This is a genomic window from Embleya sp. NPDC008237 (genome assembly GCF_042956465.1).
Classification (GTDB): Bacteria; Actinomycetota; Actinomycetes; order Streptomycetales; family Streptomycetaceae; genus Embleya.
This window is the reverse complement of the sequence record NZ_JBIBGL010000013.1, coordinates 230686-288356: the sequence shown is the minus strand read 5'-3', so window position 1 is coordinate 288356 and position 57671 is coordinate 230686. Positions and strand designations below refer to the sequence as shown.

The following is a 57671-nucleotide window of genomic DNA, read 5'->3' as shown; positions in this document are numbered from 1 at the left end:
GCGCGTCGGGCAGCTTCGCGAGCACGCCGTCGTAGATCCGCTTGAGCCCGGCCGGCGCGAAGGTCTTCTCGAAGAAGCCCCCGATGCCCCCGGCTCCGTTCCACACCGTGACGATCTCGACCCGGCTGCCCACACCGGCCGCGGACACGGTCCACGTGGTGACCATCGACGAGTTGGCGTCGGTCTCCACCAGCGTCAGGGCGGCCGGCTCGGTGACCGTCACCAGGCAGTCGCGCGAACGCTTGCTGGTGGCCTGCAACCGCCAGTGCGCCACCGTGCCGGCACCCTTGCCGCCCTCGCGCACGTCGTACTCCGAGAAGTGCTCGGTGAGCAGCTTGGGCCGCACGACCGCGTAATCCGCGACGGCCGCGAAAACCGCCTCCGGTTCCGCCGCCACAGTCGTGTGTGCGGTTGCCCTGACCTGCGCCATGACCACTCCTTGCCCTCGATTGCTGTCGGCCGGGTCAAGCAAACCACTCCGCCGCCCGGGCACCGAATCGCACCCGGGTTACCCGTCGGTCCGTGCCGGGTCTCAGGCGATCTCCACGCCGAACGAACCGGCCAGCCCGGCCAGGTCGAACTCGTAGCCCTGGCCCTCGGTACGGAACTTCCAACCGGCGCCGTGGCGGTAGAACGTGCCGAGCAGCAACACCCGTTCGACCGTGGCGGCGTCCAGTACCGAGCGGACGAACGAGGTGGCCTGGAACGGCGCCACGTCGATCTCGATCGGCCCGACCGCCGCGAACGTGCTCGTTCCGTCGACCGAGGCCGCGATCACGACGCGACGTACATCACGTGGCAGCGCATCCAGTTCGAGCGTGACGGTCTGCTCGGCGGGGCCGGATGCGTCCAGGGCGACCACGTCCAGCGGAGCGACCGGCTGGTTCCAGAACACGAAATCGGAATCGCCGCGGACCCGTTCGTGCTCGTCCAGCAGGAACGCCACGATGTCGATGTCCTCGTCGGGGCGCTCCCAGGCCCAGGAGGCGTTCAGCGTCCACCGGCCGGGCTCGGCGCCGCCGGGCAGTTGCACCGTGCCGCCGCGCGGGAGGTTGCCCGCGCTCGTGCCCGCGTCGGTGCCCGGATCCGCGCCGGCCCGCTCCGGCGCGGGCGCCTCGGCCAGTGCGGCATGCCATTGTGCCTCGGTCAGGCAGACCGCGCCGAACGCCTGCGCACGGGCGATCCGGGGGTCGGCCGCCGCGCCCGGCAACACCACCACGGTGTCCACCGTCGAGGTCAGGTTGATCCGCAACCGGGCGCCCGATTCGAGCACGAGCTGGCGCACCCGGCCGCCCTCGCCGTGCTCGTCCCGCCCCTGGAGGACCAGGACCTGACGCACCGTCGAGCGGACGGACGGCGGGGCGTCGACGGCGGGCGCGGGTGTGTTCGGCGGGACGACGGCCTCGACCGGCGCGGCCGGCGGGACCTCGCCGTCCCGGGAGGTCGGCTCGGGCTCGGTGCGCGGCGCCGGCAGCACGACCGCCGCCGATCCGTCGACCGGCGTGCCCGGCCGCACCCGGGCCAACAACCGTGTGTAGGTGGCCTCGTCGATCACCGGCGTGCCCAGTCGGGCGGCCGTACGGTTCTTGCCGCTGCCGCTGCCCGGGTCGTTGGTCACCAGGACCGAGGTCTTGCCGCTGACCGAAGTCGCCACATACAGACCGGCCTCGGCCGCCTGCCGCTCCAACTCCTCGCGCGCGTGGCCCGCGTCGCCGGTGAAGGCCACCCGCATGCCCTGGACCAGGCCGACCGCGAGGTCGAGCCGGCCCGGATTCGTCCACGGACAAGGCGCCTTCGCGGCGGCGGCACGCTCCGGGAAGCGCTTGCGCGCGGCCGCCCCGCGACGCAGCCCGGACCCGCTGTCGGGCACGGTCAGCGGCAGCGGCAGGCCGGCGCCGGCCGCCTCGTGCAGGCTGAGGCGGAAGATCTCGCCGAGCACCCGGGCGTCGTCCACCGCGTCGTGCGCGCGCAGTTGGCGGACCCGATAGTGCGCCGCGAGGGTGGCCAGCCGGTAGTCGTCGATCGGCAGTTCCAGGTGCCGCGCCAGCGCCATCGTGCACAACCGCCGCTGCATCGGCCACGGCGTGTCCAGGCGGCGGTACTCCGAGGTCAGCATTCCCCAGTCGAACGGCGCGTTGTGCGCGACCAGCACCCGCCCGTCCAGGTACTCGGCCAGGTCGTCCGCGATCCGGTCGAACGTGGGTGCGCCCGCGAGCCGTTCCGGGGTCAGCCCGTGGATGTGCACGGGCCCGGGATCGCGCCGCGGATCCACCAGCGTCGACCACCGGTCGGTCACCGTACCGGCCCGATCGAGCAACTCCACGGCGACCGAGACGATCCGATCCGAACTCCGGAGCCCGGTGGTCTCCACGTCCACCACGGCGTAGTCGCTCGGGTAGTCGGCGGGCCAGTGGGCAAGCGGTGTGACTGTCACTCACGGACCGTACAACGCGCGGGTGGAAGCCGGCGGCCGAGGCCCGCAATCCGGGGATGGATCCGGTTTGCCCGGCTCGTCCCGAGGTGCCGCCGGACCCGGCCTACGACTGCGGGGTCGGCTGGTACTTCTCCAGTTCCGGGATGACCTCCTTGCCGAGGATCTCGATCGTCCGCAGGATGTCCCGGTGTTCCAGGAAGCCCCACTGGACGTAGCAGATCAGTTCGTCCACGCCCAGGTCCGCGTAGCGCTTCATCTTGCGGATGCAGGTCTCCACGTCGCCGATCACGATCATGTCCGCGGCGTCGAAGGTCTCCACCGGGACGTTGCCCTCGAACATCGGCTTCAGCAGCGGGAAGGTCTTGTCCTGCTCCTCGGGGGACAGATGCGGCAGCTCCCATTCGAGGGTGAACATCGCGAGGTTCTTGTACCACCACGCGACCGAGTCCCAGACCCGCCGGTCGATCTGCTTGCGCCCGGTCGTGTGCACCAGGGTGTAGGCCGCGACCTTGTTCGTGGTCACGTCGGTGAGCGGCGTCGGGGTCGCCGCCGCGGCGCGGTAGGCGGCGACCTGGGCGGCCATGGTCTCCAGCGGCTGCATGATCGAGAAGGACAACATGCCCAGCCCGTTGCGGCCGGCGATCTCCGCCGAACCCTGCGACGTGGCGGCCATCCAGCACGGCGGGTGCGGGTCCTGGAACGGCTTGGGGGTGACCATCCGGCGCGGGAAGGAGAAGCGCTCCGACTCGTACTCGAAGTACTCCTCGCGCCACATGCCGGTGACGATCTCGATCGCCTCGCGCCAGTCGTCCCGCGACCGCGCGATGTCCACGCCGAACGCGGTCTGCTCCATCGGGGTGGATCGGCCGGTCCCCCACTCGACCCGGCCGCCGGACAGGATGTCCACCGTCGCGACCTTCTCCGCGATCCGCTGCGGCGGGGTGAAGCCGAACGGGGTCAGCGTGACGCCGAAGCCCATCCGGATGCGCTCGGTGATCCCGGCCAGGTGACCCAGGAAGACCTCGGAGGCCGGCATGTGCGAGCGACCCTCGCGGAAGTGGTGCTCCACCGCCCAGACGGTGTTGAAGCCCATCCGGTCGGCCAGCCGGATCTGCTCGACCGCCTCGCGATACGCGCGCTGTTCCTCGCGCCGCTGGCCGTGCGGGTGTTCGCCGTGCCACGGGCGCGGCACGTCCACTTCGTAGAGCACGTCGAGCTTCATCGAGCCACTCCATTTTCGGTATATTGAAAAATGTTTTCGAATCCCGTATTTCGTGGTCCCGAGTGTGACCCGCCCAGGTACCGGCCACAAGGTGCCCGCAGGGTCGGAGAGTCGCCGACATGGTTCGTCCCGCCCTCGCCGCCGGTCGTGCGGTCGAGATCCTGAACTTCTTCGCCGCGCACCCGGGCGGCGCATACACGCTCTCCGAGCTGCACACCGCGCTCGGCATCAACCTCGCGTCCGCGCTGTCGGTGCTCCAGGCCCTGGAGGACGCCGGCTACCTGGTGCGGCACCCACGCCGCAAGACCTACGAACTGGGTCCGGCCCTGGTCGCGCTCGGCGACGCGGCGCTGCGCGGCAACCCGGCGGTCGACCTGGCCCGGGCCCACCTGCGCGAGTTGGCCGACGAGTTCGAGACCGAGCTGATCGCCAGCGTCGCGGTGGGCGACGAGATCGTCATCCTGGCCGTGGAGGGCCGGCCGCAGTTGGCCTCCGCCGACGTCCGGGTGGGTCAGCGGTTGCGCATGGTGCCGCCGCTCGGCCAGGTCTTCCACGCATGGTCCCCGCCGGCGGAGGTGGACGCGTGGCTGGACCGGCTGGACGAGCGGGTGCGCGGCACGGCCCGGATCCACCTGCCGCCGACACTGGCGGCGGTCCGCGAACGCGGGTACTCGATCACCCTGGACAGTCCGACCCGCACCCGGATCGGCGACACGCTGGAGCGCATGGCCGAACACCCGCGCGAGGCGACGCTGTTGCGCGACCGGTTGGCCGAGTTGGCCGCCGCGCTCGGGGAGGAGGAGTACGAGCTGATCGCGGTCGAGCCGGACACCGTCTACGACATCTCGACCCTGGTCGCCCCGGTCTTCGACGCCGCCGGTCGGGTCGCCGTCGCCCTCACCCTCAACGGGCTCGAGGGCGTGACCGGCCGCCGGGTGACGACCCACGGCGAGCGGTTGGCCTCGGTCGCCCGCCTGGTGACCCGACGCTCGGGCGGACGAGCGCCGGAGTAGCCCGGGGGTGCCGCGGCACGGCACGGGTGGCCCCCGGACGTGTGTTTCGTGAGCGTGTCGAGGCGCTCACCGCGTGAGCACTCGCTTATCGTCGGGCAATCCGCACGTAACACGGGGCGGGTTCCTTAACCCGCGCGTAACACCGAGGTATACGCCAGGAAACCCGGGCTGCCCACCCTGACCTGAGACCCCATCAGGCCCACGAGGGAGCCGCATGACCGTCGCGACCGACGCCCTGAACGCCGGAGACACCGCGTGGCTGCTCGTGGCCACCGCGCTCGTGCTGCTGATGACCCCCGCCCTGGCGATCTTCTACGGCGGCATGGTCCGGGCCAAGAGCGTGCTCAACATGCTGATGATGAGCTTCGTGGCGATCGCGGTGGTGACCGTGGTCTGGATCGCCTTCGGCTACACCCTGGCCTTCGGCGGCGACGTGGGCGGCGGACTGCTCGGCGATCTCGGCTCCGTGTTCATGGCCGGCACCAAGCCCACCGACCTGCACGGCACGGTGCCCGAGCTGCTGTTCATGGCGTTCCAGTTGACCTTCGCGATCCTGACCGTGGCGCTGATCTCCGGGGCGATCGCGGACCGCACCCGGTTCAAGGCGTGGGTGCTCTTCTGCGCGGTGTGGGTCGTCTGCGTGTACGTGCCTCTCGCGCACTGGGTGTGGGGGCCGGACGGCTGGATCGCGCACCGGCTCGGCGCGCTCGACTTCGCGGGCGGCCTGGTGGTCGAGATCAACTGCGGCGCGGCGGGCATGGCGGTGGCCCTGGTGCTCGGCCCGCGGATCGGCTTCAAGCGCGATCCGATGCGGCCGCACAACCTGCCGCTCGTGGTGCTCGGCGCGGGCCTGCTGTGGTTCGGCTGGTTCGGCTTCAACGGCGGCTCGGCCCTGGGGGCGAACGGCCTGGCCGCACAGGCGCTGGTGAATACCCAGGCGGCCGGGTGCACCGCGCTGATCGGCTGGCTCGCGGTGGAAAAGCGCCGGGACGGGCACGCCACCACGCTCGGCGCGGCCTCCGGCGCGGTCGCGGGCCTGGTCGCGATCACCCCGGCCTGCGGCGTGGTGGACCTGCCCGGCGCACTGGTGATCGGCCTGGTCGCGGGCGTCCTGTGCAGCTTCGCGGTGGGCTGGAAGCACCGCTTCGGCTACGACGACTCGCTCGACGTGGTCGGCGTGCACTATGTCGGCGGGGTGGTCGGCACGCTGCTGATCGGCCTGTTCGCCGCCGGGGACGTCACCGGCGGGCCGGAGGGTCTGCTGCACGGCGGCGGCCTCGCACTGCTCGGCAAGCAGCTCGTGGCGATCGTGGTGGTGTCCGCGTTCTCCTTCGGCGTCACGTACACGATCGCGAAGGTGATCGACCGCACCGTCGGCTTCCGCGCCCACGCCGACCACGAACAGCTGGGCCTGGACCTGGCGGTACACGCGGAAACCGCCTACGACCTCACCGCCTTCGCCGGCACCAAACGCACCCCCGGCCCCACCTTCCGCCCCGCCCCCAAATCCTCCGACGACCTGGACCTGGGCTGAGCCCGCCCCCTCCGCCGGCCGTCTGAGCGTGGTCCGGCGATCCTTCCAGGGGCCGGGCGGGTCAGCGGGAGTTGCGCGCCAGGAGCGCGGCGGCGACCACGCAGGTGAGCGCGGCGCTCGCCGGGAGGGCTGCGCGGCGGGTGAGCCTTCGGGTGTTGCGGTGGTCGAGGATGCCGCCGCTGGACTGGATCGAGAAGGCGGACCACACCGACTGGGCCGAGAACGCCGATGCCGCGCTCAGGTAGGAGCCGATCGACGCGGCCGAGAGGGCCGAGCCGATCGACCCGAACGACAGCGCGGAGCCGACCGAGCCGATCGACAACACCGACCCCACCGAGCCGATCGAGAGCACCGAGCCCTCCGACGCGATCGACAACACCGAGTTGTGCGAGCGGCAGGACAGGATCGAACCGTGGGCGTCGACCGTGGAGCGCTTCTTCGTCATCGGCCCAGTCTGCCCGACCCGCCGCGCCGCGGGCGGGAGATCACATCCGGTCGACCGCGACCACCCGCAGGACCGCGCGTCCGGTCTCGTCCGACTCGGTCAGGTCGACCTCGGCGGTGATGCCCCAGTCGTGGTCCCGGGCCGGGTCGTCGAACACCTGACGGACCCGCCATGCGGAATCCTCCTTGGTGATCTGCATGAGCTTGGGACCGCGCGCGTCGGGGCCGGTGCCGATCGAGTCGTGCTCGTCCCAGTAGTCCTCCAGCGCGTCCTGCCAGCGCTCCGCGTCCCAGTTGCCGTCGCCCTCCTGCTCGGACAGCTCGCCGAGCTGGAAGTAGCGTCGCAGCGCCGCGAGTTCCACCCGACGAAACAGCGCGTTGCGCACCAGCACCCGAAACGCCCGCTCGTTCGCGGTGACCGGCGTGGTGCGGCCCTCGATGTCGTCGAGTTCCTCCTGGGTCGCGTCCGGGTTGGCCAGCTTCTCCCACTCGTCGAGCAGGCTGGAGTCGACCTGGCGGACCAACTCGCCAAGCCACGCGATCAGATCGTGCAGGTCCTCGTTCTTCGCGTCGTCCGGCACGGTCTGGTTGAGCGCCTTGTACGCGCTCGCCAGGTAGCGCAGCACGATGCCCTCGGTGCGCGCGAGTTCGTACCAGCCGACGTAGTCGCCGAAGGTCATCGCCCGCTCGTACATGTCCCGCACGATCGACTTGGGCGACAGCGGGTGGTCACCGACCCACGGGTGGCTGCGCATGTAGATCGCGTAGGCGTGTTCGAGCAACTCTTCGAGCGGACGCGGGTATTGGATGTCGGCGAGCCGCTCCATCCGCTCCTCGTACTCGATCCCGTCCGCCTTCATTTGGCCGACCGCCTCGCCCTTGGCCTTGTTCAGCTGCGCGGCGAGGATCTGGCGCGGGTCGTCGAGCGTGGCCTCGACCACCGAGAGCACGTCCAACGCGTAGGTCGGCGCCTCCGGGTCGAGCAGATCGAACGCGGCCAGCGCGAACGTGGACAGCGGCTGGTTGAGCGCGAAGTCGGCCTGCAGGTCCACGGTGAGCCGGACGATCCGGCCCTCCTCGTCCGGCTCGGCGAGCTTCTCCACGACGCCGCCGTCCAGCAGCGAGCGATAGATCGCGATCGCCTGCCGGATGTGCCGCAGTTGCTGCGCGCGCGGCTCGTCGTTGTCGGTGAGCAGGTGCCGCATCGCCTCGAACGCGTTGCCGGGCCGGTTGATCACCGCGAGCAGCATCGCGTGGGTGACCCGGAAGCGGGACGCCAGCGGCTCCGGCTCGGCTTCCTGGAGCTTGCTGTAGGTCTCGTCGTTCCAACCGACGAAGCCCTCCGGCGCCTTCTTGCGGACCACCTTGCGGCGCTTCTTCGGGTCGTCGCCGGCCTTGGCCAGCGCCTTGATGTTCTCGATCTCGTACTCGGGGGCCTGCGCGACCACGTTGCCCACGGTGTCGAAGCCGGCCCGCCCGGCCCGCCCGGCGATCTGGTGGAACTCGCGCGCCCGCAGCCGGCGCACCCGCTGACCGTCGTACTTGGACAGCGCGGTGAACAGCACGGTGCGGATCGGCACGTTGACCCCGACGCCGAGCGTGTCGGTGCCGCAGATCACCTTGAGCAGCCCGGCCTGGGCCAGCCGCTCCACCAGCCGGCGGTACTTGGGCAACATGCCCGCGTGGTGCACGCCGATCCCGTGCCGCACCCAGCGCGAGAGCTGCCGGCCGAACTTGGTGGTGAACCGGAACCCGCCGATCACCGACGAGATCTGATCCTTCTCCTCGCGCGTGCACATGTTGATGCTCATCAGCGACTGAGCCCGCTCGACCGCCGACGCCTGGGTGAAGTGCACGATGTAGATCGGCGCCTCACGCGTGGTCAGCAGTTCCTCGATGGTCTCGTGCAGCGGGGTGACCCGGTAGGTGAAGTACAGCGGGACCGGACGCGTGGCCGACTTGACGATCGCGGTGGACCGGCCGGTGCGCCGCTTCAGGTCGCGCTGGAAGTGGTCCATGTCGCCGAGCGTCGCGGACATCAGCAGGAACTGCGCCTTCGGCAGCTCGATCAGCGGGATCTGCCAGGCCCAGCCCCGGTCCGGGTCGCCGTAGTAGTGGAACTCGTCCATCACCACGAAACCGACGTCCGCGTCCGCGCCGTCGCGCAGCGCGATGTTGGCCAGCACCTCGGCGGTACAGCAGATGATCGGCGCGGTCGCGTTGACCGACGCGTCGCCGGTCATCATCCCGACGTTCTCGGTGCCGAACTGGGCGACCAGGTCGAAGAACTTCTCCGAGACCAGCGCCTTGATCGGCGCGGTGTAGAAGCTGCGCTCCTTGCGCGCCATCGCGGCGAAGTGCCCGCCTGCGGCGACCAGGCTCTTTCCCGAGCCGGTCGGCGTGTTGAGGATGACGTTGTTGCCCGAGACCAACTCGATCAGCGCCTCTTCCTGCGCGGGATACAGGGTGAGACCGCGCTCCTCCGCGTACGACGCGAAGGCTTCGTACAGGGCGTCGGGGTCGGCCTCGGCGGGGAGCAGATCGATGAGAGTCACCCGTCTATCCTGCCTGCTCGCGAGCCCGCGCCCGGACGCAACCCGGATTCCGCCGGTGCGCGCGCGTCCCGTACACCGCGGCCGGAGCACTTCCGGTGACGCGTGTCACATCCGTAGGGTCACCGGGATCATTTGCCATCGGGGACAGGGGTGCGCGTGAGGCCGGTACGACGAGCGGGTCGGATGGGCCTCGTGGTTCTCCTGGGCCTGGCGTCGACCGGGACCCTCCTCGGGTGCACGGCGAGCCCCTCGCGACCCGCCACGCTGACCGCGGTCGCGCCGCCGCACAACCCGGAAGCGGATCCCGACGGAATCGGCTGGACGGTCCGTCTGGGCGGCCGGATCCACCCACAGCGCACATACCGCCTGGTCGTCTCGACCGACCCGCACGCCGTCGACACGGTGACCGACGGCGGCGTGGACCCCAACACCTGGGACAGCGGCGTGGTGCACTCCACCGAGCACACCGGCCTCCGCCCCTCCGGCCTCCGCGTCGAGCAGGGAGTGACGTACTACTGGAGCGTCCGAGTGCAGGACGCCCAGGGCCACGACTCGGGCTGGAGCGCCAGAGAGCAGTGGACGGTCATGCGCCCCTGAAACAACCCGGACCGCCGGGCGTTCGAGAACAACCGCAGCCGACAAGCCCGGGCTCACCGAATTCGGCCCGTCCGGCGCTTGGGGACACACGGGCCGCAAGCCACTCGAACACCGCGGCCGACGACTCTGCCGACCCCGGCCGGCCGCCCATCGGCGGTCGGAGCAACAAGGCCCCGGCAGCCGCCCGCAGGCCCTAACAAACGACCTTGGCCGCCCTCAGCTCCGCCACCTGATCCGGGTCGAGGCCCAGGTCGGCGAGGATCGCATCCGTGTCGGCCCCGAGCGTGGGAGCCGGTGCACCCAGCCGCCCGGGCGTACCGCCGAACAACGTCGGGTGTCGCGGCTGCCGCAGCCGCCCCGCGGTCGGATGCACGTCGTCCTCCAGCACCCCCACGGCGGCGATGTGCGGATCGCCGGCCAGGTCACCGGGCCCCAGCACGATCCCGCAGGGCACGTTCTCCGCCTCCAGGCGGGCGATGCCCTCGGCGACGGTGAGCCCGGTCGCGGCCTCGTGGCAGCGGGTCACCAGCGCGTGGCCGACCTCGCGGTTGCGCCGGCGTTCGGCGATCGTGGCCACCCGCGGGTCGTCGTACCCCTCGACGCCGAACGCACGACACATCCCGGCGAAGTCCGCGTCCGAGGTGGGCGTGGCGATGCCCCAGCCGTCCAGAAAGGCGTACGGGCGTACGTCCGCGACGAAGCTGCCGGGTTGGCTGCCGTCGCCGTCGCGCAGCACGTCGTTGCCGGCCGAGTCGACCCACATGAACGAGATCACCGCATCCAGCATGGACAGTTCGAGGTGCTGGCCGCCGCGCCCGCGCTCGCGTGCGTACAGCGCCGCGGTGATCGCCTGCGCGGCGGTGAGGGCGGTGACCTTGTCGGCGAGGGCCTGGTTGGAGAACCTCGGGCGGCCGGTGTCCGGGTCCTTCTGGTTCTCGGCGACCCCTCCGTACGCCTGGATCACCGTGTCGTAGGCGCCTTTGCCGGCATACGGCCCGTGTGCCCCGAAGCCGGAGATCGAGCAGTAGACGAGATCGTCGCGACGCACGTCGGCGTAGCCCAGGCCGAGCCGTTCGGCCACACCGGGCCGCCAGTTCTGCACCACCACGTCGGCTCGGGCAATCAGGGTGCGCACCAGGTCGCGACCCCGCTCGGTGCGCAGGTCCACCCCGACGCAGCGCTTGCCGCGGTTGCACATCTGGTAGAGCGCGCTGATGCCCCCGGTCGTCGCCGTGCCGATCCAGCGGGAGATGTCGCCGATCCCGGGTCGTTCGACCTTGATCACGTCGGCGCCCTGATCGGCGAGCAGGGTCACCGCGTACGGACCGGTCGCGGCCGTGGACAGGTCCACGATGCGCAGGCCGGCAAGGGGCCCGTCGATCGGAACACGTTCCATGCTGCCGCTCCCCCTCCGATGTCGCTGGCGCGACGGCATCCGACGGCTCGGCTGCCCCGGATGACGAAAACAGGTTCTCTCTCACAGGTCAAGGCTCTGGTCTGTTGGCGAGGGTCGGCGGAGAATCCGGCAGCGTCCCGGTACTCGGGACTCGACGCCGATCGACGGAGGATTCGTGACCAACCCGATCGGGCCGCTCACCGCGGCCGACGAAGGCTTTCATCACCAGGTCGCCGAGACGTTCGCGACGGTGGCCACCACCGACCCGTCGTGGACCGAGAAGGTCTGCGCGATGGCCGCGGCCCGGGACGGCAGCCTGCAACTGGGCTTCGGGCTGGGCAAGTACACGAACCGCAACGTGATGGACGGCTACGCGGGCGTCTCGCGCGGCGTCGAGCAGCTCACCGTGCGCGCCTCGCGCCGGTTGTCGCCCGCACCGCACACCACGACGGTGGGGCCGATCCGCTACGAGGTGGTCGAGCCGCTCCGAGTGGTGCGCTTCGTGCTGGAGGCGAACGAGGCCCAGCCGATCGCCTTCGACTGGACCTTCGAGGCGGTCGTCCCGGCGGTCTGCGAGGACCGCACGCACAACCGGCGCGCCTATCGCACCACCGCCGACCTGGTGCGCTATCACCAGACCGGGGTGGCGTCGGGCTGGGTCGAAGTGGACGGCGAGCGCACCGGGATCACGCCCGACACGTGGGTGTCCACGCGGGACCACTCGTGGGGCACCCGCTACGACGTGGGTGCGCCCGCGGCCGACCTGGAGCCGGCCGGGATGCCCGCGTCGATGTCGTTCCGGATGATCTGGGCGCCCATCCTGATGGAGCGCCAAGACGGCAGTCGGTACGCGCTGTTCCTGCACTACCAGATCACCAGTGGGCCCGGCTTCGCGCAGAAGCGGGTGATGGGCGGGGTGGAGCACCCCGACGGCCGGGTGGACGAATGGGCGGACCTGGTACCGGACTTGAGCTACGACCCGGCCAACCGGCGGCTGCGCGGCGGGAAGTTGCACGCGACGATGGCGGACGGTTCGGCCCGGCCGCTGGAGGTGGAAGTGGTCTCGGCGACCGGCTTCCACCTCGGCGCGGGACTGTACTTCGGTCTGGACGGCCGACACCACGGCGAGTGGCGCGGCGACCTGCACGTGGAGGGCGAGCGGATCGCGGACTGCTCGACCCCCGAACAGGCCCGCCGGCTGCACCAGATCCGGGACACGGTGGTCCGGGTGACCGACCCGGTCGGCGGCGGGGTCGGCTGGGGCAACTGCCAGCCGATCGTGACGGGCGCGGACCCGGCCCTGGGGCTCACGGCGGAGTCCTCGTTCATGTAGGGCGCGGCGGCGGCCCTTGCGCGGTTGTCGGGCGCGCGGCCTCGGGTGCGTGGGTGGTGCCGGTGCGCGGTGGTCGGGTGTGCGGTGGCGCTGCTGCCCGGTGTCGAACACGCCGCGGTGGGCCGCGGTTTCTTTCTCGGTCGGTACACCGCTGAACACGCAGCGCGAGCCATACGATGCTGTCGACCTTGATCAGGGGAAGGGACGTCAGCCATGCGCAGGATCCTCATCGTCGGTGCCGGCCAATCCGGGCTCCAACTCGGCCTGGGGTTGCTGGCCCACGGCTACGACGTGACCGTGATGACCGAGCGGACGCCCGACGAGATCCGCGCCGGGCGGGTGACCTCGACGCAGATCATGATGCCGTCGACGATCGCGCTGGAGCAGCCGCACGGCCTGGACCTGTGGTCCGGTCGGGTACCGCCGATTCCCCGGGCCGGGTTCACCATCCCCGGCCCGGACGGCACGCCGGTGGTGAACTGGCTGGGCGACCTGGGTGGCGCGCAGTCGGTCGACCAGCGGATGAAGATGCCCGCGTGGATGGACCTGTTCGTGACCCGCGGCGGCAACCTGGTGGTGCATCCGGTCGCGGTCTCCGACATCGACTGGTACACCCGCAACTACGACCTGGTCGTGGTCGCCGCCGGCAAGGGCGAACTGGTGTCGATGTTCGACCGGGATCACGACCGATCCCAATTCACCACCCCACAACGGCAGTTGGCTGTTTCATACTTCCACGGCGCGACACCGCGCCCCGAGGTCGGCTACGACGCGCTGCACGTCAACGCGATACCCGGAATCGGCGAGATCATCATGTTCCCGGGCCTGACGCTGACCGGCCCGTGCGACATCATCCTGCTCGAAGCCGTGCCCGGCGGCCCGCTCGACGTGTTCCGCGACGTGCGCGACCCGGACACCCACTGGGCGGTGATGCGGGACCTGGTCCGGCAGTTCGCGCCGTGGGATTACGACCGGATCAGCCGCGCCGAACTCACCGACCCGATGTGCGTGCTCAGCGGCGGCTTCGCCCCCATCGTGCGCAAGCCGATCGCCGAACTCCCCTCAGGTGGGATCGCGTTGGGCATCGGAGACGTCCTGGTCACCAACGACCCGATCAGCGGCCAGGGTTCCAACAACGCCGCGCGGGCCGCCGACCTATATCTGAACGAGATCGTCGCGCGTGGCGATCGCCCGTTCGACGCCGCCTGGATGCAATCGGTGTTCGACGCGTTCTGGTCCCGCGCCCGACACGGCGTCAAGTTCTCCACCTCGCTCCTGGGCGTGCCCCCGGAGCACGTGCAGATGTTGATGGGCGCGGGCAACACCTGCCCGGCCGTATGCGACGCGGTGATGAGCGCCTTCGACAACCCGGTGGAGTTCGAGGAGTTCATGTACGACCCGGAGAAGACGATGGCGTTCCTGACGAAGGTGGGCGCGCTGTAGGCCGGCCTCTCCGCGCCGACCCGTCGACCACACGCCGAGCGGCGACCGGACGACGGTGGAGCCGGTGACCCCTCGCGCGCCGCGTCGGCCGAGGTGTCACCGGCCGCTTCGACGCATGCCCGTCCCGCCGGCTCGCCCGACCGGCAGCAGGCCGCCGGGCGCCCGTACCGGCATGTAATTTCGGCGCAAAATTGCGCCGTCACTTGCGACTTCGCCGTGCCTTCGGCCTGCCGCGACGCGCCGGCCAGCACCGTCGCCCGCCGACCGCAACGCAAGCGGCGACAGCGCGCGCAGGGCGATCCCCGGTGCCCGCCCCGCGCCGGGATCCCGCGGGGTCCCGAGCGTTGACGGGTTCGAAACACGTCTGCAACTCTGATCTCGGTCACTGCAAAAACCTCACAGATCCTTGGGAACTACCGGCGCCAGTCCGCAAATTCCGATCCGTGACGCGAACACGCCGATCCCCCGGCGCGATCCCACCGGCCGGCGGGTGCACGTCCGGCTTCGCCTCGCCACCCCTGCGAACGGTCGCCCACACGCCGACCCGGTCTCCGGCCTGCCCGGCCCCGGGACGGACCACCGCGCGCTCCGAACCTCCGGAACACACCGCCCGACCGAACCTCCCGAACCCTCGAACCTCCGGGACCTCCGGGACCTCCGGGACCCCGGGACCTCCCGGACGAGCCTTCGGATCGAACCTCCCGACAAGCCAACCTCCGAATCGAACCTCCCGGGCACGTCCCCTCCCCCGCGAGCGAACAGAACAGAGGATTGCGATGAGGACGAAACCACCGGCACCGAGATCGGCCATCACCACACTCGCAACCGGCCTACTGGCGCTGGCCGTAGCCGTCGGGCCCGCCGGCGCCACCACGTCGGCCACAGCCGCCGGGCGGCCCCGGAGCGCCAGTTCCGCCGTCACCGCCGTAGCCGACGGCGACCAGGAGACCTACTGGCAGGGCGCCGGCACGGCGTTCCCCCAGGCCGTCCAGGTCGACCGAGGGCGCAGCACCCGGATCGACGGTGTGGTGCTCAAGCTGCCCCGCCACTGGGCCGCGCGCAGTCAGACGCTGGCCGTGCAGGGCAGCGAGGACGGCGCGAGCTTCAAGACCGTCGTCGGCCGGGCGACCTACACCTTCGAACCCGCCTCGGCGAACACCGTCCGGATCCGCTTCCCGGCCACCCTGGCCAGGTTCGTCCGGCTCGACATCACCGCGAACAGCAAGGCATCCGCCGCACAACTGGCCGAACTCGACGTGGAGACCGCAGCCGAGTCGTCCACCAACCTCGCCCTCGGCAAAACCCTGACCGCGAGCAGCGCCGACTCGCCCTACACCGCCGCCAATGCCGGCGACGGCGCACAGGCGAGCTACTGGGAGAGCACCAACAACGCGCTGCCGCAATGGATCCGGGCCGACCTCGGGGCATCGATCCCGGTGAACAGGGTGGTGCTCAAGCTGCCCGCCGGCTGGGAGCGCCGGACCCAGACGCTCTCCCTCCAGGGCAGCACCGACGGGACGACCTACACCGACGTCCTCGCCTCGGCCGATCGGGTCTTCGACCCGGCAGCCGACAACACCGTCACGCTCGCCTTCGACCCGGTGACCACCCGATACCTGCGCGTCCGGGTCACCGCCAACACCGGTTGGCCCGCCGCCCAGGTGTCCGAATTCGAGATCTACGGCCCGACCACCGGCGACACCCGACCCCCCACCGCGCCCACCGCACTGGCCTACACCCAGCCGGCCCCGGGGCAGATCCGGCTCACCTGGGCCGCCGCGACCGACGACGTCGGGGTGACCGGCTACGACGTGTACGCCGACGGCGTGCTGCGCGGCACCGTCGCCGGCAGCGTGCGCAGCTACACCGACACCCAGCCGGACACCGCGACGGTGAGCTACCACGTGGTGGCCCGGGACGCCGCCGGCAACAGCTCGCCGAACAGCGACACGGTGACCCGGACCGGTACCGGCGGCGGCACGAACCTGGCCGTCGGCAAGCCGATCACCGCGTCCTCCACGACGCAGAACTTCGTCGCCGCGAACGCGAACGACGGCAGGACGAACACCTATTGGGAGGGCAACGATTACCCCGACACGCTGACCGTGGCACTGGGTTCGAACGCCGACGTCAGCGCCGTCGTGGTCCGACTCGACCCGGATCCGGTCTGGGGCCCGCGCACCCAGACCATCGAGGTGCTCGGCCGGGAACAGAGCGCCGGTGCCTTCGGCACCCTGGCCCCGGCGGCCGTACGCAACTTCGCGCCCGGCTCCGGCGGCAATGCCGTGACCATCCCGGTCACCGGCCGGGTCGCCGATCTGCGCCTGCGGATCACCACCAACTCCGGTGTGCCGGGCGGCCAGGTGGCCGAGTTCCAGGTGATCGGCGTCCCCGCGCCCAACCCGGACCTCACCGTCACCGCACTGACCGCGAGCCCCGCCGCGCCGGTGGAGTCCGACCCGATCACGCTGTCCGCGACGGTGCGGAACATCGGTCCGGTCGCCGCCGGCGCCACCACGGTCGACCTCTACCTCGACGGCACCCTCGCCGGCACCGCCCGGGTCGGCGCCCTCGCCGCCGGCGACCACACCACCGTGTCCGCCACCATCGGCACCCGTCCGGCCGGCAGCTATACACCGAGCGCCCGGGTCGACCAGGCGAACACCGTGATCGAACAGAACGAGGCCGACAACGCGTACACCGCGCCCGGTCCGGTCCTGGTCACCCCCGTGCCCAGCTCCGACCTGGTCGCCTCGGCCGTCGAATGGACCCCCGACAGTCCGGCGGCCGGCAACCCGGTCGCCTTCACGGTCACGCTCAGGAATCAGGGCACGGTGGCGACCGCATCCGGCGCGCACCCGGTCACGCTCACCGTGACCGATGCCGCCGGCGCCTCCGTGCGCACCCTCACCGGCACGTACACCGGCGTACTCGCCCCGGGCACGAGCACCCCGCGGATCCCGCTGGGGAGTTGGCCCGCCGCGGACGGTACGTACACCGTCACCACGGTGATCGCCCCGGATGCCACCGAACTCCCGGTCAAACAGGGCAACAACACGAGCACCCGGCCGCTGTTCGTGGGCCGGGGCGCGCATCTGCCCTACGACATGTACGAGGCCGAGGACGGCGTGTTGGCGGGCGGCGCGGCGGTGGTCGGCCCGAACCGGGTCATCGGCGACCCGGCCGGCGAGGCATCCGGCCGCAGGGCGGTCACCCTGAACTCCACCGGCAGCTCGGTCGAGTTCACCGCCCGTGCGGACACCAACACCCTGGTCACCCGATTCTCCATTCCGGACGCCCCGGGCGGGGGCGGCATCGACGCCACGCTCGACCTGTACGTGGACGGCACGTTCCGCAGGGCCGTCAACCTCACCTCGAAGTACGCCTGGCTGTACGGCAACGAGGCCGGCCCCGGCAACTCCCCCGGCGCCGGCGGCCCTCGGCACATCTACGACGAGGCCAACGTCATGCTGGGGACCACCGTGCGCGCCGGCAGCCGAATCAAACTGCAAAAGAACGCCGCCAACACCACCACCTATGCCATCGACTTCGTCAACCTGGAGCAGGTCGCCCCGATCGCGAACCCGAACCCGGCGACCTATGCCGTCCCGGCCGGCTTCTCCCAGCAAGACGTGCAGAACGCGCTCGACCGGGTCCGGATGGACCCCACCGGCACGCTGGTCGGCGTCTACCTGCCGCCCGGCACGTACCCGACCGCAAGCAAGTTCCAGGTGTACGGGAAGGCGGTCCGGGTGGTCGGCGCCGGCCCCTGGTTCACCAGGTTCGAGGCACCCACCACACAGGAGAACACCGACGTCGGCTTCCGCGCCGAGGCGTCCGCGAACGGCTCCTCGTTCACCGGCTTCGCCTACTTCGGCAACTACACCTCGCGAATCGACGGCCCGGGCAAGGTGTTCGACTTCGCCAACGTGTCGAACATCCTGATCGACAACGTCTGGAACGAACACACCGTCTGCCTGTACTGGGGCGCCAACACCGACGGCATCACGATCCGCAACACCCGGATCCGGGACACCTTCGCCGACGGCGTGAACATGACCAACGGCAGCACGGACAACCACCTCGACAACATCGAGGCCCGCTCCACCGGGGACGACAGCTTCGCGCTGTTCTCCGCGATCGACGCCGGCGGCGCGGACGAGAAGAACAACGTGTACGAGAACCTGACCTCGATGCTGACCTGGCGAGCGGCCGGCGTCGCGGTCTACGGCGGCTACGCCAACACGTTCCGCAACATCCGAATCGCGGACACCCTGGTCTACTCCGGCATCACCATCAGCTCGCTCGACTTCAACTACCCGATGAACGGCTTCGGCACCGAACCGACCGCCTTCGAGAACATCTCCATCGTCCGCGCAGGCGGCCACTTCTGGAACGGGCAGGTCTTCCCGGCGATCTGGCTCTTCTCCGCCTCGAAGATCTTCCAGGGCATCCGGGTGAGCGACGTGGACATCGTCGACCCGACCTACGGCGGCATCATGTTCCAGACCAACTACGTGGGCGGCCGACCGCAGTTCCCGGTCGCGGACACCGTCTTCACCGACATCTCGATCACCGGCGCACATCGCAGCGGCGACGCCCACGACGCCAAGTCCGGGTTCGGCATCTGGGCCAACGAGCTACCCGAACCCGGCCAGGGCCCCGCGGTCGGCTCGGTCACCTTCAACGGTCTACGGATGAGCGACAACGTCCAGAACATCCGCAACACCACGTCGACCTTCACCATCACCATCAACCCCTGACCACACACCCGGTGCCGCCGAGGCCCTCCCGCCCCGGCGGCACCGTCCCACCCGCTCATCCCCTCGACGATCAAGAATCGGTAACGGGTCCGTACCGATGTTGGGGCTCCGTTCACCCACCGAAAACCCTGCCGTCGAGTCGTGCACGCCGGCTCCGGACAGGCTCTACGGATCGCCGATGCCCTGGAGAGCCGTCCCATGCACCCTGACCGCGAAGCCCGATCGCTCCCGATGCCCACCCCGGCGCACCCCGGGCCGGGCCTGGCCGTGACGTCCGTCACCGGCAAGGCGAGCGAACTCGGCCGCCCCGACGGCCAGGGCCCGTGGTGGGCCACCGCAACCGCCGAGATCACCACCACGAGCGGCAACCCGGTCGCCGGCGCCTGGGTCACCGCCGAGGTCCGCTCCGACGGCCACACCCTGAAGCACTTCGGCCTCACCCGCCGCGACGGCACGGTCGACTTCGGTATCCCCGTGTTGTGGAGCAACGACGCGACGGTGACCGTGACCACGGTCCGCCACCTCGAACTCCCCTACCACCCGGCCCTGTCCACCGCCCACGAGGTCCGCATCAAACGCCCCCGACACAACGCCTGACGCCCGACCGGGCGCACCGCTTCGCCGCATCCACGCCCCTGCGCCCCGGGCATCGGCGCTTCACCACCCTCGCGAGTCGGCAGCAGAGTCGCCCAATAAAAAAGCCCGACCCGAGAGTTTTCGCTCTCGGGTCGGGATGCCGTCGTGCCCCGGGTGGGGGTGGGGACACGAGCGGCCGGGGATGCGAGATCCCCGAACGGCTACAGACCCTGGGGGGGATTGGGCTGCGCCTGGGCCACTCGGAAAGGGGGGAGTCCCGTTGGTTCCGAATGGACCGTCGTTCTGAAGGCTAGTGAAAACCGTGGCCGAAGAACACCTGTCGACCCGACCGGATTCGGCCCGAGGCAAGGGTTTAAGGCGCACTTAAGGGTCGATCGGGTTCGCGGTACCGGGCGGCACATGCGCGGTGACTCACAGTGAGAAGATCCCCGCATTCAAGCACTCTCCCCCGCAGTCGAACCAAGGTCGGGACGCCCGCAAACCGGGACTCGAACCGAACAACTAACCAGTCGGCAGGCCGACTCCGAACCGGCCGCCGACCACCGACAGAGCAACCCCGAACCGTCGCCGAACCAGCCCGGCCCGCCTCCGTGCCGCTCCCGAACCAGCCCCCGCCCACTCACCCGACCCCCATCCGTCGTCGACCCCGCCCACCCTTCCCCGCCCGCCGACTGCGCCGGACGACCGCCTCCGTGCGCCCGCCGCCCAGTCGCACGCTGATCTCCGCGCCCCCCAGCACCGACCGCCCCAACCCGACCTCCCCACCCGTGGCCTCGGCAAGGCGCCGGACGATGTCCAGCCCCAGTCCCGTGGAGCCGTCGCCGCCCTGCCCGTGCCCGCGCCGCAGCGCGCTCTCCGGATCGGCGATCCCCTGGCCGCCGTCGGCCACGAGCAGGATCACCGCGTCCCGACCCGAGTGCAGGGTGACCGAGAACGGCACGCCCTCATCCGTGTGCCGGAACACGTTGCCCAGCATCGCGTCGAGCCCGGCCGCCAGGTCGCCCCGGGGCACCGGAACCCGCACCGGCTGCTCCGCGCCCACCAGTTGCCACGGTCGGTCCTCGTCCTCGGCCAGCGCCGACCAGAAGTCCATCCGCTCGCGCACCACTTCGGCCGCGTCGCAACCCACCGCCTCGATGCTCGCGCTCGATCGCCTTGCCGTTCGGATCAGTTCGTCGACCTCGCGCTCCAACTGCGCCACCGCGTTCCGGGTCTGTTCCGCCACCGGGTCCTCGCCCAACGCCGCCGCGTTCAACCGCAGCGCGGTCAGCGGAGTGCGCAGCCGATGCGACAGGTCGGCGGCCATCTCCCTTTCGTTGGCCAGCAGTTGTTCCACCCGATCCGCCATCGTGTTGAACGAGGTGGCGGCTTCCTGGAGTTCGGAGGGGCCCTGCGGCGCGATCCTGGCCGCCAGGTCGCCCGTACCCAGCGAACGGGCCGCCGCGGCCAGTCCCCGCGCCGAGCGCACCACCTGCGCACCGAGCCGGTCGGCGACCACCACGGAGCCGCCCACCAGCACCACCGCCACGCCGGTGAGCACCATCCAGGCGGTGTTGACGCCGTTCTCCAGATCGCCGTCCGGGACGTACACCTCGATCACGGTGATCCGCCCCTGGTCCAACAGCAGCGGTTGCAACAGCGCCCATCCGCCGCCCGCCCGGACCCGGAACGAACGTGCCGACTCCCGCGCGGTGGCCACACTGCGCTCGCCGGCCCGCGGGCGACCCAGCACCGAACCGTCCGGCAGATGGATCGCGATCCGGCCGCCGGAACCGGCCGGCACGCTCGCGATCGCCGGTTCCAGCGCCGCCCGGTCGGTGGTGATCACCAGCGCCGGCTGCAACGCGGCGGCCTGCCGCTCGGCGTCGGTGAACGTACGGTCCGCGGCGATCTCCCGGATCACCAGGACCAACGGGATCAAGAACGCCAGCGCGACCATCGTGGTGACCGCCAGCGAGACCCGCACCAGCGTTCCCCGCACCCCCTTCGGCGCCCGGGGCGGCTTGCTCTCCCGACCCGCCGAAGCCTGCGCTCGACCCCCCGAGGCCTGCGCCCGGCCGGCCGTACGCGAACCCGCCGACCCGTCCCCGCCCGACCCGGCCCCCGCGTCCGAGCCCGACGTCGGCCTCACGCCGGCGGCTCCAGTCTCACCCCGACACCCCGCACGGTATGCAGATACCTCGGCTCCCGCGCCTTCTCCCCGAGCTTGCGACGCAGCCAGGACAGGTGCACGTCGATGGTCTGGTCGTCACCGTACGACTGGCCCCACACCTCGGCAAGGATCTCCCGTCGCGGCACCACCGTCCCGGCCCGCGCGGCCAGGAACGCCAGCAGGTCGAACTCGCGCCGGGTCAGCTCCAGCTCCCGCCCGTCCAGGTGTGCCTCACGGCGCCTGGTGTCGATCAGCAGTCCGCCGACCGTGAACACGTCCGGCGTGGTCCGCCCCCGCGCGCGGCGCAGCACGGCCGACAGGCGCGCGCCCAGGTGTTCGCCGGAGAACGGCTTCGTCACGTAGTCGTCGGCACCCGCGTTGAGCAGCCGGACCACCTCGGCCTCGTCGTCCCGGGCGGTCGCGATGATCACCGGGACGTCGGATATGCCACGCAACATCTTCAATGCCTCGGAACCGTCCAGATCCGGCAGACCGAGGTCCAGGATGACCACATCGAAAGGGTATTGGGCCACTTCGCGCAACGCTTCGAGAGCCGTTCCGACGCTGCGAACGGCGTGTGAGGACGACGTGAGATAGCGGATCAGCGCCGAACGTACGAATTGGTCGTCCTCGACCACGAGCACCTGTGCCATGGTTCGGAACCGTACCCGTAGTCTCCGATCCGGCCGGCCCGGGAGGCGAACACCGGGGCTGGAACAGAGGCTGGAGGACAGGGCTCGTGCGCAGAACCATCACATCGATCTCGGTGTGGCTCGCGGTCACCGCGATGGCCGTCGCGCTGTCCTGGTGGGGCGTGCGCAGTGTGCTGCGCGACACCGTGTTCCAGCCGCCGCGGGCACCGACCCTGGTCGCCGGGGACGAACCGCCGCCGACGATGAGTTCTCCGCCGCCGACATCGGTCGCACCGCAGGCCGGCGAGGCGCCCGACCTGATCTCCGCCATCAACCGCACTCCGCCGCCGACCTCCGCGCCCCCGTCGCCGTCCGCGTCCACCGCCCCGCCGTCGCCGAAGCCCGTGACGACGCCGGTCGTACCGCCGGCACAACTTCGGGAGGATCCACCGACTCCGGCGGTGCAGAGCTTCGAGGTGCGGGGCGGGCGGGCCTCGTTCCGGTATCAGGCCACGAGCGTGACGCTGATCGCCGCGACCCCGAACCCGGGGTGGTCGGTGAAGGTGTGGCCCGGCGACAAGTGGATCCGAGTGGACTTCGTCAGCAACCGGCGGACCTCGTCCGTGTTCGTGGTCTGGAACGGACACCAGCCGATCGCGTCGACCTACGAGGATTGAGCCATGAGGATCCGGCCCGCCGGGCCGGGGCGGATCGGCCGCGCTACCGGTTCTTCCCGACCCTGACGAACTCGGCGAATTCGGCGACGATCGCCTTGTCGAAGGCCGGCAGGTCGTCCGGCTTGCGGCTGGTGATCAGCGTGTTGGTGCCCGCCGTACACACCACCACCGCCTCGTCGACCCAGGTCGCGCCCGCGTTCTCCAGGTCGGTGCGCAGGCTCGGCCACGAGGTGAGTTGCCGTCCGCGCACCACGTCGGCCTCCACCAGGATCCACAACGCGTGGCAGATCGCCGCGACCGGCTTGCCCTCGGCGAAGAAGCGCCGGACGAACTCCACGGCCTTCGGCTGCGTGCGCAGGAAGTCCGGGTTGGCCAGACCGCCGGGCAGGACGAGCGCGTCGAAGTCGCCGGATCCCACCGCGTCGATTCCGGCGTCCACGTGGAACGCGTCGGCCCGGTCGAGGTGGGCGAAGCCCCGCGCCTCGCCGGCCTTGGTGGAGATCAGTTTCGGCAGGCCGCCGGCCCGTTCCACGGCCTGCCACGGCTCCGTCAGCTCCACCTGCTCGAAGCCTTCGGGGGCGACGAGAAACGCCACGCTCAGACCCTGAAGCTCGGATGCCATGCGGCACATCCCTCCGTGCGGTGCGGCGGCAACGGTTGCCTCGGGACCGCCTGCCCTACCGGCCGCACGACAAACGCAGCACGGGCACGACACCGGACGGAAAACCGAACCGGTCTGTCCGGTCCGCGGGCCCGACCACATCCGCAGCCCGATCGCACCCGGACCGGGCCGATCCGACCCGACGCCCATCCGACCCGACGCCCGGCCCACCCCGCGTTCGAGCGCGCTCCGAACCCGCAGCCCGACCGGCTACAGGTCCTCGAGCACCTCGGCCGCCCTCGCCCGCAGCCCCCGAGCAGCCCGGGTCGCGGTGTTGTACGCCTCGTCGCCGCGTCCGTCGGCGAACGCGTTGGCCGCCTGGATCAGGCCCTGGGCACCCTTGAGCACGTCGACCGCCGCCGCGAGCAGCGCCTCGCCGCGCGCGTCCTGGCCGGCCTCGCCCGCCAGGTGGGCGAGCTGCTGGGTGAGCACGGTCAGCCGCATGTCCACGCCGCGGGCGCCGGACAGCGGGGCCGGCCGCGGATCGCGCACGCTCGGCACGCCCTGGCGCGGGGTCGGCACACCCTCCGGCGTCCCGCACAGCGGGCACACCTCGCCGAGCGCGAGCAGACCGCGCTCCGGGTGTCTGGGGCACGGCGCCGAACGCGGACGCGCGTCCGCCGCGTCCCGGGCCCGACCGCGCCGCCGCCGGTTCTCACAGAACAGGCACTTGTCCCGGGCGTCCTCGTCGACCGGGCCGTACGGGTGCTCGTTGCACAGCGTGGTCGGCGCGGGCGCGGCCAACTGGCCGAGGAGTCGGCGCGTGTTCGCCAGTTGTTCGGCGATCGCGTCGTATGCCTCGGGTGGGCTGGTGTTGCCCAGGAGGTCGACCATCTCCATCAGGTTCTTGGTCGAGCGGACGAGTGCCTTCGTATCAGGTGCCACGCCTATGGACTGTAAATGATCGGCGGGACATCACCGCACGATCAGGACTTCGAGGGTGCGCGGCCCGTGCACCCCCTCGACCCGGTTCAGCTCGATGTCGCTGGTCGCGGACGGGCCGGAGATCCAGGTCAGCGGTCGACCCGGGGCCAGCCGCTCCAGTGCCTGCGGCACGGACGCGACCACGTCCCGGGCCCGGACCACGCACAGGTGCCAGTCCGGCACCAGGGTCAACGCCCGGCGGCCCTGTCCCGGTCCCGCGTCGAGCACGATCGTGCCGGTCTCGGCGATGGCAACGGCGGCGCCGGTGAGCACGCCGTCCGCGGCGTCCAGGTCGGCGGTCGTGAGATGTGGGAGAGGATGCTCAGGCCTGTTATTAATAGGATCATCGGACAAATCACCGATCGATCCATACATCCAGCCGTCCGGTACACACACCCCCGCCGCGAGCCCCGCCGTCCATGCCGCCGGCAGCCCGGCCGGTGTCACCACCCGTCGCGCCCCGCGCCGTTCGACCGCCCCGGCGACCGCGTCCGCGAGCCCGCTCTCGGCGACCTCGTGGACGACCGCCCGGTAATCGCGCAGATGTTCGGCGAACAGTTCGAGCACGCCCTCGACCACGTGCGCCCGCGCGTAGTCGCGCGGGACCGGGAACACCTCGTCCCGCGGCACGTCCACCAGCGCCCGCCGCACCCGGTTCAGGATCACCTCGCGCGAACTCATCGCCCGTCCCCCTCGATCTCGTCGGCGCTGCCGCCGTCCCGGATCCGGGCGGCCTTGATCTCGATCCCGTCCGTCTCGATGCCGTTCGCCTCGATCCCGTCCGTGATCCCGTCTGCCCCGATCCCATCCGGTCGGCCGACCTCCGACCGGCCGACCGAGGCCGCCGGCGCCGGACCCGCCGGGTGTACGCCCCCCTGCGACGCGTCCGCGGGTCCGCTCCGCTCCCGCACCCACCAGTCCCGGAACGATTCCGCCGGCACCGCCGGGATCGACCGGCTGTCCGTCCAGGCCGCGCCCGGGCCGGGTGCCCGCTTGGGGATCAGCTTGCGCGAGCGGGCCGCGACCCGCTGTACCCGGCGCAGTCGCCCGGGGTCGTCGAGCACCCACTCGGCCGCTCGCATCGCCGCCTTCTCGGCCCGATGACCGCCGCCCTCGACCACCTTTTCGCGCAGATGCACCAGCACCTCGGGGATGTCGATCGCGACCGGGCACACCTCGTAGCACGCGCCGCACAGCGAGGACGCGTACGGCAGCGACGCGGTCTGCGCGTCCACCTTCCCGGTCGCGATGCCGCCCAGTTGCGGCACCAGGATCGCGCCGATCGGCCCGGGATACACCGACCCGTACGCGTGGCCGCCGGTGCGCTCGTACACCGGACACACGTTCAGGCAGGCCGAGCAGCGAATGCAGCGCAGCGCCTGCCGGCCGGTTCGATCCGCCAGCACGTCGGTTCGGCCGTTGTCGAGCAGCACCAGGTGGAAGTCCTGCGGGCCGTCGCCGGGCGTGACCCCCGTCCACATCGAGGTGTAGGGGTTCATCCGCTCGCCGGTCGAACTCCTGGGCAGCAGTTGCAGGAACACCTCCAGGTCGGCCCAGGTCGGCACCACCTTCTCGATCCCGACCACCGAGATCAGCGTGTCCGGGAGGGTCAGACACATCCGCCCGTTGCCCTCCGACTCGACCACCACGAGCGTGCCGGTCTCGGCGACGACGAAGTTGGCGCCGGAGACCGCGACCTTCGCGGACAGGAAGCGCTCGCGCAGGTGCCGGCGCGCGGCCTCGGCCAGCGCGGCCGGTTCGTCGGTCAGGCCGGCCGGTGCCGGCACGCCCCATTCGCCCATCTCGCGGACGAAGATCTCCCGGATCTCGGCCCGATTGCGATGGATCGCGGGGACCAGGATGTGCGACGGCAGGTCCTCGCCCAGCTGCACGATCAACTCGGCCAGATCGGTCTCGTAGGCCCGGATGCCCTCGGCGGCGAGCGCCTCGTTGAGCCCGATCTCCTGGGTGACCATCGACTTGACCTTGACCACCTCGGTCTCGCCGGTGGCCCGGACCAGGTCGGCGACGATCCGGTTGGCCTCGGCCGCGTCGGCGGCCCAGTGCACGGTGCCGCCGGCGGCGGTGACCGCGGCCTCGACCGCGAGCAGGTGTTCGTCGAGGCGGCGCAGCGTGCGGTCCTTGATCGCCGCGCCGGCCGCGCGCAGTTCGGCCCAGTCGGCGAGTTCGTCGACCACCAGGGCCCGCTTGTCCCGGATGGTGTGGGTGGCCTTGCGCAGGTTGTGCCGCAGTTGGGCGTCGCCGACCGCGGCCCGGGCCGCCTGCGGGAACGGGGGCATGCCGACGAAGGTGGCGCCCGTCGGCGGGACGGCCTTGCTCATGCCGGCTCCTTCTCGGTGGAGGCGAGGATCTCCGCGAGGTGCAGGACGCGCATCCCGGTGCGTTGACGGTCCATCAGGCCGCCGATGTGCATCAGGCACGAGTTGTCCGCCGCGCACAGCACCTCGGCTCCGGTGCCGGCCGCGTGCCGGACCTTGTCGGCGCCCATCGCGGTGGACACGTCCGGGTTCTTGACCGCGAAGGTGCCGCCGAAGCCGCAGCACTCCTCCTCGCCGGGCAGGTCGAGCAGTTCCAGGCCGCGCACCTCGCGCAGCAGCGCGCTCGGCCGGTCGCCGAGCTTCATCAGGCGGCGCGAGTGGCAGGTGGGGTGATAGGCGACCCGGTGCGGGAAGTAGGCGCCGACGTCGGTGACGCCGAGCACGTCGACGATGAACTCGGTGAGGTCGTACACCTTCGGGACCACCGCCGCGACGTCGGCGGCGAGGGTGGGGTCCTGGGCTCGGGCGGCGGCACGCGGGTGGTTGTCCCGGATCATCGCGCCGCACGACCCGGACGGGGTGACCACCGCGTCGTAGCCGGCGAAGGTGTCCGTGAACCGGCGGACCATCGGCTCGATCCGCGGGCCGTAGCCGGTGTTCCAGTGCATCTGTCCGCAGCAGGTCTGGGCGAGTGGGAAGTCGACCTCGCAGCCCAGTCGCTCCAGGAGGCGGACGACGGCCTGCCCCGTGCGGGGATAGAGGGTGTCGTTCACGCAGGTGATGAACAGCCCGACGCGCATGCGGGCGGCCTCCTCGTGGTGGGTGGGTGCGGATCGGGAGCCCGGGGCCCGGCCTTGGGGCTTCGGTCCTGGACTCGAAGTCGGGAAACGTGTGGTCGGACCACAGTGTGGTGTGCACACGGTAAGGGCATGTCATGCTGTGCCACAAGACGCGGGTCCCGACCCGCACCCGGACTCGCTCCCGAGGAGCCCCTGTGAACGACGGCCCGGACTGGCGCCCGGTCAAGCGCGTGCGTGCGTTCGAGGAAGTCGTCGCGCAGATCGAGGAGCAGATCTCGACCGGCCGGCTGCGCGCGGGCGACAAGCTCCCGGGCGAGCGGGCACTGGCCGCCGCACTCGGGGTCGGCCGCCCGTCGGTCCGCGAGGCGATGCGCGTCCTGGAGGCCATGGGCGTCCTGGTCGCCAACACCGGCAGCGGCCCCGAGGCGGGTGCGATCCTGGCCGGATCGGCGGGCCCGGCGCTGACCGGCGTGCTGGGCCTGCACCTGGGCCTGGCCAACTTCGCGGTGGACGACGTCGTGGAGACCCGGCTGTTGATCGAGTCCTGGGCCGTCGAGGCCGCCGCACGCCACGCGAGCGAGGCCGACCTCGACCGGCTGCGCGCGATCGTGACCGCGATGGACGCGCCGGATGTGTCGGCGGAACGGTTCAACGAGCAGGACACCGAATTCCACACCGCGATCGCGGAGTTGTCCGGCAATGCGCTGGTCGCCACGTTCATGCGCGCACTGCGCGACACGGTACGTCGGCACCAGCAGCGCGCGGTTGCCGAACTGGGCCCGGACACCGGCGCGTTGCGTGCGGATCACCGGGCGATCCTGGCCGCGATCGAGGCCCACGACCCGCATGCGGCCGCCGCGGCGCTGGCCGCCCACCTGCGCCGCGCGTATCCCCGGGTGGCGCGGATTCGCGCGGACCGGTCGGGGGACCGGAATTCGGACTGACGGTGCGTCATGTGCCTTGTGGGGTAAGGCGATCCGTTTTGGGAGTGGGCGGGGCGGGTGGGAAACACCCGTCCTGTGGTCCGGTTCCGGGGAAAGCTTGGAACGGTCTGGTAACCCACCGCGTTCGCCCGGCATACTGCGCGGCAACGTACAGCGCAGGAGGTCGCGAGGATGCTCGGGCACGACCGGATCGACGCGGAGACGTACCATCGGGACATCGTCCCGGGATTGCTCATCGGGGAGCCCGGCAAACGGGCCGAGGCGGGACTGCGCGGGCTCGATCCGCTCGGCATGCGGATCGGCGAGGGCGCGTGGACGTACCGCGCGCACGGCGCACGGCTGCGGATCGTGGAGGGGATCGACCCGGACGCCACATGTGTGGTGCGGTTGTCCCCCGACGCGTGGACCGACCTGGTCACCCTGCTGCGCACCGCGGCGGCGCTCGCCATCGCGGGCGACGTGCACACCGAACGCGGGAGTGTGCACGAGTTGTTCCGCTGGGAGCCGGTGCTGCGCGCGCTCTATCAGGGCATCGAGATCTACCTTCCGCACGGCAGGGAGGTGTTCGATCGGCACGGTCGACCCGTGGACCCCGCTGCCGAACTGACGCTCGATCACTCGGATCGCGAACTCGCCGACCACTTCGAGGCAACCGGGGTGATGCGGGTGCGCGGGGTGTTCTCTCCCGCCGAGATCGCCGTGTTCGAGGCCGAGGTGGATCGGCTCGCCGCCGAGGCCCGACCGGACGACGACCGGTCCTGGTGGGCGGAGCGTGAAAGCGGCGAACAGGTGTTGTGCCGGATCGTCTACGCGAGCGAGCGCTCGGCGCCGATCGGCGCGCTGGCCCAGGATCCGCGTCTGGTCCGGCTGGCCACGCTGGTGCACGAGGACCTCGCGGCGTCCACCGACCGGATGGAGGGGATCTCGGTCCTGCTCAAGCCGCCCGGTCGGCTCAAGGGCCTGGCCAACATCCCGTGGCACACCGACTGCGGGCTCGGCGGCCATCACATCATGTGCCCGTCGGTGGCCATCGGCATCCAACTGACCGGCTCCTCCGCCGAGAACGGCTACCTGGAGGCGATCCCGGGCTCACAGGGCCGCACCTGTCCGCAACCGAGCGCCGCCGAACTCGCCGAATTGCCGCACCTGACGGTGCCCACCGATCCGGGCGACGTGACGGTGCACATGACCGACGTGCTGCACGCCTCCCCCGCACCGATGGGGGTGGGCGGACGACGCACGATGTACGTCACCTTCCATCCGCCGACCCTGTTCGAGCACGTCGGTCCCGGTGAGGCGGTCAACGACCTGATCCGCAGTCGCAGTGCGGGCGAATTGGAGGCCGGGCTGGGGCGTTGAGCCCCGCGGTCGGTCGTGGCGCGGCCGCGGCCGGGTTCGGCTCAGCGGTGCGGTGCGGTGGGGACGGCTGCGGATTCCACACTGAGGATGCGGTCCAAATGGGTGATCCGCAGCACCCGCGCGGGCTGCGGGCCGACGCCGCACACCACGACGTCGCCGTCGCGGTCGCGCAAACGGCGGTAGCCGTACACCAGGCTGCCCAGGCCGGACGAGTCGATGAAGGGCACGCCCGACAGGTCGATCCGCAGACTGCGCGCGCCCTCGTCGACGAGCCGGTCCACCGCCTGCCGGAACACCGGCGCGGCCGTCATGTCCATGTCGCCCTGTACGGACACCGTGCCGCCGAGGTCGGCTTCCATCGTGGTGTGCACGATGCACGGCCTGGCCGAGAACGATGTGTGATCGACGTCGTCCGGTGGGAGATCGTCAAGGCTCATGGGGAGCACTCCACCTGATCAAGTGTCGGTTCGGTCGCGTACCGCGCGACCGCTCGGTACGGTTCGCACGTCTCGGGAGGAATCTCCGCATCCCTCCCGGAAACGACAGGACCGCATCGGCACCCTACTCGTCGCATCGGCCCCTCGTGGACCGTCTTCCCCTATAGGTGTGATTCCGGCGGAACCCACACCCGCGCGACGTTTCCGGTCGTACGGTGAAGGTTGCGCGAGCGCCGGCGCGAGCCGGCTCGAAGCGCACGGACGCAAGGGATTCCCCAGCCATGACCGGACAACGCCCCTCCGGGGACGAGCGCGGCGGCGACACGCGGGAGCCGGCCGCCGATCGGCGGACCAACGGCTTCAAGCCGCCGCGCATCCCGGACGAGCCCGCGCCGCCCTCGTGGTCGCTCGGCGACGTGCTCGACCAGAGCGACACCGGCGTGGTCGTCTTCACGCCCGAGGGCACCGTGTGCTACCTCAACGCCGCGGCGGGGCGACTGTTGCCGGATTGCGCCGTGGGCACGGCCCTTCCGTTGTTGCCCGCGACCGGAACCACGTGGCAGGGCGAGATCTTCGACCGGCGCGTGCGCGGTCGGCGGGCGGTGCTGGCCGACGGTCACTACGCCTGGTACGTACTGGATACCACCGCCGAACGGCGGCGCGAGGACGCGCTGTTGGCCGAGCGCCGGCGCAAGGTCTTCCTCGCCGAGGCGGGCCGCATGTTGTCCGCGACCACCCATCCGCGCCGGCTCACCGATCTGGTGACCACGCTGCCGGCCCGGGAACTGGCCGACTGGGTCGCGCTGTCCGTGCCGAGCATGGAGGACGGCCGGCTGCGCACCACGTACGCACCCGCCACCGGCAGCCCGATCGCCCGGGTGACCAGTGGTCTGGGCGCCGCGTGGACCGCCCCGGCGGGGGTCGGCCGGGTGCTCCGCACCCGGCGGCAGGAGCTGCACCCGCTGATGGACCGGGCGTTGCTCGCCCGACTGGTACCGGACGAGGCGGTCGCCGATCTGGTCGCGGTGGACGCCCGCTGCGCGCTGGTGGTCCCGGTGCACACCGACGACGACGCGCCCTCCGTACTGACGTTCGTGCGCTCGGCGACCTCGGAGCCGTTCACCGAGGAGGAGATCACGCTCGCCGTCGACTACGCCGAACGGGTGGGTGTCGCGCTGCGCACGTCGCGGTTGTACGTCGAACAGGACAGGCGCACCATGCTGTTGGCCCAGGCGCTCGTACCCGGCCCACTGCCGGAGGTGCCCGGTGCCCGGATCGCCGCCCGCTATCGACCCGTCGCGCTGACCGACGGCCTGGGCGGCGACTTCTACGCCGTGCACCCGACCCCGGTCGACGGCACCTGGGCGTTCTCGATCGGCGACGTGTGCGGACGCGGCACGCCGGTGGGCATGTTCAGCTCGCGGTCGCTGCTGATCCTGCGCACCGCGGCGAGCGCCGGCTGCGCGCCCGCGCACCGCATGGCGCTCCTGGACGCCGAGTTGACCCTCGGCGACCCCTCCCTCGTGCTCACCGCGATCACCGGCGACTGCTCGGTGCACCCGGACGGCTCGGCGCTGATCCGGCTGACCTGCGCCGGGCATCCGCCGCCGCTGTGGATGGATCCGGCGGGTCGGGTACGGGCGATGGCGTTCACCGATCCGCTCGTGGCGGGCATCCCGGGCACCGTGTTCGGCGAGCGGGAGTTACCACTGGCACCGGGCTCGACGCTGCTGCTGTACAGCGACGGGGTCACCGAGGCGCGCGACGCGGACGGCGAGGCGTACGGCGTGCAGGCGCTGCGGCACGACCTGGCGTCCTGCGCGGGCATGCCGGTGGACGCGCTCGTGGAACGCCTGGAACAGCGGCTGATGGTGCACCTGGGCGACGCCCCGGTCGTGGACGACGTGGTCCTGCTGGCCGTTCACATCCCCTACCGGGACGACGACGAGGCGCTGCCGAATCCGGCGGAGCTCGGCTGCCCGGTTCCCGACGAGCATCCGGACGGCGCATGACGCACGTGGTCTCCGACGAACTCGACCTGTTCCTCGCGCACATCGGACGGGCGGACGAGGTCGAGGCACTGACCCTGGTTCGCAACCTGCTCGGCAGGGGGGTGCCCGGCGAACGGGTGTTGACCGACCTGGTGATCCCGGCGCTGCGCACGGTGGGCGACCGGTGGGCGAACGGCGAGTGGAGCGTGGCGCGCGAACACGGCGCCTCGCACATCACCGGTCGGGTGGTGCACCTGATCGCGGACGCGACGCCGCGGCCACGCTCCGCGGCCCGGGTCGTGGTGTGTTGCGCGCAGGGCGACTGGCATGGCCTGGCGTCCACGATCCTGGCCGCGCTGTTGCGGGTGCGCGGCATCGAGGCGATGGTCCTGCCGCCGGGCACCGGCGCGGGCGAACTGGCCCGCGTACTGCCCGATGCGGGAGCGGATTCGGTCGCGATCGGCTGTATGGTCTCCACCGCGCTGCCGGGCGCGCGGGCGATGGTCGAGGTGGCCCGGCGGGTCGGCGTACCGGTCCTGGTCGGCGGCCCGGGCTTCGGTCCGGACGGCCGGTGGGCGGGCCTGGTCGGCGCGAACGGCTGGGCACGGGACGCCCGGCAGGCCGCCGACGTGCTGGCGAGCCCGGACTGGCCCACGATCACCACCCCGGCCCCGCGGCTGCGCCACCTCCCGGACGCCGCCCACGACAGTGTCGGCCTGCTGCGCACCCCGCTGGTCGCCGCCGGCATGGCGGCCCTGGTCCCGATCGAGGGTCAACGCTCGGACAGCACGATGCGGGACGGCCTGGTGAGCGCCGTCGACGCGCTCGCGGTCTCGCTCTTCCTCGACGACCACGTGCTCTTCGTCGACTTCACCCGCTGGTTCGCCGACGTCCTGGAGCACCGCCAGGTCAAGCGGGAGGCTCTCGCCGCGGCCTACCGCGCCTTCGCCGCGCAGCTGGCCCACATGCCGCGAGCGGGCAGCACCCTGACGGCGGCGGGGGCGGTGTTGTAGGAGCGAGGGTGCGGGGCACGGCCCCGGCGGGTCAGCCCGCGGCGCTCAGGTCCTCGTCCGTGGGGGTGTCCTCGCACAGGGCCTCGTCCAGGTGCGGGTGGACGTCGAAGAGGCGGCGCAGGCCGAGGGCGGTGAAGACGCGGTTGACGTGATGGTCGTTGTTGCTGGGCATGACCAGTCGCAGGGTGCCGCCGGTGGAGCGGAGCAGGCGACGCGCGGCGACCAGGGTGCCGATGCCGGTGGAGTCGAGGAATTCCACCCCGGTGAGTTCGAGGACGATCCGGTGGTCGCCGTCGGCGACCGCGCGTCTGACGTGCTCGCGCAGTTCGGGGACGACCGCGTAGTCGACCTCCCCGAGCACGTGCAGCACGGTCCAGCCCTGGAGATCGTCCTTGATCACCTGAAGAGTCACGCGCCGGCATTCCCCTCGCCCATGGTGTCCTGAGCCGCGACACAGGATGCCCGCAACGATCGGCGACCCGTCCCCCATCGGATGCGCCGACGGATCCGGGGAGGCCCTGGACACGTGGCTCGGGAGCCGGGTGGTCGGCCCGGCCTGTGACCTACCGTAGTGGGCCCCGGGAGCCGGGGCAGTGACGATCCGGTCACGTACGGGTCTCGGTTGCAGCGTACACGGATCGTCGGAAGCCGCTCCGGAGCGGCGTCTTCCACTTTGCCGACCCACTCGATGACGCAACGTCACATCGCCCGACGCGCCGGCAAAGTGTGCGACCGGATCGGGAAAGCGCTGCTCAGCGGGTCGTCCACGGCACGTCCGCGACCACCGTGCACGAACCCGGCGCGATCTCGGTGAAACCCGCGTCGCGCACGATCGGCCGACCGCTCGTCGTCAACGCCGGCCACGCGGCCGGTTCGGCGACCCGGACCGCGAGATCGAAGTCACGCTCCGCCCATTCCTTGCGCCCGGCCGGGCCCATGCCCAGCCACGCGAGGTGACTGCCGTGCCCCACCTGCGCCATGGCCTTGCCGGCGGTCATCTCCAGCGTCGGGTTCAGCCACAACACGGGCTGCCCGGGCGCGGCGGCGGGCGGCGCGGCCGGTTCGTCCAGGTCGGTGCCCGAGACCTGCAGTTTGGCCAGATCCTTGGGCCATCCGTCGAGCGGGATCGGCGGGTACACCCGAACCTCCGCCGTACGGTGGGCCACCGTGATGCCCGGCAGCGTGTTCGCCCGCCGCCACTCGCCGCCGCGGGCGCGCCGGACCACCTTGCGGATGCGGTGGCCCTGCCAGGCCTCGACCACGTCGTGCCATTCGCCGTCGGGGTCGGTGGACCTGGGGTCGGCCAACAGGACCAGGACCGCGCGTGCGGCGGCCTCCAGGGCGTCCGTTCGGGCCGGCGGGTCGTCCTTCTCGATGTGCGCCACGAGGGGGAGGACGTATTCGATGGTGCTCACGAGTCGATCATGCCCTGCTCGTGGCCGCGTGGCCCCGTTGGGAGTCCTCGGTCTCGTGGCGCGGTTGCCGTTGCGATTCGGGTGGGGAGTTCTTTTGCCCGCCCGCCCACCCGTTGCCTCGGGTGCGGAGGCCGGGGTCGGAGGGCCTCGGGGCCGGCTGTGCGCGCCCCGAGGCCCTCGGCGGCTTCTGGGCCGTGTCCGGCCTAGGCTTCCATTGCCCTTGTGGTCAGGAAGCGGGCGATGGTGCCGATGGCTTCCTGGGATTCGGGCATGGTCGGGTCGATCGCGGGCCAGGCGTGCGGGACGTCGGGGACCAGATGGGCCTGGACCGCGACACCCGCCGCGGCGGCCCGGGCGGCGAACGCGGTGCTGTCGCCGAGCAGGGCCTCGTGGCAGGAGGCCAGGAGCAGGACCGGCGGCAGGCCGGACAGGTCGGCGAACAGCGGGGATGCCAACGGATCGCCCGGATCGTGCAGTTGCAGGTAGATCTCGGCGGCCTCGCGCAGCGACTTCTTCGAGATCAGTTGGTCGGTGTCCGCGTTCGAGTCGTACGTGGGCTTGGTCACGGTCAGGTCCAGCCACGGCGACAGCAGCACCATGCCGGACGGCAACGGCACCCGGGCGCCCCGGGCCGCGATGGCCAGCGCCGCCGCCAGCCCGCCGCCCGCCGAGTCGCCGCCCACGAACGGAGCCGGATGCGTGTCGCCGCCCGTGTCCACGATCGTGTCGTACACGTTCGCCACGTCGTGCAGCGCGGCCGGATACGGCGCCTCCGGCGCGAGGCGGTATTCGACCAGCACCACCCGGGCCCGCGCGGCCAGCGCGAGCCGCGAACCGATGCCCAACCAGCCCGTGGCATCGCCCATCCGGTAGCCGCCGCCATGGAAGTAGAGCAGTGTCAGCGCCGGGTCCGGCACCTCCAGGAACGTGCACGGCACGCCGCCCACCAACTCCTGACGCACCGTCACGCCGGCTTCCGGCTCCTGCCGATACGCCGCGGTGCCACGCCGCCGCGCGTCCAGTTCGTCCGACGCCGCCCGCCCTTCGCGTACCGGCGGCAGATTCCAACCATCCAGGCTCATCCGTGCCCCTCCCCAACCGAAACCCGAGTGTCCACACACCCGATGCCCACCCGACGGCTGCCCCGATACCGGATCCCGCACGCCCGGCAACGGACCGACTGTCCGGGTCCGTACCCGACGGTGCCGTGCGGCCGACAGCCTCGGGGAAACCCGAGTACGGATCAAGTGATTGGCCGGGTTGTGACATGGGGCCGGCGCAATTGGCCGCCGGGTGCACCGTTCGGTTCGTACCATGTGGCGCGCGGGGTCCTTCGAACCGCTCCCGGACCGGCGCCGGGGAATCGGTTGTCGCGAAGACGACAGCAGGAGGGGGGTCCGTCACATGGTGGTCCGGGTGCGTGTTCTCGGCCATGTCTGCGTAGACGGCCCCGCGGGGCGCGCCGCGGAGGATCTCCTGGGCGGCCCGCAGGCCCAACTCGTCTTCGCCGCGCTGGCGCTGGGGCGCCGGCATCCGGTGCCGCGCGAGGAACTGGCCGCCCTGCTGTGGCCCGAGCAGGCGCCCAAGTCCTGGGAGGGCGCGCTGCGCGGCGTGCTCAGCCGGGTGCGCGGCTTCCTGGGCCAGGCCGGATACGACGCCTCGTCGGTGCTGCGCCACCGGGCCGGCTGCTACGTGTTGTCCCTGCCCGAGGGCACCGAGGTCGACGTGGAGGCCGCCGAGAGCGCGCTGATCGAGGCCGAGGCACTCGCGGTGCACGGCGCCTTCGCCCAGGCCCGCTCCCGGGCCCACGACGCGCACGAGATCCTCGCCCTGCCGTTTCTGCCCGGTCAGGACGGCGACTGGGTCAACGAGCGGCGCACCCGCTGGCGCTCGGCCAGGCTGCGCGCGCTCGCCGTGTCGGTGACCACCGAATTGCACCTGGGCCGGGCCGACGCGGCGGTGACCCGCGCGGGCCAACTCGTCGATCTGGATCCGTTCCGGGAGAGCAGCCACCGCCTGCTGATGACCGCACACGCGGCCGGCGGCGACCGGGCGGCGGCGCTGCGTGCGTACGAGCGATGTCGGCGCCTGTTGGCCACCGAGTTGGGTGTGGGCCCCTCCCCGGAGACCGAGTCGGCCTTCCTGCGCCTGCTCGGCGACGCCACGCCGCAACCGCTGCCGGTGCCCGCACCCGCCGCGCGGTTCGCCTCGCCCACGCCCGGCGGGGACGCCCCGCCCGCCCCGGCGCCCACCCGCTCGGCGCACGACGTGTTCCCGCACGGCGCCCCGGGCCCGATCGTGGGCCGCTCCGCCGAACTGCGCCTGCTGGAGGAATCCACCGGGGCCGACGTCGGTTCGCGCGTGGTGCTGGTCAGCGGCGACGCCGGCATCGGCAAGTCCTTCCTGCTGAGCGAATTCGCCACCCGCGCCGGCCGCAACGCACTGGTGCTGACCGGCCGCAGCGACGAGGGCGTGGCGGCGCCGTTCCAACCCTTCGTGACGATGCTGCGCGCGCACCTCGCCGACGTCGCGGCCGACGAGTTGCGCGAGCGGGTCGGCGACCTGGGCGGGGAGTTGCACCGGCTGCTCCCCGAACTGCCCCTGGCGCCGGCCGGCCTGACCCAGCCTCAGGGCCCACCCGACTCGAACACCGAGCGCTATCGGCTGTTCGAGGCGGTGGCCGGGGTGTTCCGGCACGCGGCCGGCCGGGGCGACCTGGTCCTGCTGCTCGACGACGTGCACTGGTCCTCGACCTCGACCATGCTGATGCTGCGCCATGTGGCCCGGGCCCTGGTCGGCACCCGCGCGGTGCTGGTGATCGCCTACCGCGACACCGGGCTCGGCCCGGTGCACCCGATGACCAGGCTGATCGCCGACCTCTACCGCGACCTGCATCCGCTGCACGTGCCGCTCGGCGGCCTGGACGTGGCGGCCCTGGTCGAACTCGCGCACGTGCTGGCCGGCCCGCTGCCGCCGCGCGCGGAGGGCGTCCGGGCGCACGTCCTGCGCGAACTCAGCGACGGCAACCCGCTGCTGGCGACCGAACTGCTGCGCCAGTGGGCGGACGTCAGCGACTGGTCGGCGCTGGGCAAGAGCGTGCCCGCGGACGTCCCGCGCCGGGTGCGCAACGTGCTCCGTCAGCGGCTTCTGGGCCTGCCGCAGTCCACCCTGGAGGCGCTCACGGTGGCCGCCGTGGTCGGCCCGGCGTTCGACATCGACCTGGTCGCCGCGGTGCATCCGGGCGGCTTCGACACCGTCGTGGATGCCCTCGACGACGCCGAGCGCGCACACGTGGTGCGGGCCGAGGAGACCGACCGCCCGGGCCGCTTCACCTTCGTCCACGCCCTGGTCCGCTCCACGCTCTACCAGGAGTTGCCCACCGCCCGCCGGCTGCAACTGCACCGCAAGGTCGGCCTGGCCCTGGAGGCACGCGGCGACCGGGACGCGCACCTGCCCGAACTGGCCCACCACTTCCGGCTGGCCTGCCGGTTCGGCGAGGCCCGTCGCGCCCTGGACTACGCCTGGCGGGCGGGCGACGAGGCGCGCGACGGCGGCGCGTTCGAGGTGGCCGCCGAACACTACCGGCAGGCCCTGGAGGTGCTGCCGATGGTGAGCGATCCGGCCCCGGAGACCCGCTGCGACCTGCTGCTCTCGCGCGGCGCCGCGCTGGACCGGTGCGGCGATCGGCGCTGCCGGGAGGTGCTGCGCCGGGCCGCCGAGGAGGCCCGGGCGTTGTCCGACCCGCGCCGGCTGGGCCGGGTCGCGCTCGCCATGGTGCGCCTGGGGCAGGTCTACCAGGTGGGCGTGGACCTGGAGTTGGTCGCGCTGCTGCGCGAGGCGCTGGCGGCGCTGCCGATCGCGTCCGGCCTGCCGGCCGATGTCGCCCTGCGTTCGCTGCTGCTGGCCGCGCTCGCGGTGGCGCTCACCTTCGGGCACGATCGCGAGGCACGGCTGACCATGCTCTACGAAGCGCTGGACACCGCCCGCGAATCGGGCTCGCACGATGCGCTGGCACAGGGTCTGGAGGCGCACCACCTGGCCGCGTCCGGCCCGGATCTGGTCGACGAACGGTTGCGGATGAGCAGCGAGTTGACCGTGCTCTCCGGACTGACCGGTGATCAGGAATCGTTGTTCCGCAGCCACTTGAACCAGGCCTACGACCTGGTGGTGCGCGGCGCGATCCCGGCCGCCGAGCGCGAGTACGCGCAGGCGCAGCGGGTGGCCCGGCGGCTGCGGCATCCGTGGTTCACCTGGGAGGTGTTGATCTACCGCTGCGGCCTGGAACTGCTGCGCGGGCGGACCGCGCGGGCGGCCGACGTCCTGGCCGACGCGCTGCGGTTGGCCCGCCGATCGGGGCTGCCGCGCGAGGCGGTGCGCTCGTTCAACCTCGCGCAGATCCTGGCGGTGCGCTGGGAGCAGGGCCGGTTGGGCATGATGGCGCGCCGGGCCGCGGTGGCCGCGGACTGGTCGCGGGACGTTTCCTGGTGGCGGATCCAGGCGTGCTGGGCGGCGTCCGCGTCGACGGATCCCAAGGCGGCGCGCGAGGAGTTCCACACGTTGTGCGTGCCGGGTTTCGCGGGCATCCCGATGGACCTGTTGTGGACCGGTTCGCTGATGCGGCTCGGCGAGGTCGCGATCGAACTGGGCGATGTGGAACGCGGTCTGCTCGTGAGCGAGGCGCTGACCCCGTACGCTGAGCACCTGGACTGGACCGGCTCCTCGCTCGGCCCGGTGCGCCGGGTGCTCGGCGGGTTGGCCGCGCTCGTCGGCGACGGGGCCGCGGCACGCGCGCAGTTCGAGGCCGCGTACGCCCGGTGCGTGGAACTGGGGTTGCCCGGACACGCCGAGCGCACGCTCGGGGACGCTGTGCGTCTGCTCGGCGAACCGCTGGACACCGGCGTCTCCTCGCTGCGTTGACTGGCTGTCACCTTGCGCTTTCGCGCTGCTCTGACGCTGTTCTGACGCTGTTTGCCTACCGTTGGTGACGACCCGGTCGGTGTATCGGGTGCGGAACGGGGAGGACGGGGCAATGGGGATTGCGGGCGCCGGATCGGCGGTGGCACACGACGCCGAACGTGGCACGTTCAGTGTGTTGGGTTGGCCGGTGGTGTGCTTCGAATCGTTCCATCGAGTGGAGTTGCCGCGCCGCCTGGAGGGCGGACTGGGCGAACGGGTCGCCTGGGACGTGGCCGGCAAGGCCCCGATCGCGCTGTGCATGCCCAACGGTCGGGCATACAGCTACGTCGAGGACCGCGGCGAGGTGCGGATCGTGTCCGGGGTGAGCGCGGACGCCGAACTGGTGGTCGAGCTCGAATCCGGTGCGTGGCAGGACTACCTCTACGAACTGCGCACCAGCCGGGGGCTGGTCGAGTCGCACGCGGTGCGGTTCGTGCGCGGCGGGTTCGACGACTGGGACGTATGGGAGCCGGCGATCCGTTGCATGTACTCCGGCACGCCGATCTACCACCCCGAGGCACTGGATCTTCGCGACCTCGCGGATCGGCCGATCGACCTGCACCGGGACTTCACCACCCACGACGACCCCGACGAGATGGCGCATTTCCTGCGGGCCACCGGCTATCTGGTGGTGCGTCAGGTCTTCGACGCGGACCGGGTCGAGGAGTTGGCGGGCGAGGTGGACCGGATCCGGGGTCTGTGCCGCGAGGGCGACCGGGGATCGTTGTGGGCGGACGGGCCCGGCGGGCTGCGCGCGCCCTACCGGTTGACCTATCTGGGCATGCGCTCGCCGCGGATCGCCGCGCTGGCCGACGACCCGACCGTACGCATGTTGTGCGGTCTGGCCGGGCAGGACGTGGTCGCGGTGACCGACCGCGACTCCGGACAGATCGCCGTGCTCAAGGAGTTCGGCACCACGCCCGAACCGCTGTCCGTTCCGGACCTGCCCTGGCACAAGGACTGTGCGCTCGGTGGTTGTCCGATCACGTGTCCGCGCGTGCACGTGGGCATCCGGCTGGACGCGGTGAGCCAGGACAGCTCCCAGCTCTACGCGCTGGCCGGCTCGTGGGGCACGGTCGCGCACGAGCGGTACACACCGGCCCAGTGGGCGGAGTTGCCGGTGGTCGGGATCACCACCGAACCCGGCGATGTGACCGTACACATGGGCTGCGGCCTGCACGCGGGACCCACGGCGACCGGCCCGGCCCGCCGCCGCACGCTGTACGTGCAGTTCGACAATCCGCGCATCTTCGACGTGACGAACCCGTACGAGACGTACGAGCAGGTGATCCCGGGCTACGGGAACGGCGATCTGCTCACCATGTCGCGGATGTGAGCGGGACACGGAGCGGCGGGTAGGCGAGCCCGGCTGCGGCGCGGAGGGGCCTCAGCGGGGGTTGCGTTTGGTGACCTTGCCCTGGGCGTCGGCTTCGAGGGATGCCTTGCCGGCGGAGTCCGTGACGGTGACCCGGATGGTGAGCGTGCCGGTCGCGGCGTCGGGGTCGAAGGTGATCCGCCACGAGGTGGGGTCGCTGATGCCCAGTTTGGTCTGTGCCTCGCGGACCAGGGCGGGGAGGCGTTCGTAGGGCAGGGCGTTCAGGTCGATCACCGCACCGGGTTGCGGCGGGGTGCCCCGGATGCCGCGGACCGCCATCACGTGTTCGTCGATGCTGAATTCACTGGCGATGCCGGTGTGCATCCCGGTGATCAGCGAACCGGCGGCGCGTCGCATCTCGCCGTTGTCGAGCATCGATCCCGAGGTCGCCGTCCCGGTGACCGTCGAGGTCGAGGTGGTGGACGAGGACGAGTGGCTGTCGGTGGTGGTCGTCGAGGACGAGGAGGACACCGTGCTGGGGCGGTCGTCCTGCTCGAACAGGTCCGCGCGGAAGAACAGGACCACGGCCGCGGCGCCGAGCAGCAGACCCGCGGTGGCGAGCAGGCAGAACGCGCCTTCCGCCTTCGGACCCGCCACGAGTGCGGACTCCGGGGCCGAATCCACCGATTCGGTCGCCGCTCGGCGGGCCCACTCGCCGGGCGGCGAGGTGAGGATCTTGACGTCCCACGGCTCGTCGCGGCGGTACTCGACCACGATCACGCCGCGCGGCCGGTAGTCGGGGATGTCCACCAGGTTGATGTCCTGGCTCGTCTCGACCCGGTACGCGGCCCGCTCGTCCGGCGCGACGGTCAGTACGAACTCGACCGGCACGTTGGCGGATTCGCCGCCGATGGCCCGCCGGCTCTCGATCACGGCCAGTGCGGGCAGGGCCGGGCCGCGCGGGTTGCGCGCACGATGGATGCGTCCCGCGACGCTCACGACGACGACGTCGAGTACGAAGAGCCCGACGCCGATCGCGACCACGAGCGGGCGTTCGAGAATGCCCCCGACCACGAAGCCGGCCAGCGCGATGCCGATCACGCCCCCGCCGAGAAATCCGCCCACGGCGGCCCTGAACCGCGCGCCGGCGGAACTCTTGCGGGTTTCGATGATCGCCATGGCGGCGATTGTGCCGGGCGCGGATGGACGGCGAAAGGCGCCCGGGCGAAATGCGGATCCCGGCTCCGGGGACGTGGGGAGATCCCCCGAATCAGTGCCGCACACCACCCCACGACAGGCGATCCACCGCCCCGAAACCACGGCCCCGCCGGCACCACCGAGCCCGCGCACGCCGCGACGCCCGACCCCGCACCGCCGCTCCGCGCCGCCCGGCCCGCGCCGCCCGACCACGCGGCCGATCCGGCATCCGCCCACCCGCGACGCGCGGCCCCTCGGCAGCCGCCCCGCTCGGCCCGACCCGACCCGCCTCAGTGGCGGATCGCGTGGCCGATTTCGGCCTTGTTCACGTCGGTCAGCTTTCGGTTGCTCTTCGCGGTGCCCTTGGCCTGCTTGCCGGCCTCGACGTTGTCGATGTTCAGCACGATCGCGTCCAGCAGCTTGCCGCCGGCGTCGCGGAACTCGACCGCGATGGTGTAGTCGGCGGTCTCGGCGGTCTTGTTCTCGACGGTGACCTCGGCGGTGGTGCGATCGCCCTCGGTCCGGATCGGGCCGACCGAGGCGTCGGCCGTCGCGTCGAGGCCGCCCTTGATCTCGGCCAGTTTCGAAGCCGCCGCCGCGCTCGCCGAGGACAACGCGTCCTTTGCCTCCGATCCGGCCGACTCCAGCGCGGAGGCGATCGAGGTGGGCGCCGAGTCGTCGGCGCCGCCGTCGTTGTCGTCGCCGCACGCCGCCGAGGTCAGGGCCAGTACGGCGGCGATCGACAGCGCGCCGACGGTACGGCCGTACTTGCTCGCCATGGTCGTTGCTCCTCGCCTGGGGCCACGGGGCAAAAGGGGTGCCCGCATACGAAAGGCACGAGTGTCCACACGGCGGCCGGTTAAACGCCCCGCTCGGCCACCGGGTCGTCGACATGGCCGATGAGCTCGATGCTTACCTCTATGTCAGTACCTGACAAATTAGTAGGTACTTGTGGGAAGGAGTGTGTCGATCAAGCATGGTGCCGGTGGCGGACGCCCCGCCTCCCCCACCCCACCGACGCTTGGAGAAACCCCCGTGAGCGAGCAGCACCCGATCCCCGTGAGCGTCCTCGGCCTCGGTGCGATGGGCCGGGCGATCGCCGACGCGATCCACCGGGGCGGCCACCCCACCACCGTCTGGAACCGCACCGCAGGCCGCGCCGACTCCCTGGTCGCCAAGGGCCTGGCCCTCGCCCCCACCGCGACCGCCGCGGTCGAGGCGTCGCCCGTGATCGTGGTGTGCCTGCTCGACGACGCGTCGGTACGCGCCACGCTGACCCCCCTGGCCGACTCGCTGGCCGGCCGCCTGGTGATCAACGTGACCACGATGACTCCGCGGCAGGCCAGGGAGGCCGCCGCCTGGGCCGCCGAGCACGGCATCGAGTACCTCGCCGGCGCGATCATGGCCATCCCGCAGATGATCGGTCTGCCGGTCGCCTCGCTGCTCTACAGCGGCTCGACGGCGGCTTTCGACACGCATCGCCCGCTGCTCGAACTGCTCGGCGGCGCGCGCTTTTTCGGCGGCGACGCGGGGCGCGCCGCGCTGTACGACCTGGCGCTGCTCGGGTCGATGTACGCGATGTTCGCCGGCGTCGCGCACGGCGCCGCGATGGTGGCCTCCGAGGGGTTGCCGACGGCCGAGTTCGTGGCCATGGCCGGGCCCTGGATCAGCGCGATGACCACGGGCCTGCCCAGACACGCGGAGTACTTCGACAGCGGCGACTACGCCGCCGAGGTACAGAGCCTGGACTTCAACAAGGCGGCCCTCGACACCATCGCCGAGACGAGCCGAGAGCAGGGTGTCGGCACCGACGTGATCGCCGCCGTACAGACCCTGATCGACCGTCAGGTGGCGGCCGGCCATGGCAAGGACAGCTTCGCCCGGATCTTCGAGAGCATCCGCCGCCCGGCCGACGCATCCTGACCCGCAGCCCGCACGGCCCCTGGCCCAAGGGCCCGCACGGGTCCCCGACCCGAAGGCGCACGCACCCCCCACCCATCCCGACCCGACCCGCCCACCCCGGCTCGACCCCACCCGGCCCGATCCCCGCACTCCGAACCACGCGGCGGGATCGGGCCTCACCACGTCCGGGCCGAAGCCCGACGCACCACGCCCCTTGAATAGTTCACCAGGTTAAGTTACAACACGTAACGTAAATCCCGAGGAGCGCACCCGGCCCCGAGACTCGCCGTCGGATCGGACCCGCCCACGTCGGCACCCGTGATCCGGCACAAGTAATAGGGAGAACAGCCCATGGCCGATCTGCTGGTACGCGGAGGAACCGTCGTGGACGGAACGGGGGCGGCCCCGTTCCGAGCCGACGTGCGCGTCAAGGACGGCGTGATCGTCGAGGTCGGGCCCGACCTGGCCCCGAGCGGCGGCGAGCGGGTCGTCGAGGCGGCCGGCGCCTACGTCGCACCCGGCTTCATCGAGGCGCACACCCACGTCGACGGTGCCATGTGGTGGAACCCGGACCTGGACCCGCTGCCCGCCTACGGCACCACCACGGTCGTCTTCGGCAACTGCGGCATGTCGGTGGCACCGCTCCAGGAGAGCGCGCGCGGACCGGTGCTCGACCTGTTCTGCTTCCTGGAGGACCTCCCGCTGTCGGCCTTCCAGGACAAGGTGCCGTGGACGTGGGAGCGCTGGCCCGAGTACAGCAGCGCGGTCAAGGGTCAGGCCGTCTCGGTCAACGTGGCCGGCTTCGTCGGGCACCTGACCCTGCGCACCACGGTGATGGGCGCAGAGGCGTCCTGGTCCCGCGCGGCGACGCCCGAGGAGATCGCGGAGATGGCCGCGCTGCTCGATGAATCGTTGACTCATGGAGCAATCGGTTTGTCGACCAATGTGTTCGACAAGGATCGCTACCTCAAGCCGGTACCGACCCGACTGGCCGAGGACGCCGAGTTCGAGGCGCTCGCCGACGTGCTCGCCCGGCACCCCGGCGCGACGCTCCAGATGATCACCAGGTTCAACGAGCCGGAGAGCATCGACGCCGATGTGGAGCGATTCGCCCGAATCTGCAAGCCGCGCGGGATCCGCGCCCAGTGGACCGCGATTCCGTCCACCGTGCGGGAGGACTACCTGCGCGAACAGACGATCGCGCTGCATCGACGGCTGCGTGCCGACGGCGTGGACTTCTGGCCCAATGTCCCGCATAAGCCGCTGGAGCCGTTCTTCAACTTCGAGCGCGCGCTCACCTTCCAGCGGGTGGCCGCCTGGAACCACTGGATCAACGGTCCGGCCGAGACCAAGCTCGCCACGCTCGCCGATCCGCAGTGGCGGGCGCAGGCCCGCGAGGACTGGGACAACCGGGTCTCGTCGTCGACATCTCGACTGGATCGCCCCGAGTCGCTGATCCTCGCGATCTCCGAGACCGGCCACGGCCCTCTGGACATCTCGCTCAAGGAGTACGCGGACCGGGAGGGACTGCACATCTCCGACGCACTGGCCACCTGGATCGGCAACAACGGCATCCTGTCCTGCCTGCGCGGCATCCCGGACGAGTTCGACGAGCCGGTCGTGGCCGGCCTGTTCAACGAGCCGCACACGCTGACCAACATCAACGACTCCGGCGCGCACCTGCAGCTGTTCTGCGGCTCGGGCGAGAACGTCTACCTGCTCACCCGCTACGTGCGCGACACCGGCCTGATGACGGTCGAGGAGGCCGTGCACAACCTGACCGGCAAGCTCGCCGGCTTCTTCGGCCTGAACGACCGGGGGGTGATCGCCCCGGGCCGGGCGGGCGACCTGGTGGTGTTCGCGCTCGACGAGATCGAGGTGCGGCCCGAGGAGAAGCGGTACGACAACCCCGACGGCTCGTGGCGCTTCACCCGCGGCCCGGCCGGCGTCCGGGCCACCATCGTGCGCGGCGTGCCCACGGTGCTGGACACCGAGCCCACCGGGGAGCGGCCGGGCACGATGGTGGGGCTTGTTTCGTTGCAGAACTGACGGAACGTCACATAAGCGCGTTTACCCTTGGGGTACGGCGGTGGGTCGACCGACCTACCGCCGTGTCACATTTTTGTGACGATCCACCATAGGCACCGTCAAGGGACGCGAGTCGAAGGAACGCTACGGCCAACGTGATCGATGCCACGGACCGCGTACGGGGAGCGGGACCTGCGGCCTCTTCACAGCAGGCATGCGCGGAGGGCAACCTTGTGGATACGGGCAACCGGGTCCACGGCCGAAATAGACTCGAACAGCGTCCGAATTACGCGGGTTCGAGCAGGACCGGTTCGCCGTGAGCGATCACCGCCGGAAGCGCGATGGCCCTCCGTCTAGGTAGCATCCGCCGAGTGCCGCCCGTTACCGACGGGCACGCCCCCCGACAAAGGTTCTCGATGAGTGACGATTCCCCCTCGCCGGCTTCGGCGGGGTTCGCGCCGAGGCAACAGCCGCGCCTGGCCAAGGGAGCTTCTCCCTGGCTCGTGCCGACGGCTGTGACCGGCGCGTTGACCGGCTTGGCCGCACTGCGCAACCGGCGCTGGGCCTTCGCGGCCGTGCCGACGCTGGCGCTGACCGGTGGCATGCTGTGGTTCTTCCGTGACCCGGAGCGCACCATCCCCGCCGACGGCGTGATCGCCTCGGCCGATGGCGTGGTCCAGAGCATCGACGCCTGGCCCGACGGCCGCACCCGGATCGCGACCTTCATGAGCCCGTTGAACGTGCACGTGAACCGTGCGCCGCTCGACGGCGTCGTGAAGTCCGTGGAGCACAAGGCCGGCGGATTCGTCCCGGCATTCAACAAGGAAAGCGAGCACAACGAACGCGTTGTGTGGATCTTCGACACCGCGATCGGCGATGTGGAGCTCGTGCAGATCGCCGGCACCGTGGCGCGGCGCATCGTGCCGTATCTGGAGCCGGGTACCGAGGTCGCCTGTGGCGACCGGATCGGGCTGATCCGGTTCGGTTCACGCGTGGACGTGTACCTGCCGCCGGGCATCGAGCCCGCGGTGACCGTGGGACAACGGACAACGGCGGGAGAGACACGTCTTGACCGGGACTGATTACGACGATACGACCGACCTGGACGCCTCCGAACTGAACATTCTGGGCACCCCGGTCGAGGACGATCCGCAGGCGTGCCTGTCCGCGCGGATCTCGGTCGCGGACGTGCTCACGCTGGGCAACGCGGCGAGTGGCTTCATGGCGATCTACTTCCTCGCCTGTTCGGTCATGGCCGCGCGCGGTGGCGACGTGGGCGTCTCGGCCGAGCGCAGCCTGGCCGCGGCCGTGGTGCTGATGCTGGTCGGCGCGCTGTGCGACCTGTGTGACGGCATGGTGGCGCGCAAGCTGCGGATGTCCTCGCTGGGCGCGCAGCTGGACAACCTCGCGGACGTGATCACCTTCGGCGTCGCACCGGCGTTCTTCGTGGTCACCTGGGCGGCGGTACCGATGAACACCGGGCAGGCGCCCGCCGCCGTCCTGGTGGCGCTGTCGGTGCTGATCGGCGGCGTGTTGCGGCTGGCCAGATTCGCGACCACCCCGGGACGCCCGGGGGTCTTCCAGGGCATGCCGATCCCGATGGCCGCGATGACGGTCGTCTCGATCGTGTTGCTCGACCTGCCGTTCACACCCGCGGCGGTGCTGATCGTGGCCGTGTCCGGACTGATGGTGAGCCGGATCGAATACCCGAAGCCGCAGGGCAACATGGCGATTCTGGTGATGGCCGGGATCGGCCTGAGCATGAGCTGCCTGATCGCCTGGGCCGCCGACGCGCCGGGCAGCGAGTGGATGCTCAACATGGGCGCCACGACCCAGGTCACCCTGGCGCTGCTCGTGCCCGCGATGGCGATGGCCCGCAAGGGCGTCGAGCGCATCGGCCTGCGGATGATCCGCTAGCCGAGGCGCACCCCGCGTCACCGAAACGCCGTCACCCACCGGGTGGCGGCGTTTCGCGTCGTTCCCGCGGGGCGGGCGCCGAGCATGCCCTCCCCCGGGGCGCAGCGGGCCCCGAGCAGCCCTCCCGGGGCCACAGCAGCCCCGGGCGCGCCCTACCGCATCCGGTGCGCCAGCCCGGTGAACCGCTTGCCCGTCGAGGCGGTGCGCACCGCCTGGCCCAGCGCGCGCCGCGAGCCGACCAGCACCACCAGGCGCTTCGCGCGCGTGATCGCTGTGTAGAGCAGATTGCGCTGGAGCATCATCCAGGCACCCATGGTGACCGGGACCACCACCGCCGGATACTCGCTGCCCTGCGAGCGGTGGATGGTGACCGCATACGCATGCGAGAGCTCGTCGAGTTCGGCGAAGTCGTAGTCGACCTCCTCGTCCTCCTCGGTGCGCACGACCAGCTTCTGGTCCTCGGGAGACAGCGCAATCACCACACCGCCGGTGCCGTTGAAGACGCCGTTCGCGCCCTTGTCGTAGTTGTTGCGGATCTGGGTGACCTTGTCGCCGACCCGAAAGGTGCGCCCGCCGAAGCGCTTTTCCGGCAGGCCCTCGCGGCCGGGCGTGAGTGCCTGCTGGAGCAGCAGGTTGAGCGCGCCGGCGCCGGCCGGGCCGCGGTGCATCGGGGACAGCACCTGGATGTCGCGGCGCGGGTCCAGGCCGAACTTGCGCGGGATGCGGCGGGCGACCACGTCGACGGTGAGCGTGGCCGCGTCCTCGGTCTCCTCGGCGGGGAAGAGGAAGAAGTCGGCCAGGCCGTCGGTGATCGGCGGACGGCCCGCGTTGATCCGGTGTGCGTTGCCGACCACGCCGGACTGCTGCGCCTGACGGAAGATCCGGGTCAGCCGCACCCGGGGCACCCGCTCGGCCGCGAGCAGGTCGCGCAGCACCTCGCCGGCGCCCACGCTGGGCAACTGGTCCACGTCGCCGACGAACAGCACGTGTGCGCCGGCGGGTATCGCCTTGATCAGCTTGTTGGCCAGCAGCAGGTCGAGCATCGATGCCTCGTCGACGACGACCAGGTCCGCGTCCAGCGGCCTGTCCTGGTCGTAGGCCGCGTTGCCGCCGGGCTGGAGCTGGAGCAGCCGGTGCACGGTGGCCGCCTCGCATCCGGTCAGCTCGGCCAGCCGCTTGGCCGCCCGGCCGGTGGGCGCGGCCAGGATCACCTTGGCCTCGCGTGCGCGGGCGAGTTCGACCACGGAGCGCACGGTGAAGCTCTTGCCGCAGCCGGGGCCGCCGGTGAGCACGGCGACCTTGGCGGTCAGCGCCAGTCGTACGGCCTGTTCCTGTTCGGGGGCCAGCGCGGTGCCGGTGCGGGCGCGCAGCCAGTCCAGGGCCCGGGTCCAGTCCAGGTCGGCGAACGCGGCCAGTCGGTCCTCCCGGGCGCCCAGCAGGGTGCGCACCCGGCCGGCGAGGGAGAGTTCGGCGCGATGGAAGGGCACCAGGTAGACGGCCTGGACGGGATCGCCCTGGGTGCCGGAAACGGTGACCGGGCCGGGCAGTTCCTCGCACACCACCCCCTCCTCGCCGACCAACTCGTTGAGGCAGCGCACCACCTGCACGGAGGGCACGTCCAGGATCTTGACCGCCTCGGCGACCAGGACGTCCGCGGGCAGGTAGCAGTGGCCGCTGTCGGTGCCCTCGGACAGCGTGTACTGCAGGCCCGCCTTGATCCGCTGCGGCGCGTCGTGCGGTATCCCCACGGCCTTGGCGATCGCGTCGGCGGTCTTGAAGCCGATCCCCCACACGTCGGCGGCCAGCCGGTACGGCTCGGTGCGCACCACGGTGATCGACGCGTCGCCGTACTCCTTGAAGATGCGCACCGCGGGCGACGTGGAGATGCCGATGCCCTGGAGGAAGACCATCACCTCCTTGATCGCCTTCTGTTCCTCCCACGCGGCGGCGATCAGCTTGGTGCGTTTGGGGCCCAGCCCCGGGACCTGGATGAGTTGGGTGGCGTCCTCGTCGATCACGTCCAGCGAGCGCACCCCGAAGTGTTCGACGATCCGGTCGGCGGTCTTGGGGCCGATGCCCTTGATCAGTCCCGAGCCGAGGTAGCGCCGGATGCCCTGCACGGTGGCCGGCAGCACGGTGCTGAACGACTCGACCTGGAACTGTTTGCCGAACTGCGGGTGGCTGCCCCAGCGACCGCGCATCCGGATCGACTCGCCGGGTTGGGCGCCCAGCAGCGCGCCGACCACGGTGAGCAGTTCGGTGCCGTGTCGGCCGGTGTCCACGCGGGCGACGGTCCAGCCGTTCTCGTCGTTCTGGTAGGTGATGCGCTCCAGGACGGCCTCGAGAACGGCGCCTGTCCCGCCCCCCGTTTCGGCGCCGGGCGGCATCCCCGGCAGCGTGCCTGTCATGCCGCCCGAGACTAGCCAACCGCAGTGACAGCAGAACTAGAACACGTTCTCTTTCTGCTCGTCGACACCATTGACTGTGTCACATATCGGCGGTACGTTCCGGGGACTCCATGCTCCGAGCCGCAGGTTCACCGCAGCTCAAAAACCGTGAGGACACACGCATGCCCGTCATCAACGAGCAGGTCGAGATCGCTGCCGCCCCCGAGGCCGTGTGGGCCAAGCTGACCGACTACAGCGTCTTCGGCGAGTGGATGGTCCCGCACGTCGAGTTCCCGGGCGGCGCGCCGGAGAAGCTCGAGGCCGGCGTGACCTACGACGAGAAAATGAAGCTGATGGGCTTCCCGGCGGACATCAAGTGGACGATCAAGGACGTCGAGGCGGGCAAGTCGCTGGCGCTCGACGGCAAGGGTCCGATGGGCGTCATCATGACCGAGGTCTTCATCGTCGAGGCCGCGGGCGCGGGTTCGGTGCTGCGGATCGAGTCCGAGGTCAAGGGCGGCGCGGTGCAGATGATGGCCGGCAAGGTCACCAAGGCCACCCAGGAGGCGCTGATCGAGTCGCTGGCCAAGTTCGCCGCGCTCGTCAAGTAACCCGCCCGGTCACCCGCACACCCGTCGCCGCCCACCCGGCGACACCCTCACGACGACCATCCACCCGGTGTATCCGCCCGGGCGGGTGGTCGTCGTGCGTACCGGGTCCGCCCACCCGTCGCGCGCGCCTGGAACAATGGCGATCCATCGTCGAGCGCCGCGACCCCTCGGAGGGACCTGACGTGCCGTCAACTTCCGCCCACTTCCCGTGGGCCCTGCACCGGACCAGGCTCGACAACGGTCTGCGTGTGGTGGTCTGCCCCGACGCCACGGTGCCGCTCGCCGCGGTCAACCTCTGGTACGACGTGGGATCACGGCACGAGGTCGAAGGCAAGCACGGCTTCGCCCACCTCTTCGAGCACCTGATGTTCGAGGGCTCCGCGCACGTGGAGAAGGGCGGCCACTTCGCCGCGATCGAGGGGTGCGGCGGCGACGGCATCAACGCCTCGACCAGCCCGGACCGCACCAACTACTACCAGACGGTGCCCTCCGGACAGCTGGACCTCGCGCTGTGGCTGGAGGCCGACCGGATGGGCTCGCTCGCGCTGACCCAAGAGACCCTGGACAACCAGCGCGAGGTGGTCAAGAACGAGCGCCGGCAGCGCTACGACAACGTGCCCTACGGGACCTGGAGCGAGGAGATGATGGCCCTCGCCTACCCCGAGGGCCACCCCTACGCCACCTCCACGATCGGCTCGATGGCCGAGCTGGACGGCGCCGAACTCGCCGACTTCACCGCGTTCCACGAGACCTACTACGCGCCGGACAACGCGGTGCTCACGGTGGTCGGCGACGTGCGGCCCGAGCAGGTGGTGGCGCTGGCCGAGAAGTACTTCGGCGGCATCGCCCCGCGTGGTTCCTTCCCGCAGCCCACCCCCGCGCCGCTGCCGCCGCGCTTGGGGGCCGGCCGGCATGTGACGGTGCACCGGGACGTGCCCGCGCCGCGCCTGTTCCTGTGCCACCGCGCGCCGCGCTTCGGCACCCCGGACGCGGCCGCCGCGAGCGTGTTGGCGACCGCCGTCGGCCGCGGTCGGGGCAGCCGGCTGTACCGGGAGCTGGTCACCGCACGCAATCTGGCCCAGGCCTCCGGCGCGTTCCTGTCCGCCTGGAACCACCTGCACTTCGAATCGGTCCTGATGGGCTCGTGCGCTCCCAGCGAGGGCGTCGAACCGGGGGAACTGCTCGACGCCTACGTCGGGGTCTGCGACGAGGTCGCGCGCGAGGGGGTGACCGAGGCCGAACTCGACCGGGTGCGGGCGGTGTTGTCCGGCGAATGGCTGCGCGAGGTGGCCACCGCCGCCGGCCGGGCCGACGCGATCGGCCGATTCACCACCCGATTCGGCGACGCGGAGTCGATCCGCGGCCACCTCGACGAGTTGCTCGCGGTCACCGCCGAGGACGTGCACCGGGTCGCCCGCGACCTGCTGCACCCGGACAACCGGATCGTGCTGGAGTTCCGCCCGCAAGCCGCCGAGGCCGGCGCCGACATCGAGACCACCGAGCCGGAGGCCGCCGCATGAGCGAGCACATCGCGACCCGCCACACCCTGGTCGCCGAGCGACCCGCCGGCGCGGCGCCGCGCCCGTACCGCTTCCCCGAGGTCCGCCGGGTCACGGTGGACGGCGGCGAGGTGATCGGCGCACACGTGCCCGGACGCAGCCTGGCCTGGGTCAAGTTGGTGATGGAAAGCGGCGCGCTGCACGAGCCGGTCGGCCTGGACGGCCTGGCCCGGATCACCTGCTCGCTGCTCGACGAGGGCAGCCTGGACCGCGACGCGGACGCCTTCGGCCTGGCCATCGAGGCGCTCGGCGCGAACTGGCGGCTCGCCTGCGGGTGGGAGACCCAGGAGGTCGGCCTCGACCTGCCCGCCGATCGACTCGGCGCGGGCCTGGAGCTGGTCGCCGAGGCGGTCCGTCGGCCGGCCTTCGCCGACGGCGACGTCGAGCGCTTCCTCGCCGACCACGTGCGCTCGCTGAAGACCTCCTGGGCCCAGCCCGGCACCCGCGCCGGACTCGCCTTCCGGCGGGCCCTGTTCGGCCCGGACAGTCGGCTCGGCGGACTCCTCGGCGGCACTCCCGACACGGCGATCGCGCTGGACGCCGACGCGATCCGCGGCTTCCACGCGGCGCGGATGACCGCGCCCGGCACCCTGGCGGTGGTCGGCGACCTGGACACGATCGACCTCGCCGCGCTGGGCCGGACCGTCTTCGCGGGCGCGACCGGCACCGCGACGCGGGCCGAGCTCACCGGAACCGCCGACACCCCCTCGACCGGGCGCGCGATCGTGGTGGACCGCCCCGGCGCCGTGCAGTCGGTGCTGCGGATCGGCCACACCGCGCCGCCGCGCTCGACCCCGGACCTGATCCCCATCGAACTGTTCGCCGACGTGCTCGGCGGCGCCTTCGGCTCCCGGCTCAACCACCTGCTGCGCGAGGTCAAGGGCTACACCTACGGCGCACACGCGAGCTTCGGCCACGGCCGCCGCTCCGGCTCGTTCACCGTCTCCGCGTCCGTGCACACCGAGGTGACGGCCGCCGCGGTCGTGGACACGATCGGCGAGATCCGCCGGATGCACGCCGACGGCGTCACGCCGGACGAACTCGCCGCCACGCGCGCCCACTCGCTCGGCAGCATGCCGATCAACCTGCAAACCCCCGGAGGCATCGGCGGCCGACTGGTCGAGGCGATCGTGCACGGCCTGCCGGACGACCACGTCACCGCCGAATACGCGGAGATCCTGGCCACCGACCCGCAAGCGGTCGACCGCGCCGCACACACGCACCTGCGCCCGGACGAACTCGCCGTGGTCGTGGAGGGCGACGCGTCCCGCATCGTGCCCGACCTGCGCGCGGCGGGCTTCGAGGTGGTGCCGTCCGAGCTCTGACCCCTCACTCGCCCGCCACGTAGACCTGCCGGTATCCGCTCCACACCGCCGGTCCCAAGTCCTGTGGCACATGCGGGGGGAGCGGCCACATCGGGCCGCTCACCTCGCACAGGACCACGTGCAGCCCCTCCCCCGCGTCGAACCAGCGCAGGCCCACCGCCCCGGGTGAGCGCAGCAGTTCGGCGACCGCCTCCTCGTGCAGCCAGCGTCCCATCGCCGCGCCCGAGCCGTGCGCGGTCAGGTGCAGCAGCTTGTCGCCCGCCGGGAAGAGCCGACTCGCCGACACGTTGGGCCAGCGGCGGATCTCCCGGCAGTCCAGGCGCGAGGAGGTGACCGCGCCCATCAGTTCGGGCGGCAGCCGCGTGCCGGCGGTGTCGTGCAGCTCGCCGGCGGCGGCGAGCACCCCGACGTGCTTGAGGTCGTACACCGTCAGGTAGCGCGCCGCCGGCGGCCCGGCCTCGGCCTCACCGTTGCCGAACGCCCCGCACAGCACGAAGCGGCGGGCCCGCCGGAAACCGGGCATCCGCAACAGGTCGTCGTGGTGCCGGTCGCACCAGGGGGAAAAGGTGCCGTCGAGCGCCTCGGGCAGATCCGACCGCAGGTGCAGCAGGCCCGCACCGGTGGGAAACCCGTCCAGGTCCAGACGCGGTATCGCGGGTTGGTCGGACATCGTTTGCGCCTCCCCCGGGTCCCTCACGCTTGGCTGTCCCTGGCGCAGGCGGGCACTGACGGAGGGTCATAGCCTTGTTACCCACCGGTCGGGGAAAGCATGTCCTCTTTGCCGAACATCCGGGCCGCCTCGCGGGCGCTCGGCGTGCCCGCGTCGGGGTCGGCGCCCGCGCCCACGAGCGCCGCGACCACCTCGCCCTCGCTCTTGAACACGGCGCCCGCCAGCGGGGTCTGCCCGCGGTCGTTGGCCCGGTCCGGGTCCGCGCCGCGGGTGAGCAACGCGCGGACCGCGTCGGCGTGTCCGTGGTAGGCGGCGAGCATCAGCAGGGTGTCGCCCCGGTCGTTGGCCAGGTTCACCGGCAGGCCCGCGTCCACGTAGCGGCCGAGCGTCTCGGCGTCGCCGGTGCGCGCGGCCTCGAACAGCCGCCCGGCCAGCTCCTGGATCGCCTGTTCGTCCTGTTCGGACCGGTGTTCCGGCTGCTGCTCCGGCTGCTGCTCGCTCATGGTCGACCTCCGAGAACACGACGACGTACGGCTGTGGCGGTCGAGCCGACACCGGACCCGACCGGATCCGAACCTATCGGGTGGCGCGCCGCCGCAACGGCGCCGCCGGCCGAGGCGCGCGTGTGAGAATCGGTGCGATCGTGGCCCCGGATCCCAAGGAGACGGCTCGTGCGCCATCCGCACCACCTCGACCTCGACGCCTACTTCGCCCGCACCGGCTGGTCGGGCGAGCGGGCACCCACCTGGGCGACACTGCGTTCGCTGCACCTGGCGCACGTGGTCGGCATCCCGTTCGAGAATGTCGAGGTCCTCCTCGGCGGGGTGCCCTCGCTGGAGCCGGCCGATCTGGAGGACAAGCTGGTCCGTCAGGGCCGGGGCGGTTACTGCTTCGAACACAACCTGCTCTTCGCCCGCGTGCTGGAGGAGTTGGGCTTCGGCGTCACCCGGCTGGCCGCCCGGGTGCGGATGGGCTCGGACGAGATCCGTCCGATGACCCACATGCTGCTCTCGGTCGAGGTGCCCGGCGAGGCGCACCCCTATATCGCGGATGTCGGCTTCGGCAGCGGCGGTCTGTTGGAGCCGCTGCCGCTGCTGCCGGGCGTGGCCAGTCCGCAGGGGGCGTGGCGCTACCGGCTGGTTCGCGAGCGGGACCTGTGGCTGCTGCAGACCGTATACGGCGAGGACGGCTGGTTCACCGTGTACGCGTTCACCCTGGAGCGCCGGGAGTTGGTCGACTTCGAGGTGGCCAACTGGTACATCGCGACGCACCCGAGCTCGCCGTTCCGCAATACGCTGCGAGTCCAGTGCAGCGGTCCGCATCGGCGTGCGTACATCGACGACCGGCGGCTGACCGTGGTGCACAGCGACGGGTCCCGGGAGGAACGCGAGTTGGCGAACGATCACGAGGTGCTGCGGCTCCTGGTCCGCGACTTCGGGTTGCTGCTGCCCTGGGACACCGCCTTCCCCGCGCCGTCGGCGCCGTCCGAGCCATCCGCGCGCCGCGAAGGGCCCCGACGCCCCGAATCCGCCGCGCGAACCGAGGAGAGCTGAGCCATGTCCTTCGACAAGCAGGTGCAGGTCACCGCCGAGCTGTACGACTACATCCTGGACCACTCGCTCGCGCCGGACGACGTCCAGCGCGGGGTGATCGAACGCACCCGGGAGATGGGCCGGTTCGCCGGCTTGCAGGTACCGGCCGAGCAGGGCGCGCTGTTGACCCTGCTGGCGGGCGTGATCCGACCGAGGGTCGCGGTCGAGGTCGGCACGTTCACCGGCTATTCGGCACTGTGCATCGCCAAGGGCCTGGCCGAGGGCGGCCGGCTGCTGTGTTGCGACGTGTCCGAGGAGTGGACCACGATCGCCCGCGAGGCGTGGCGCGAGGCGGGCGTGGAGGACCGGATCGATCTGCGCATCGCCCCGGCCCTGGAGACGCTGGACGCGCTGCCCTCGCACCCGCACATCGACCTGGCGTTCCTGGACGCGAACAAGGACGGCTACATCTCCTACTGGGAGGCGCTGGTTCCCCGGATGCGCCCGAACGCACTGCTGATCGTCGACAACGTGCTCTACGGCGGCCTGGTCCTCAAGCCGAGCGGCGACCCGACGCCGGAGGCGGTGGCCGCGTTCAACGCACACGTCAAGGCCGACCCGAGGGTCGAGCCGGTGATGCTTCCGGTCGCGGACGGGATCACCCTGGCCCGGGTGAAGGACCTGAACGAGCTGTGATCCGAGGGCCGGACGGGCCGTCGCCGGCCCGTCCGGTCTCTTCGACCCGTCCGGTCTCTTCGACCCGTCCGGCGTTCGCGGCCCGTCCGGCGCGCGGGTGCCGTGCGCAGCCGCCCGTTCAGCCGCGATCGGCCAGGATCCGGCGCAACCGCTTCGCCTCGCCGACTGCCCGTGAACTCCCCTTCCGGTCGGCCAGCGCGTCCAGCCCCGGGATCGACCCGGCCCGCGCGCCGCCGCTCGCGGCGGTCTCCGCGGCCACCGCCAGGGCGTCCGCGAGGCCGGTCTGCTTCGTACCGGCGAGCAGATCGGGCAGGAAGCCGCTCAGCACGCCCCACACCGCCCGCCCCGCACCCGCCCGGGCCGCCTCCTGCAACGAGGTGACGACCCGGGTGGTCTTCAGGCCCCGGGTACGCACCGCCTCGCCGATGTCGCGGCCCAGCGCCGCGGTGTCCCACGCGTCGCCCCGCGCCGCCAGGGTCACCATCGCATCCACCGCGGCGGCGCGATCCTCGGCCGTCTGCGCGCCGAGCGCGTAGGCCAGCGCGAGCGACATGCCCGGTCCGAGCGGGCCGTGCGCCTCGGCCAGCGCGGGCAGGATCTCCGCGCCTCGGCAGATCCCGTCGATCCCGTGTTGGGTACGGATCGCCACGTGCGCGGCGAGCGCGTCCCGGTCCCGGGGCAACACCAGCGGCCAGCAGTGCAGATCCGGCTCGGTGTTCTCGGACCGTCCGCCGCCGCGCGCGGCGGCCCCCGGGTCGGCCAGGTCGTACAGGACCAGCGCGCTCTCGGGCAGCAGCTCACGATCGCCGGGGGCGACCGAGGCCAGGGGGCCGTCGAAGTACACCCAGCCCCGGTCGCCGTAGGAGAACTCGCGGTGGATCCGGTCGAAGCGCCGCCGCCCGACGACCGCGGCCGGCGGCCCGCCGGCGGCCAGCACCGCGGCCACCCGCAGCCCGGCGGG

Annotated in this window: 46 protein-coding genes (2 of these 46 only partly in view); 23 read left to right on the top strand and 23 right to left on the bottom strand. The window is 71.6% G+C overall.

The features are described 5' to 3' along the window. From ACFZBU_RS31435 to ACFZBU_RS31425, 3 genes are all read right to left on the bottom strand, one after another. Positions 1 to 430: the 5' portion of an SRPBCC family protein gene (locus ACFZBU_RS31435; protein ID WP_391587085.1), read on the bottom strand. It extends 5 nt beyond the left edge of the window; 430 of the gene's 435 nt are visible here — the first part of the coding sequence; it begins with the start codon at positions 428 to 430; its stop codon lies off the left edge, out of view. Between the two features lie 102 nt (positions 431 to 532). Next, positions 533 to 2434, bottom strand: a complete 1902-nt coding sequence (locus ACFZBU_RS31430; protein ID WP_391587084.1) for a DEDDh family exonuclease — start codon at positions 2432 to 2434, stop codon at positions 533 to 535. 103 nt (positions 2435 to 2537) lie between these two features. Next, positions 2538 to 3656, bottom strand: coding sequence for an LLM class flavin-dependent oxidoreductase (locus tag ACFZBU_RS31425; RefSeq protein ID WP_391587083.1), 1119 nt, complete (start codon positions 3654 to 3656; stop codon positions 2538 to 2540). 119 nt (positions 3657 to 3775) lie between these two features. On the opposite strand from ACFZBU_RS31425, the gene ACFZBU_RS31420 reads away from it, so the two are divergent. Together ACFZBU_RS31420 and ACFZBU_RS31415 are read left to right on the top strand one after the other, a co-directional pair. Further along, a complete protein-coding gene (locus tag ACFZBU_RS31420; RefSeq protein WP_391587082.1) occupies positions 3776 to 4669 on the top strand; it encodes an IclR family transcriptional regulator in 894 nt (297 codons plus the stop codon). Positions 4670 to 4883: 214 nt separating this feature from the next. Beyond that, positions 4884 to 6203 (top strand): ammonium transporter, encoded by a 1320-nt coding sequence (locus ACFZBU_RS31415; protein WP_391587081.1) that lies wholly within the window; start codon positions 4884 to 4886, stop codon positions 6201 to 6203. A gap of 61 nt (positions 6204 to 6264) precedes the next feature. Here the strand turns inward: ACFZBU_RS31415 and ACFZBU_RS31410 are convergent, their stop codons facing one another. Beyond that, positions 6265 to 6648: a hypothetical protein gene (locus ACFZBU_RS31410; RefSeq protein WP_391587080.1), complete on the bottom strand. Its 384-nt coding sequence runs from the start codon at positions 6646 to 6648 to the stop codon at positions 6265 to 6267. Positions 6649 to 6688: 40 nt separating this feature from the next. Continuing rightward, on the bottom strand, positions 6689 to 9250 hold the full coding sequence (locus tag ACFZBU_RS31405; RefSeq protein ID WP_391587155.1) for a DEAD/DEAH box helicase: 2562 nt from the start codon (positions 9248 to 9250) through the stop codon (positions 6689 to 6691). Between the two features lie 135 nt (positions 9251 to 9385). Between ACFZBU_RS31405 and ACFZBU_RS31400 the strand changes: the two genes are divergently transcribed. Next, positions 9386 to 9799, top strand: coding sequence for a hypothetical protein (locus ACFZBU_RS31400; RefSeq protein ID WP_391587079.1), 414 nt, complete (start codon positions 9386 to 9388; stop codon positions 9797 to 9799). 193 nt (positions 9800 to 9992) lie between these two features. Here the strand turns inward: ACFZBU_RS31400 and ACFZBU_RS31395 are convergent, their stop codons facing one another. Then, entirely contained in the window at positions 9993 to 11195 is a 1203-nt protein-coding gene (locus tag ACFZBU_RS31395; protein ID WP_391587078.1) for a CaiB/BaiF CoA transferase family protein, read from the bottom strand. A gap of 175 nt (positions 11196 to 11370) precedes the next feature. Between ACFZBU_RS31395 and ACFZBU_RS31390 the strand changes: the two genes are divergently transcribed. From ACFZBU_RS31390 to ACFZBU_RS31375, 4 genes are all read left to right on the top strand, one after another. Then, on the top strand, positions 11371 to 12528 hold the full coding sequence (locus tag ACFZBU_RS31390) for a hypothetical protein (RefSeq protein WP_391587077.1): 1158 nt from the start codon (positions 11371 to 11373) through the stop codon (positions 12526 to 12528). Between the two features lie 213 nt (positions 12529 to 12741). Then, positions 12742 to 13971 (top strand): styrene monooxygenase/indole monooxygenase family protein, encoded by a 1230-nt coding sequence (locus ACFZBU_RS31385; RefSeq protein ID WP_391587076.1) that lies wholly within the window; start codon positions 12742 to 12744, stop codon positions 13969 to 13971. Between the two features lie 776 nt (positions 13972 to 14747). Continuing rightward, positions 14748 to 18734, top strand: a complete 3987-nt coding sequence (locus tag ACFZBU_RS31380) for a discoidin domain-containing protein (protein ID WP_391587075.1) — start codon at positions 14748 to 14750, stop codon at positions 18732 to 18734. A 198-nt stretch (positions 18735 to 18932) separates the two neighbouring features. After that, positions 18933 to 19331: a hypothetical protein gene (locus ACFZBU_RS31375; protein ID WP_391587074.1), complete on the top strand. Its 399-nt coding sequence runs from the start codon at positions 18933 to 18935 to the stop codon at positions 19329 to 19331. Between the two features lie 619 nt (positions 19332 to 19950). Here the strand turns inward: ACFZBU_RS31375 and ACFZBU_RS31370 are convergent. Together ACFZBU_RS31370 and ACFZBU_RS31365 are read right to left on the bottom strand one after the other, a co-directional pair. Then, positions 19951 to 21312, bottom strand: coding sequence for a sensor histidine kinase (locus ACFZBU_RS31370; protein WP_391587073.1), 1362 nt, complete (start codon positions 21310 to 21312; stop codon positions 19951 to 19953). Positions 21313 to 21458: 146 nt separating this feature from the next. Beyond that, positions 21459 to 22136, bottom strand: coding sequence for a response regulator transcription factor (locus ACFZBU_RS31365; RefSeq protein ID WP_391587072.1), 678 nt, complete (start codon positions 22134 to 22136; stop codon positions 21459 to 21461). Between the two features lie 86 nt (positions 22137 to 22222). Between ACFZBU_RS31365 and ACFZBU_RS31360 the strand changes: the two genes are divergently transcribed. Next, positions 22223 to 22792, top strand: coding sequence for a hypothetical protein (locus ACFZBU_RS31360; protein ID WP_391587071.1), 570 nt, complete (start codon positions 22223 to 22225; stop codon positions 22790 to 22792). Between the two features lie 43 nt (positions 22793 to 22835). On the opposite strand, the gene ACFZBU_RS31355 is transcribed toward ACFZBU_RS31360, so the two are convergent. The 5 genes from ACFZBU_RS31355 to ACFZBU_RS31335 all read right to left on the bottom strand — a co-directional run bounded on the left by ACFZBU_RS31355 (position 22836) and on the right by ACFZBU_RS31335 (position 27456). Further along, the gene (locus tag ACFZBU_RS31355) at positions 22836 to 23393 is read right to left on the bottom strand and encodes a type 1 glutamine amidotransferase domain-containing protein (RefSeq protein ID WP_391587154.1); all 558 of its coding nucleotides are present in this window, start codon (positions 23391 to 23393) and stop codon (positions 22836 to 22838) included. A gap of 270 nt (positions 23394 to 23663) precedes the next feature. Beyond that, complete coding sequence (locus ACFZBU_RS31350; protein WP_391587070.1) at positions 23664 to 24338, bottom strand: hypothetical protein; 675 nt, start codon at positions 24336 to 24338, stop codon at positions 23664 to 23666. Positions 24339 to 24368: 30 nt separating this feature from the next. Continuing rightward, the gene (locus tag ACFZBU_RS31345; protein ID WP_391587069.1) at positions 24369 to 25058 is read right to left on the bottom strand and encodes a lactate utilization protein C; all 690 of its coding nucleotides are present in this window, start codon (positions 25056 to 25058) and stop codon (positions 24369 to 24371) included. Continuing rightward, positions 25055 to 26719, bottom strand: a complete 1665-nt coding sequence (locus ACFZBU_RS31340; RefSeq protein ID WP_391587068.1) for a lactate utilization protein B — start codon at positions 26717 to 26719, stop codon at positions 25055 to 25057. The genes ACFZBU_RS31345 and ACFZBU_RS31340 overlap by 4 nt, the downstream gene beginning before the upstream one ends. Then, positions 26716 to 27456 carry a (Fe-S)-binding protein gene (locus ACFZBU_RS31335; protein WP_391587067.1) on the bottom strand — a complete coding sequence of 247 codons (741 nt, stop codon included), beginning with the start codon at positions 27454 to 27456 and terminating at the stop codon, positions 26716 to 26718. The genes ACFZBU_RS31340 and ACFZBU_RS31335 overlap by 4 nt, the downstream gene beginning before the upstream one ends. 194 nt (positions 27457 to 27650) lie before the next feature. On the opposite strand from ACFZBU_RS31335, the gene ACFZBU_RS31330 reads away from it, so the two are divergent. Together ACFZBU_RS31330 and ACFZBU_RS31325 are read left to right on the top strand one after the other, a co-directional pair. Beyond that, complete coding sequence (locus ACFZBU_RS31330) at positions 27651 to 28400, top strand: FadR/GntR family transcriptional regulator (protein ID WP_391587066.1); 750 nt, start codon at positions 27651 to 27653, stop codon at positions 28398 to 28400. 171 nt (positions 28401 to 28571) lie between these two features. Further along, the gene (locus ACFZBU_RS31325) at positions 28572 to 29759 is read left to right on the top strand and encodes a phytanoyl-CoA dioxygenase family protein (protein WP_391587065.1); all 1188 of its coding nucleotides are present in this window, start codon (positions 28572 to 28574) and stop codon (positions 29757 to 29759) included. A 41-nt stretch (positions 29760 to 29800) separates the two neighbouring features. Here ACFZBU_RS31325 and ACFZBU_RS31320 read toward each other — a convergent pair whose 3' ends face one another. Further along, a complete protein-coding gene (locus ACFZBU_RS31320) occupies positions 29801 to 30196 on the bottom strand; it encodes an STAS domain-containing protein (protein ID WP_391587064.1) in 396 nt (131 codons plus the stop codon). Positions 30197 to 30477: 281 nt separating this feature from the next. On the opposite strand from ACFZBU_RS31320, the gene ACFZBU_RS31315 reads away from it, so the two are divergent. Continuing rightward, complete coding sequence (locus ACFZBU_RS31315) at positions 30478 to 32208, top strand: SpoIIE family protein phosphatase (protein ID WP_391587063.1); 1731 nt, start codon at positions 30478 to 30480, stop codon at positions 32206 to 32208. Beyond that, positions 32205 to 33200, top strand: a complete 996-nt coding sequence (locus tag ACFZBU_RS31310; RefSeq protein WP_391587062.1) for a B12-binding domain-containing protein — start codon at positions 32205 to 32207, stop codon at positions 33198 to 33200. The genes ACFZBU_RS31315 and ACFZBU_RS31310 overlap by 4 nt, the downstream gene beginning before the upstream one ends. Before the next feature lie 31 nt (positions 33201 to 33231). Here the strand turns inward: ACFZBU_RS31310 and ACFZBU_RS31305 are convergent, their stop codons facing one another. From ACFZBU_RS31305 to ACFZBU_RS31295, 3 genes are all read right to left on the bottom strand, one after another. Then, on the bottom strand, positions 33232 to 33612 hold the full coding sequence (locus tag ACFZBU_RS31305) for an STAS domain-containing protein (protein ID WP_391587061.1): 381 nt from the start codon (positions 33610 to 33612) through the stop codon (positions 33232 to 33234). A 340-nt stretch (positions 33613 to 33952) separates the two neighbouring features. Further along, positions 33953 to 34615 (bottom strand): peptidyl-tRNA hydrolase, encoded by a 663-nt coding sequence (locus ACFZBU_RS31300; RefSeq protein ID WP_391587060.1) that lies wholly within the window; start codon positions 34613 to 34615, stop codon positions 33953 to 33955. 203 nt (positions 34616 to 34818) lie between these two features. Continuing rightward, the gene (locus ACFZBU_RS31295; protein WP_391587059.1) at positions 34819 to 35697 is read right to left on the bottom strand and encodes an alpha/beta hydrolase fold domain-containing protein; all 879 of its coding nucleotides are present in this window, start codon (positions 35695 to 35697) and stop codon (positions 34819 to 34821) included. A gap of 334 nt (positions 35698 to 36031) precedes the next feature. Between ACFZBU_RS31295 and ACFZBU_RS31290 the strand changes: the two genes are divergently transcribed. Next, positions 36032 to 39532: an ATP-binding protein gene (locus ACFZBU_RS31290; RefSeq protein WP_391587058.1), complete on the top strand. Its 3501-nt coding sequence runs from the start codon at positions 36032 to 36034 to the stop codon at positions 39530 to 39532. Positions 39533 to 39644: 112 nt separating this feature from the next. Then, positions 39645 to 40907 carry a phytanoyl-CoA dioxygenase family protein gene (locus ACFZBU_RS31285; RefSeq protein WP_391587057.1) on the top strand — a complete coding sequence of 421 codons (1263 nt, stop codon included), beginning with the start codon at positions 39645 to 39647 and terminating at the stop codon, positions 40905 to 40907. A 51-nt stretch (positions 40908 to 40958) separates the two neighbouring features. Here ACFZBU_RS31285 and ACFZBU_RS31280 read toward each other — a convergent pair whose 3' ends face one another. Both ACFZBU_RS31280 and ACFZBU_RS31275 read right to left on the bottom strand, forming a co-directional pair. Beyond that, the gene (locus ACFZBU_RS31280) at positions 40959 to 42065 is read right to left on the bottom strand and encodes a hypothetical protein (protein WP_391587056.1); all 1107 of its coding nucleotides are present in this window, start codon (positions 42063 to 42065) and stop codon (positions 40959 to 40961) included. Between the two features lie 308 nt (positions 42066 to 42373). Then, positions 42374 to 42862 carry a hypothetical protein gene (locus ACFZBU_RS31275; protein WP_391587055.1) on the bottom strand — a complete coding sequence of 163 codons (489 nt, stop codon included), beginning with the start codon at positions 42860 to 42862 and terminating at the stop codon, positions 42374 to 42376. 256 nt (positions 42863 to 43118) lie between these two features. On the opposite strand from ACFZBU_RS31275, the gene ACFZBU_RS31270 reads away from it, so the two are divergent. From ACFZBU_RS31270 to pssA, 4 genes are all read left to right on the top strand, one after another. Next, positions 43119 to 44006, top strand: coding sequence for an NAD(P)-dependent oxidoreductase (locus ACFZBU_RS31270; RefSeq protein ID WP_391587054.1), 888 nt, complete (start codon positions 43119 to 43121; stop codon positions 44004 to 44006). Between the two features lie 330 nt (positions 44007 to 44336). Continuing rightward, entirely contained in the window at positions 44337 to 46034 is a 1698-nt protein-coding gene (locus tag ACFZBU_RS31265; RefSeq protein ID WP_391587053.1) for an amidohydrolase family protein, read from the top strand. A gap of 395 nt (positions 46035 to 46429) precedes the next feature. Beyond that, positions 46430 to 47095, top strand: a complete 666-nt coding sequence (locus ACFZBU_RS31260; RefSeq protein WP_391587052.1) for a phosphatidylserine decarboxylase — start codon at positions 46430 to 46432, stop codon at positions 47093 to 47095. Next, positions 47082 to 47930 (top strand): CDP-diacylglycerol--serine O-phosphatidyltransferase, encoded by an 849-nt coding sequence (gene pssA / locus ACFZBU_RS31255; RefSeq protein ID WP_391587051.1) that lies wholly within the window; start codon positions 47082 to 47084, stop codon positions 47928 to 47930. Before ACFZBU_RS31260 ends, pssA begins: the two co-directional genes overlap by 14 nt. Positions 47931 to 48082: 152 nt before the next feature. Here the strand turns inward: pssA and ACFZBU_RS31250 are convergent, their stop codons facing one another. Next, a complete protein-coding gene (locus ACFZBU_RS31250; protein WP_391587050.1) occupies positions 48083 to 50338 on the bottom strand; it encodes an ATP-dependent RecD-like DNA helicase in 2256 nt (751 codons plus the stop codon). A gap of 161 nt (positions 50339 to 50499) precedes the next feature. Between ACFZBU_RS31250 and ACFZBU_RS31245 the strand changes: the two genes are divergently transcribed. The 3 genes from ACFZBU_RS31245 (at position 50500) to ACFZBU_RS31235 (ending at position 53812) form a co-directional block, all read left to right on the top strand. After that, on the top strand, positions 50500 to 50928 hold the full coding sequence (locus ACFZBU_RS31245) for an SRPBCC family protein (RefSeq protein WP_391587049.1): 429 nt from the start codon (positions 50500 to 50502) through the stop codon (positions 50926 to 50928). A gap of 182 nt (positions 50929 to 51110) precedes the next feature. After that, on the top strand, positions 51111 to 52448 hold the full coding sequence (locus ACFZBU_RS31240; RefSeq protein WP_391587048.1) for a M16 family metallopeptidase: 1338 nt from the start codon (positions 51111 to 51113) through the stop codon (positions 52446 to 52448). After that, positions 52445 to 53812 carry a M16 family metallopeptidase gene (locus ACFZBU_RS31235; RefSeq protein ID WP_391587047.1) on the top strand — a complete coding sequence of 456 codons (1368 nt, stop codon included), beginning with the start codon at positions 52445 to 52447 and terminating at the stop codon, positions 53810 to 53812. Before ACFZBU_RS31240 ends, ACFZBU_RS31235 begins: the two co-directional genes overlap by 4 nt. A 4-nt stretch (positions 53813 to 53816) precedes the next feature. Here ACFZBU_RS31235 and ACFZBU_RS31230 read toward each other — a convergent pair whose 3' ends face one another. Then, positions 53817 to 54482 carry a hypothetical protein gene (locus ACFZBU_RS31230; protein WP_391587046.1) on the bottom strand — a complete coding sequence of 222 codons (666 nt, stop codon included), beginning with the start codon at positions 54480 to 54482 and terminating at the stop codon, positions 53817 to 53819. 77 nt (positions 54483 to 54559) lie between these two features. Continuing rightward, on the bottom strand, positions 54560 to 54985 hold the full coding sequence (locus ACFZBU_RS31225; protein WP_391587045.1) for an ankyrin repeat domain-containing protein: 426 nt from the start codon (positions 54983 to 54985) through the stop codon (positions 54560 to 54562). 168 nt (positions 54986 to 55153) lie between these two features. Between ACFZBU_RS31225 and ACFZBU_RS31220 the strand changes: the two genes are divergently transcribed. Further along, positions 55154 to 56035 (top strand): arylamine N-acetyltransferase, encoded by an 882-nt coding sequence (locus ACFZBU_RS31220; RefSeq protein ID WP_391587044.1) that lies wholly within the window; start codon positions 55154 to 55156, stop codon positions 56033 to 56035. A gap of 3 nt (positions 56036 to 56038) precedes the next feature. Beyond that, the gene (locus ACFZBU_RS31215; protein WP_391587043.1) at positions 56039 to 56710 is read left to right on the top strand and encodes an O-methyltransferase; all 672 of its coding nucleotides are present in this window, start codon (positions 56039 to 56041) and stop codon (positions 56708 to 56710) included. A gap of 118 nt (positions 56711 to 56828) precedes the next feature. Here the strand turns inward: ACFZBU_RS31215 and ACFZBU_RS31210 are convergent, their stop codons facing one another. Continuing rightward, positions 56829 to 57671, bottom strand: partial view of a DUF6493 family protein gene (locus ACFZBU_RS31210; RefSeq protein ID WP_391587042.1) — the 3' portion only. It continues 1980 nt past the right edge of the window; the window shows 843 of its 2823 coding nt (coding positions 1981-2823); the start codon falls outside the window, past its right edge; its stop codon occupies positions 56829 to 56831.

Excerpts from the sequence above, each read along its gene's own strand:
- ACFZBU_RS31425 (WP_391587083.1), bottom strand. The coding sequence starts at position 3,656 with ATGAAGCTCGACGTGCTCTACGAAGTGGACGTGCCGCGCCCGTGGCAC.
- ACFZBU_RS31420 (WP_391587082.1), top strand. The coding sequence starts at position 3,776 with ATGGTTCGTCCCGCCCTCGCCGCCGGTCGTGCGGTCGAGATCCTGAAC.
- ACFZBU_RS31415 (WP_391587081.1), top strand. The coding sequence starts at position 4,884 with ATGACCGTCGCGACCGACGCCCTGAACGCCGGAGACACCGCGTGGCTG.
- ACFZBU_RS31410 (WP_391587080.1), bottom strand. The coding sequence starts at position 6,648 with ATGACGAAGAAGCGCTCCACGGTCGACGCCCACGGTTCGATCCTGTCC.
- ACFZBU_RS31400 (WP_391587079.1), top strand. The coding sequence starts at position 9,386 with ATGGGCCTCGTGGTTCTCCTGGGCCTGGCGTCGACCGGGACCCTCCTC.
- ACFZBU_RS31395 (WP_391587078.1), bottom strand. The coding sequence starts at position 11,195 with ATGGAACGTGTTCCGATCGACGGGCCCCTTGCCGGCCTGCGCATCGTG.
- ACFZBU_RS31385 (WP_391587076.1), top strand. The coding sequence starts at position 12,742 with ATGCGCAGGATCCTCATCGTCGGTGCCGGCCAATCCGGGCTCCAACTC.
- ACFZBU_RS31380 (WP_391587075.1), top strand. The coding sequence starts at position 14,748 with ATGAGGACGAAACCACCGGCACCGAGATCGGCCATCACCACACTCGCA.
- ACFZBU_RS31375 (WP_391587074.1), top strand. The coding sequence starts at position 18,933 with ATGCACCCTGACCGCGAAGCCCGATCGCTCCCGATGCCCACCCCGGCG.
- ACFZBU_RS31365 (WP_391587072.1), bottom strand. The coding sequence starts at position 22,136 with ATGGCACAGGTGCTCGTGGTCGAGGACGACCAATTCGTACGTTCGGCG.
- ACFZBU_RS31345 (WP_391587069.1), bottom strand. The coding sequence starts at position 25,058 with ATGAGTTCGCGCGAGGTGATCCTGAACCGGGTGCGGCGGGCGCTGGTG.
- ACFZBU_RS31340 (WP_391587068.1), bottom strand. The coding sequence starts at position 26,719 with ATGAGCAAGGCCGTCCCGCCGACGGGCGCCACCTTCGTCGGCATGCCC.
- ACFZBU_RS31335 (WP_391587067.1), bottom strand. The coding sequence starts at position 27,456 with ATGCGCGTCGGGCTGTTCATCACCTGCGTGAACGACACCCTCTATCCC.
- ACFZBU_RS31325 (WP_391587065.1), top strand. The coding sequence starts at position 28,572 with ATGCTCGGGCACGACCGGATCGACGCGGAGACGTACCATCGGGACATC.
- ACFZBU_RS31320 (WP_391587064.1), bottom strand. The coding sequence starts at position 30,196 with ATGAGCCTTGACGATCTCCCACCGGACGACGTCGATCACACATCGTTC.
- ACFZBU_RS31315 (WP_391587063.1), top strand. The coding sequence starts at position 30,478 with ATGACCGGACAACGCCCCTCCGGGGACGAGCGCGGCGGCGACACGCGG.
- ACFZBU_RS31310 (WP_391587062.1), top strand. The coding sequence starts at position 32,205 with ATGACGCACGTGGTCTCCGACGAACTCGACCTGTTCCTCGCGCACATC.
- ACFZBU_RS31295 (WP_391587059.1), bottom strand. The coding sequence starts at position 35,697 with ATGAGCCTGGATGGTTGGAATCTGCCGCCGGTACGCGAAGGGCGGGCG.
- ACFZBU_RS31285 (WP_391587057.1), top strand. The coding sequence starts at position 39,645 with ATGGGGATTGCGGGCGCCGGATCGGCGGTGGCACACGACGCCGAACGT.
- ACFZBU_RS31280 (WP_391587056.1), bottom strand. The coding sequence starts at position 42,065 with ATGGCGATCATCGAAACCCGCAAGAGTTCCGCCGGCGCGCGGTTCAGG.
- ACFZBU_RS31275 (WP_391587055.1), bottom strand. The coding sequence starts at position 42,862 with ATGGCGAGCAAGTACGGCCGTACCGTCGGCGCGCTGTCGATCGCCGCC.
- ACFZBU_RS31265 (WP_391587053.1), top strand. The coding sequence starts at position 44,337 with ATGGCCGATCTGCTGGTACGCGGAGGAACCGTCGTGGACGGAACGGGG.
- ACFZBU_RS31260 (WP_391587052.1), top strand. The coding sequence starts at position 46,430 with ATGAGTGACGATTCCCCCTCGCCGGCTTCGGCGGGGTTCGCGCCGAGG.
- ACFZBU_RS31250 (WP_391587050.1), bottom strand. The coding sequence starts at position 50,338 with ATGACAGGCACGCTGCCGGGGATGCCGCCCGGCGCCGAAACGGGGGGC.
- ACFZBU_RS31245 (WP_391587049.1), top strand. The coding sequence starts at position 50,500 with ATGCCCGTCATCAACGAGCAGGTCGAGATCGCTGCCGCCCCCGAGGCC.
- ACFZBU_RS31235 (WP_391587047.1), top strand. The coding sequence starts at position 52,445 with ATGAGCGAGCACATCGCGACCCGCCACACCCTGGTCGCCGAGCGACCC.
- ACFZBU_RS31230 (WP_391587046.1), bottom strand. The coding sequence starts at position 54,482 with ATGTCCGACCAACCCGCGATACCGCGTCTGGACCTGGACGGGTTTCCC.
- ACFZBU_RS31225 (WP_391587045.1), bottom strand. The coding sequence starts at position 54,985 with ATGAGCGAGCAGCAGCCGGAGCAGCAGCCGGAACACCGGTCCGAACAG.
- ACFZBU_RS31215 (WP_391587043.1), top strand. The coding sequence starts at position 56,039 with ATGTCCTTCGACAAGCAGGTGCAGGTCACCGCCGAGCTGTACGACTAC.